At 68.8% G+C, this 57,068-nt stretch carries 56 protein-coding genes and 1 pseudogene (2 of these 57 cut by a window edge); 30 read left to right on the top strand and 27 right to left on the bottom strand.

Annotation, left to right across the window (positions count from 1 at the left end; all coding sequences use genetic code 11):
* The 9 genes from ABQF13_RS20395 to proB all read left to right on the top strand — a co-directional run.
* Positions 1-2,312 carry the 3' portion of a valine--tRNA ligase gene (locus tag ABQF13_RS20395; RefSeq protein ID WP_448394599.1) on the top strand. The gene continues 352 nt to the left of window position 1, outside the view, so the window shows 2,312 of its 2,664 coding nt (coding positions 353-2,664); the start codon falls outside the window, past its left edge; the stop codon is at positions 2,310-2,312.
* Complete coding sequence (gene folC, locus ABQF13_RS20400; RefSeq protein WP_448394600.1) at positions 2,309-3,718, top strand: bifunctional tetrahydrofolate synthase/dihydrofolate synthase; 1,410 nt, start codon at positions 2,309-2,311, stop codon at positions 3,716-3,718. The genes ABQF13_RS20395 and folC overlap by 4 nt, the downstream gene beginning before the upstream one ends.
* On the top strand, positions 3,715-4,095 hold the full coding sequence (locus ABQF13_RS20405) for a DUF4233 domain-containing protein (protein ID WP_448394601.1): 381 nt from the start codon (positions 3,715-3,717) through the stop codon (positions 4,093-4,095). Before folC ends, ABQF13_RS20405 begins: the two co-directional genes overlap by 4 nt.
* 10 nt (positions 4,096-4,105) lie before the next feature.
* The gene (ndk, locus tag ABQF13_RS20410) at positions 4,106-4,516 is read left to right on the top strand and encodes a nucleoside-diphosphate kinase (RefSeq protein ID WP_448394602.1); all 411 of its coding nucleotides are present in this window, start codon (positions 4,106-4,108) and stop codon (positions 4,514-4,516) included.
* Positions 4,517-4,824: 308 nt separating this feature from the next.
* On the top strand, positions 4,825-7,527 hold the full coding sequence (locus ABQF13_RS20415; RefSeq protein ID WP_448394603.1) for a ribonuclease E: 2,703 nt from the start codon (positions 4,825-4,827) through the stop codon (positions 7,525-7,527).
* Between the two features lie 140 nt (positions 7,528-7,667).
* Complete coding sequence (rplU, locus tag ABQF13_RS20420; protein WP_448394604.1) at positions 7,668-7,991, top strand: 50S ribosomal protein L21; 324 nt, start codon at positions 7,668-7,670, stop codon at positions 7,989-7,991.
* 46 nt (positions 7,992-8,037) lie between these two features.
* Positions 8,038-8,301, top strand: a complete 264-nt coding sequence (gene rpmA, locus ABQF13_RS20425; RefSeq protein WP_448394605.1) for a 50S ribosomal protein L27 — start codon at positions 8,038-8,040, stop codon at positions 8,299-8,301.
* 87 nt (positions 8,302-8,388) lie between these two features.
* On the top strand, positions 8,389-9,834 hold the full coding sequence (gene obgE / locus ABQF13_RS20430; RefSeq protein ID WP_448394606.1) for a GTPase ObgE: 1,446 nt from the start codon (positions 8,389-8,391) through the stop codon (positions 9,832-9,834).
* On the top strand, positions 9,831-10,931 hold the full coding sequence (gene proB / locus ABQF13_RS20435) for a glutamate 5-kinase (protein WP_448394607.1): 1,101 nt from the start codon (positions 9,831-9,833) through the stop codon (positions 10,929-10,931). The genes obgE and proB overlap by 4 nt, the downstream gene beginning before the upstream one ends.
* Before the next feature lie 18 nt (positions 10,932-10,949).
* Here the strand turns inward: proB and ABQF13_RS20440 are convergent, their stop codons facing one another.
* From ABQF13_RS20440 to ABQF13_RS20450, 3 genes are read right to left on the bottom strand one after another with little or no spacing between them, the layout of a single operon-like run.
* Positions 10,950-11,792: an NAD-dependent protein deacetylase gene (locus ABQF13_RS20440; RefSeq protein WP_448394608.1), complete on the bottom strand. Its 843-nt coding sequence runs from the start codon at positions 11,790-11,792 to the stop codon at positions 10,950-10,952.
* A 17-nt stretch (positions 11,793-11,809) separates the two neighbouring features.
* Positions 11,810-12,289 (bottom strand): hypothetical protein, encoded by a 480-nt coding sequence (locus ABQF13_RS20445; protein WP_448394609.1) that lies wholly within the window; start codon positions 12,287-12,289, stop codon positions 11,810-11,812.
* Complete coding sequence (locus ABQF13_RS20450) at positions 12,286-14,727, bottom strand: molybdopterin oxidoreductase family protein (protein ID WP_448394610.1); 2,442 nt, start codon at positions 14,725-14,727, stop codon at positions 12,286-12,288. Before ABQF13_RS20450 ends, ABQF13_RS20445 begins: the two co-directional genes overlap by 4 nt.
* Before the next feature lie 215 nt (positions 14,728-14,942).
* Here ABQF13_RS20450 and ABQF13_RS20455 point away from each other — a divergent pair.
* Together ABQF13_RS20455 and ABQF13_RS20460 are read left to right on the top strand one after the other, a co-directional pair.
* A pseudogene (locus ABQF13_RS20455) lies at positions 14,943-15,443 on the top strand (DUF421 domain-containing protein); the annotation flags it as partial.
* 69 nt (positions 15,444-15,512) lie between these two features.
* Positions 15,513-15,920, top strand: a complete 408-nt coding sequence (locus ABQF13_RS20460; protein WP_448394675.1) for a four-helix bundle copper-binding protein — start codon at positions 15,513-15,515, stop codon at positions 15,918-15,920.
* Positions 15,921-16,018: 98 nt separating this feature from the next.
* Here ABQF13_RS20460 and ABQF13_RS20465 read toward each other — a convergent pair whose 3' ends face one another.
* The 8 genes from ABQF13_RS20465 to ABQF13_RS20500 form a co-directional block, all read right to left on the bottom strand.
* Positions 16,019-16,735 (bottom strand): TetR/AcrR family transcriptional regulator, encoded by a 717-nt coding sequence (locus tag ABQF13_RS20465; protein WP_448394676.1) that lies wholly within the window; start codon positions 16,733-16,735, stop codon positions 16,019-16,021.
* 14 nt (positions 16,736-16,749) lie between these two features.
* Positions 16,750-18,240 (bottom strand): high affinity choline transporter 1, encoded by a 1,491-nt coding sequence (locus ABQF13_RS20470; protein WP_448394611.1) that lies wholly within the window; start codon positions 18,238-18,240, stop codon positions 16,750-16,752.
* A 66-nt stretch (positions 18,241-18,306) separates the two neighbouring features.
* The gene (locus ABQF13_RS20475) at positions 18,307-19,344 is read right to left on the bottom strand and encodes an isopenicillin N synthase family dioxygenase (protein ID WP_448394612.1); all 1,038 of its coding nucleotides are present in this window, start codon (positions 19,342-19,344) and stop codon (positions 18,307-18,309) included.
* Between the two features lie 8 nt (positions 19,345-19,352).
* A complete protein-coding gene (gene atzF / locus ABQF13_RS20480; RefSeq protein ID WP_448394613.1) occupies positions 19,353-21,854 on the bottom strand; it encodes an allophanate hydrolase in 2,502 nt (833 codons plus the stop codon).
* On the bottom strand, positions 21,851-25,468 hold the full coding sequence (gene uca, locus ABQF13_RS20485; RefSeq protein ID WP_448394614.1) for an urea carboxylase: 3,618 nt from the start codon (positions 25,466-25,468) through the stop codon (positions 21,851-21,853). The genes atzF and uca overlap by 4 nt, the downstream gene beginning before the upstream one ends.
* Positions 25,465-26,124 carry an urea amidolyase associated protein UAAP2 gene (locus tag ABQF13_RS20490; protein ID WP_448394615.1) on the bottom strand — a complete coding sequence of 220 codons (660 nt, stop codon included), beginning with the start codon at positions 26,122-26,124 and terminating at the stop codon, positions 25,465-25,467. Before ABQF13_RS20490 ends, uca begins: the two co-directional genes overlap by 4 nt.
* On the bottom strand, positions 26,121-26,996 hold the full coding sequence (locus tag ABQF13_RS20495) for an urea amidolyase associated protein UAAP1 (RefSeq protein WP_448394616.1): 876 nt from the start codon (positions 26,994-26,996) through the stop codon (positions 26,121-26,123). The genes ABQF13_RS20490 and ABQF13_RS20495 overlap by 4 nt, the downstream gene beginning before the upstream one ends.
* A gap of 148 nt (positions 26,997-27,144) precedes the next feature.
* On the bottom strand, positions 27,145-27,684 hold the full coding sequence (locus tag ABQF13_RS20500; protein WP_448394617.1) for a cysteine hydrolase family protein: 540 nt from the start codon (positions 27,682-27,684) through the stop codon (positions 27,145-27,147).
* Between the two features lie 43 nt (positions 27,685-27,727).
* On the opposite strand from ABQF13_RS20500, the gene ABQF13_RS20505 reads away from it, so the two are divergent.
* Entirely contained in the window at positions 27,728-29,773 is a 2,046-nt protein-coding gene (locus ABQF13_RS20505) for an NAD(+) synthase (RefSeq protein ID WP_448394618.1), read from the top strand.
* Here the strand turns inward: ABQF13_RS20505 and ABQF13_RS20510 are convergent.
* The 8 genes from ABQF13_RS20510 to ABQF13_RS20545 all read right to left on the bottom strand — a co-directional run bounded on the left by ABQF13_RS20510 (position 29,770) and on the right by ABQF13_RS20545 (position 34,632).
* Entirely contained in the window at positions 29,770-29,955 is a 186-nt protein-coding gene (locus tag ABQF13_RS20510; RefSeq protein ID WP_448394619.1) for a hypothetical protein, read from the bottom strand. The genes ABQF13_RS20505 and ABQF13_RS20510 overlap by 4 nt on opposite strands.
* A 19-nt stretch (positions 29,956-29,974) precedes the next feature.
* Positions 29,975-30,514 carry a YbhB/YbcL family Raf kinase inhibitor-like protein gene (locus ABQF13_RS20515; protein ID WP_448394620.1) on the bottom strand — a complete coding sequence of 180 codons (540 nt, stop codon included), beginning with the start codon at positions 30,512-30,514 and terminating at the stop codon, positions 29,975-29,977.
* 48 nt (positions 30,515-30,562) lie between these two features.
* On the bottom strand, positions 30,563-31,177 hold the full coding sequence (locus ABQF13_RS20520) for a methyltransferase family protein (RefSeq protein ID WP_448394621.1): 615 nt from the start codon (positions 31,175-31,177) through the stop codon (positions 30,563-30,565).
* Between the two features lie 11 nt (positions 31,178-31,188).
* On the bottom strand, positions 31,189-31,800 hold the full coding sequence (locus ABQF13_RS20525; RefSeq protein ID WP_448394622.1) for a cation efflux transmembrane domain-containing protein: 612 nt from the start codon (positions 31,798-31,800) through the stop codon (positions 31,189-31,191).
* Complete coding sequence (locus tag ABQF13_RS20530; protein WP_448394623.1) at positions 31,800-32,129, bottom strand: ArsR/SmtB family transcription factor; 330 nt, start codon at positions 32,127-32,129, stop codon at positions 31,800-31,802. The genes ABQF13_RS20525 and ABQF13_RS20530 overlap by 1 nt, the downstream gene beginning before the upstream one ends.
* Positions 32,130-32,238: 109 nt before the next feature.
* The gene (locus ABQF13_RS20535; RefSeq protein ID WP_448394624.1) at positions 32,239-33,075 is read right to left on the bottom strand and encodes an enoyl-CoA hydratase/isomerase family protein; all 837 of its coding nucleotides are present in this window, start codon (positions 33,073-33,075) and stop codon (positions 32,239-32,241) included.
* On the bottom strand, positions 33,072-33,929 hold the full coding sequence (locus ABQF13_RS20540; protein WP_448394625.1) for a ribokinase: 858 nt from the start codon (positions 33,927-33,929) through the stop codon (positions 33,072-33,074). The genes ABQF13_RS20535 and ABQF13_RS20540 overlap by 4 nt, the downstream gene beginning before the upstream one ends.
* A gap of 28 nt (positions 33,930-33,957) precedes the next feature.
* On the bottom strand, positions 33,958-34,632 hold the full coding sequence (locus ABQF13_RS20545; RefSeq protein ID WP_448394626.1) for an HD domain-containing protein: 675 nt from the start codon (positions 34,630-34,632) through the stop codon (positions 33,958-33,960).
* 91 nt (positions 34,633-34,723) lie between these two features.
* Here ABQF13_RS20545 and ABQF13_RS20550 point away from each other — a divergent pair, with 91 nt between their 5' ends.
* The 11 genes from ABQF13_RS20550 to ABQF13_RS20600 all read left to right on the top strand — a co-directional run bounded on the left by ABQF13_RS20550 (position 34,724) and on the right by ABQF13_RS20600 (position 43,495).
* The gene (locus ABQF13_RS20550; protein WP_448394627.1) at positions 34,724-35,746 is read left to right on the top strand and encodes a GlxA family transcriptional regulator; all 1,023 of its coding nucleotides are present in this window, start codon (positions 34,724-34,726) and stop codon (positions 35,744-35,746) included.
* Positions 35,746-37,002, top strand: coding sequence for a glutamate-5-semialdehyde dehydrogenase (locus tag ABQF13_RS20555; protein WP_448394628.1), 1,257 nt, complete (start codon positions 35,746-35,748; stop codon positions 37,000-37,002). The genes ABQF13_RS20550 and ABQF13_RS20555 overlap by 1 nt, the downstream gene beginning before the upstream one ends.
* A gap of 16 nt (positions 37,003-37,018) precedes the next feature.
* Positions 37,019-37,894, top strand: a complete 876-nt coding sequence (locus tag ABQF13_RS20560; protein WP_448394629.1) for an AAA family ATPase — start codon at positions 37,019-37,021, stop codon at positions 37,892-37,894.
* 1 nt (position 37,895) lies between these two features.
* Positions 37,896-39,344 carry a vWA domain-containing protein gene (locus tag ABQF13_RS20565; protein ID WP_448394630.1) on the top strand — a complete coding sequence of 483 codons (1,449 nt, stop codon included), beginning with the start codon at positions 37,896-37,898 and terminating at the stop codon, positions 39,342-39,344.
* A 90-nt stretch (positions 39,345-39,434) separates the two neighbouring features.
* Positions 39,435-40,076: a nicotinate-nucleotide adenylyltransferase gene (nadD, locus tag ABQF13_RS20570; RefSeq protein ID WP_448394631.1), complete on the top strand. Its 642-nt coding sequence runs from the start codon at positions 39,435-39,437 to the stop codon at positions 40,074-40,076.
* Positions 40,073-40,441 (top strand): ribosome silencing factor, encoded by a 369-nt coding sequence (gene rsfS, locus ABQF13_RS20575; RefSeq protein WP_448394632.1) that lies wholly within the window; start codon positions 40,073-40,075, stop codon positions 40,439-40,441. The genes nadD and rsfS overlap by 4 nt, the downstream gene beginning before the upstream one ends.
* On the top strand, positions 40,438-41,106 hold the full coding sequence (gene gpgP / locus ABQF13_RS20580) for a glucosyl-3-phosphoglycerate phosphatase (protein ID WP_448394633.1): 669 nt from the start codon (positions 40,438-40,440) through the stop codon (positions 41,104-41,106). Before rsfS ends, gpgP begins: the two co-directional genes overlap by 4 nt.
* Positions 41,096-41,827, top strand: a complete 732-nt coding sequence (gene octT, locus ABQF13_RS20585) for a diglucosylglycerate octanoyltransferase (RefSeq protein ID WP_448394634.1) — start codon at positions 41,096-41,098, stop codon at positions 41,825-41,827. The genes gpgP and octT overlap by 11 nt, the downstream gene beginning before the upstream one ends.
* Positions 41,818-42,654: a DegV family protein gene (locus ABQF13_RS20590; protein ID WP_448394635.1), complete on the top strand. Its 837-nt coding sequence runs from the start codon at positions 41,818-41,820 to the stop codon at positions 42,652-42,654. The genes octT and ABQF13_RS20590 overlap by 10 nt, the downstream gene beginning before the upstream one ends.
* 50 nt (positions 42,655-42,704) lie before the next feature.
* Positions 42,705-43,025: an ArsR/SmtB family transcription factor gene (locus ABQF13_RS20595; RefSeq protein WP_448394636.1), complete on the top strand. Its 321-nt coding sequence runs from the start codon at positions 42,705-42,707 to the stop codon at positions 43,023-43,025.
* The gene (locus ABQF13_RS20600; RefSeq protein ID WP_448394637.1) at positions 43,022-43,495 is read left to right on the top strand and encodes an SRPBCC family protein; all 474 of its coding nucleotides are present in this window, start codon (positions 43,022-43,024) and stop codon (positions 43,493-43,495) included. The genes ABQF13_RS20595 and ABQF13_RS20600 overlap by 4 nt, the downstream gene beginning before the upstream one ends.
* A gap of 81 nt (positions 43,496-43,576) precedes the next feature.
* Here the strand turns inward: ABQF13_RS20600 and ABQF13_RS20605 are convergent, their stop codons facing one another.
* The 4 genes from ABQF13_RS20605 to ABQF13_RS20620 form a co-directional block, all read right to left on the bottom strand.
* Complete coding sequence (locus ABQF13_RS20605; protein WP_448394638.1) at positions 43,577-44,629, bottom strand: NAD(P)H-dependent amine dehydrogenase family protein; 1,053 nt, start codon at positions 44,627-44,629, stop codon at positions 43,577-43,579.
* 10 nt (positions 44,630-44,639) lie between these two features.
* Positions 44,640-45,446, bottom strand: a complete 807-nt coding sequence (locus tag ABQF13_RS20610) for an SDR family NAD(P)-dependent oxidoreductase (protein ID WP_448394639.1) — start codon at positions 45,444-45,446, stop codon at positions 44,640-44,642.
* Positions 45,447-45,507: 61 nt separating this feature from the next.
* Complete coding sequence (locus ABQF13_RS20615) at positions 45,508-46,077, bottom strand: PaaI family thioesterase (RefSeq protein WP_448394640.1); 570 nt, start codon at positions 46,075-46,077, stop codon at positions 45,508-45,510.
* Entirely contained in the window at positions 46,074-47,633 is a 1,560-nt protein-coding gene (locus tag ABQF13_RS20620; RefSeq protein ID WP_448394677.1) for an FAD-binding protein, read from the bottom strand. The genes ABQF13_RS20615 and ABQF13_RS20620 overlap by 4 nt, the downstream gene beginning before the upstream one ends.
* Before the next feature lie 131 nt (positions 47,634-47,764).
* On the opposite strand from ABQF13_RS20620, the gene ABQF13_RS20625 reads away from it, so the two are divergent.
* Positions 47,765-48,415: a PadR family transcriptional regulator gene (locus tag ABQF13_RS20625; protein WP_448394678.1), complete on the top strand. Its 651-nt coding sequence runs from the start codon at positions 47,765-47,767 to the stop codon at positions 48,413-48,415.
* Here the strand turns inward: ABQF13_RS20625 and ABQF13_RS20630 are convergent.
* Positions 48,412-50,175, bottom strand: coding sequence for a 3-ketosteroid-delta-1-dehydrogenase (locus tag ABQF13_RS20630; protein ID WP_448394641.1), 1,764 nt, complete (start codon positions 50,173-50,175; stop codon positions 48,412-48,414). The two genes, ABQF13_RS20625 and ABQF13_RS20630, sit on opposite strands and share 4 nt — an antisense overlap.
* Positions 50,176-50,231: 56 nt before the next feature.
* On the opposite strand from ABQF13_RS20630, the gene ABQF13_RS20635 reads away from it, so the two are divergent.
* From ABQF13_RS20635 to ABQF13_RS20660, 6 genes are read left to right on the top strand one after another with little or no spacing between them, the layout of a single operon-like run.
* Positions 50,232-51,374 (top strand): 3-ketosteroid-9-alpha-monooxygenase, oxygenase component, encoded by a 1,143-nt coding sequence (locus ABQF13_RS20635; RefSeq protein WP_448394642.1) that lies wholly within the window; start codon positions 50,232-50,234, stop codon positions 51,372-51,374.
* Entirely contained in the window at positions 51,375-51,677 is a 303-nt protein-coding gene (locus ABQF13_RS20640) for a ferredoxin (protein WP_448394643.1), read from the top strand.
* 14 nt (positions 51,678-51,691) lie between these two features.
* Complete coding sequence (locus ABQF13_RS20645; RefSeq protein WP_448394644.1) at positions 51,692-52,492, top strand: SDR family NAD(P)-dependent oxidoreductase; 801 nt, start codon at positions 51,692-51,694, stop codon at positions 52,490-52,492.
* A gap of 10 nt (positions 52,493-52,502) precedes the next feature.
* Positions 52,503-53,354 (top strand): LLM class F420-dependent oxidoreductase, encoded by an 852-nt coding sequence (locus tag ABQF13_RS20650; RefSeq protein ID WP_448394645.1) that lies wholly within the window; start codon positions 52,503-52,505, stop codon positions 53,352-53,354.
* Positions 53,355-53,363: 9 nt separating this feature from the next.
* Positions 53,364-53,849 (top strand): nuclear transport factor 2 family protein, encoded by a 486-nt coding sequence (locus tag ABQF13_RS20655; protein WP_448394646.1) that lies wholly within the window; start codon positions 53,364-53,366, stop codon positions 53,847-53,849.
* Positions 53,846-54,658, top strand: coding sequence for an SDR family NAD(P)-dependent oxidoreductase (locus tag ABQF13_RS20660; protein WP_448394647.1), 813 nt, complete (start codon positions 53,846-53,848; stop codon positions 54,656-54,658). Before ABQF13_RS20655 ends, ABQF13_RS20660 begins: the two co-directional genes overlap by 4 nt.
* A 4-nt stretch (positions 54,659-54,662) precedes the next feature.
* Here the strand turns inward: ABQF13_RS20660 and ABQF13_RS20665 are convergent, their stop codons facing one another.
* From ABQF13_RS20665 to ABQF13_RS20675, 3 genes are all read right to left on the bottom strand, one after another.
* Positions 54,663-55,739, bottom strand: coding sequence for a hypothetical protein (locus ABQF13_RS20665; RefSeq protein ID WP_448394648.1), 1,077 nt, complete (start codon positions 55,737-55,739; stop codon positions 54,663-54,665).
* 132 nt (positions 55,740-55,871) lie between these two features.
* On the bottom strand, positions 55,872-56,816 hold the full coding sequence (locus tag ABQF13_RS20670; RefSeq protein WP_448394649.1) for an alpha/beta hydrolase: 945 nt from the start codon (positions 56,814-56,816) through the stop codon (positions 55,872-55,874).
* Positions 56,813-57,068 carry the final stretch of an FAD-binding protein gene (locus tag ABQF13_RS20675; RefSeq protein ID WP_448394650.1) on the bottom strand. 1,364 nt of this gene lie beyond the right edge of the window, so the window shows 256 of its 1,620 coding nt (coding positions 1,365-1,620); its start codon lies beyond the right edge, outside the window; the stop codon is at positions 56,813-56,815. Before ABQF13_RS20675 ends, ABQF13_RS20670 begins: the two co-directional genes overlap by 4 nt.

The following is a 57,068-nucleotide window of genomic DNA, read 5'->3' on the forward strand; positions in this document are numbered from 1 at the left end:
ACTTCGGCCGCGAGTTGTTCGTCGACAAGGTGTGGGACTGGAAACGCGAATCGGGCGGCACTATCGAAGGCCAAATGCGCCGTATCGGCGACGGCGTGGACTGGAGCCGCGACCGGTTCACGATGGACGACGGGCTGTCGCGGGCGGTGCGCACGATCTTCAAACGGCTCTTCGACGCGGGCCTGATCTACCGCGCCGAACGGCTGGTGAACTGGTCGCCGGTGCTCGAGACCGCCGTCTCCGATCTCGAGGTCAAATACGAAGACGTCGACGGTGAGCTGGTGTCGTTCCGCTACGGTTCGCTGTCCGACGACGAACCACACATCGTGGTGGCCACCACCCGGATGGAGACCATGCTCGGCGACACCGCGATCGCGGTGCATCCCGACGACGACCGCTACCGCCACCTGGTCGGCAAAACCCTGCCGCACCCCTTCCTCGAGCGCGAAATCGTCATCGTGGCCGACGAACGCGTCGACCCGGAGTTCGGCACCGGCGCGGTCAAGGTCACCCCGGCCCACGACCCCAACGACTTCGAGATCGGCATGCGGCACGGGCTTCCGATGCCCACCATCATGGACACCAAGGCCCGGATCACCGACACCGGAACGCAATTCGACGGGATGGACCGGTTCGAGGCGCGGGTGAAGGTTCGCGAGGCGCTGGCCGGCCAGGGCCGCATCGTCGAGGAGAAGCGGCCGTACTCGCACAGCGTCGGGCACTCCGAACGCAGCGGTGAGCCGATCGAACCCCGGTTGTCGCTGCAGTGGTGGGTCAAGGTCGACGCGCTGGCCAAGGCGGCAGGCGACGCGGTGCGCAACGGCGACACCGTGATTCACCCCAAGAGCCTGGAACCGCGCTGGTTCGCGTGGGTGGACAACATGCACGACTGGTGCATTTCACGGCAGCTGTGGTGGGGCCACCGCATCCCGATCTGGCACGGACCCGACGGCGAGATGGTGTGCGTCGGCCCGGACGAAACCCCGCCCGCGGGCTGGGATCAGGACCCCGACGTGCTCGACACCTGGTTCTCGTCGGCGCTGTGGCCGTTCTCCACCATGGGCTGGCCCGACCACACCCCCGAACTGCAGAAGTTCTACCCGACAACGGTTCTGGTCACCGGCTACGACATCCTGTTCTTCTGGGTGGCCCGGATGATGATGTTCGGCACGTTCGTCGCCGGCGACGACGCGATCACCGACTACGGCAAGCGCGCACCGCAGGTGCCGTTCGAGAACGTCTTTTTGCACGGGCTGATCCGCGACGAACACGGCCGCAAGATGAGCAAATCGCGCGGCAACGGCATCGACCCGCTGGACTGGGTGGAGAAGTTCGGCGCCGACGCGCTGCGCTTCACGTTGGCCCGCGGTGCCAGCCCCGGCGGCGACCTGTCCATCGGCGAGGACCACGCGCGCGCCTCGCGCAACTTCGCCACCAAGCTGTTCAACGCCACTCGGTTCGCCCTGATGAACGGGACCAAACCCGCTGCGCTGCCGGACACCTCGCAGCTCACCGACGCCGACCGGTGGATTCTGGGCCGGATGGAAGTGGTGCGCGCCGAAGTCGACACGGCGTTCGAGGGCTACGAATTCAACCGGGCCTGTGAAGCGCTGTACCACTTCGCCTGGGACGAGTTCTGCGACTGGTACGTGGAGCTGGCGAAAACCCAACTGGCAGAAGGTATCGAGCACACGACAGCGGTGCTTGCGGCTGTGCTGGACACCCTGCTCAAGCTGCTGCACCCGGTGATGCCGTTCGTCACCGAGGTGCTGTGGAAGACGCTGACCGGCCAGGAGTCGCTGGTGGTGGCCGACTGGCCCGAACCCACCGGCTTTACGGTGGACCCCGTGGCCGCACAGCGGGTCGCCGATATGCAGAAGCTGATCACCGAAATACGCCGGTTCCGCAGCGACCAAGGGCTGGGCGACCGGCAGAAGGTGCCCGCGCGGTTGTCCGACATCGACGCCGCTGACCTGGCCGCCCAGGTGCCCGCCGTCAGCGCGTTGGCGTGGCTGACCGCCGCCGACGATGGGTTCAACCGCACCGCCGCCATCGAGGTGCGGCTGTCGAAGGGCACCGTCACCGTCGAGGTCGATACCTCCGGCACTGTCGACGTGGCCGCCGAGCGGCGCAGGCTCGAGAAGGATCTCGCCGCCGCGCAGAAGGAATTGGCGGGCACCACAGGCAAACTCGGCAACGAGGCGTTTCTGGCCAAAGCGCCGGCGGATGTGGTCGACAAGATCCGCGGACGCCAACGGCTGGCCGAGGAAGAAGTCGAGCGCATCACCGCGAGGCTGGCGTCGCTGAAATGACGGAACCCGTCCCAACGCCGGACGAGATCGCGTCGCTGCTTCAGGTCGAGCACCTGCTCGACCAGCGTTGGCCCGAAACCAAACTCGAGCCGAGCACCGCACGCATCGCGGCGTTGATGGAGCTGCTCGGCTCGCCGCAGCGGGGCTACCCGTCGATCCACATCGCGGGCACCAACGGCAAGACGTCGGTGGCGCGCATGGTCGACGCGCTGCTGACCGCGCTGCACCGGCGCACCGGGCGCACCACCAGCCCACACCTGCAGTCGGCCGTGGAGCGGATCTCCATCGACGGTAAGCCGATCAGCCCGGCGCAGTACGTGGCCACGTACCGCGAAATCGAACCCTTCGTGCACCTCGTCGACGAGCAGTCCGAAAAGGCGGGCGGGCCCGCGATGAGCAAGTTCGAAGTGGTCACCGCGATGGCGTTCGCCGCGTTCGCCGACGCGCCGATCGACGTCGCGGTCGTCGAGGTCGGCCTCGGGGGACGCTGGGACGCCACCAACGTCGTCAACGCCCCGGTCGCCGTCGTCACCCCCATCTCCGTGGACCACGTCAACTACCTCGGCGACACGATCGCCGAGATCGCTTCGGAGAAGGCCGGAATCATCACCAAGCAGGACGAGGATCTGGTGCCGACCGACACCGTGGCCGTTATCGCCCGGCAGGCCCCCGAGGCGATGGAGGTGCTGCTGCGCCAGACCGTCGCGGCCGAGGCCGCCGTCGCGCGTGAGGATTCGGAGTTCGCCGTGCTCGGTAGGCAGATCGCCGTCGGTGGCCAGCTTCTGGAACTGCAAGGCCTCGGCGGCGTGTACACCGAGATCTATCTGCCGCTGCACGGTGAGCACCAAGCGCACAACGCGGCCGTGGCGCTGGCCGCGGTCGAAGCGTTCTTCGGGGCCGGCTCGCAACGCCAACTCGACGTGGAGGCGGTACGGGCCGGCTTTGCCGCCGTGGCCAACCCGGGACGGCTGGAGCGGATGCGCAGTGCGCCGACGGTGTTCATCGATTCTGCCCACAACCCGGCGGGCGCGTCGGCGCTGGCGCAGGCGCTCACCGAGGAATTCGACTTCCGCACCCTCGTGGGCGTCGTCGCGGTCATGGAGGACAAGGACGTCGACGGCATCCTGAGCGCGCTGGAACCGGTGTTCGATCAGATCGTGGTGACGCACAACGGTTCCCCGCGCGCGCTCGACGTGGCAGCGTTGGCGTTGCGCGCCGAGGAGCGGTTCGGCCCGGAACGGGTTGTCACCGCGGACACCCTGCCCGACGCGATCGAGACCGCGACGGCGATCGTCGAAGACCCAGGCAACGACGGCGAGGCGTTGGGTGGTGCCGGAATCGTGATCACCGGTTCGGTGGTGACCGCGGGCGCGGCGCGGACCCTGTTCGGAAAGGACCCGCAATGACCCAGCAGCCGGACCCGTGGAAGAGCTTCCGCGGCGTGATGGCCGGCACGCTGATCCTGGAGGCCATCGTGGTGCTGCTTGCACTGCCGGTGGTGGCGCGCATCGGGGGAGGGCTGACCGCGGCCAGCGGCGGCTACCTCATCGGCTTCGCGGTGTTGCTCGTGTTGCTGTGCGGCGTGCAGGGCCGGCCGTGGGCGATCTGGGTGAACTTGGCCGTTCAGGCGGTGTTCGTCGCCGGGTTCCTGGTCCACGTCGCGATCGGGCTGATCGCGGTCATCTTCCTGGTGGTGTGGTTGGTGATCGCCTACCTGCGCGCCGAGGTGCTGCGCCGGCAGAAACGCGGACTCTTACCCGGACAGCAGCAGTCGCCCGACTAGGCTGTCGGCCGTGACTGAGCGGACCCTCGTATTGATCAAGCCCGACGGCGTCAAGCGGCGCCTGATCGGCGAAGTTCTCAGCCGGATCGAACGCAAGGGGCTGACAATCGCGGCGCTGCAGCTCAAGGACGTCAGCGAGGACCTGGCCCGTCGGCACTACGCCGAGCACGAAGACAAACCGTTCTTTGGCTCGCTGCTGGAGTTCATCACCTCCGGGCCGGTAGTGGCGGCCATCGTGGAAGGCCCCCGCGCCATCGCCGCGTTCCGCCAGCTCGCCGGCGGCACCGATCCCGTCGAGAAGGCCGCACCCGGCTCGATCCGCGGTGACCTGGCCTTGGTCACCCAGGACAACATCGTGCACGGCTCGGATTCACCGGAGTCGGCCGCCCGCGAGATCGACCTCTGGTTCCCAGGCAGCTAAACACCGATATCGCCTGCTCGTGCGGCATGGTCGGGCGAGTTGGCGTGATGTGGGATACTTGTCGTGGGTTACCGACCTGTAATTGGGGTCGGACGCCCGAATGAAGACTTAGACGTGCGCGACCATCGCCACGCGCGGTGCGGCGCCGACCGTCCAGCCATCATTCGCAATAGGCGCCGGGATGGTTCCACCCAGGAGCCGCTCGGGGCGAGACCATAACAAGCTCGGGGACGTTTACCCGGGCCAATAGCGGAAGCCCTCGCGTGGCCGCGTCAAGCACGACGCGCCCGGGGGCTTAAGGAGACTACGTGGCCGACAATGTCCATTCTCAAGACCATTCCCAAGCCCCGACCGAAGAAGACCAGACATCACCCAGTGAGGACCCTCAGCCCGAGGGGCTGAGGGTTTCCGACACGGTCGTCGAAACGCCCGCCGAACCGCCGGAGGGCGAGACCGTCGCGGCGGACACCGAGACCGCGGAGCCGGAAGCCGAGACGGAGTCCGAGCAGCCGCCGGACACCGCGGCGCCCGCCAACTCCGAGCCCGCCGACTACCTTCCGCTGTTCGTCGCGCCCCAGCCCGTCGCCGTCGACTACCGCTCCGCTGATGACGACGAGGACGACGACAGCTCGGACTCCGATGACGACTCGGATTCCGACGACGACCAGTTCGAGCGGCCGTCCGGCAGGCGCAGGCGCCGGGGCCGGCGCGGCCGAGGGCGTGGCCGCGGCGAGCAGAGCGGTGACGACGACTCCGACGACACCGACAGCCAGAGCAGCGACTCCGACGACGACTCTGACGACTCCGACGACGACACCAACGACGACGACAACACCGGCGCGGAGGGCGCGACCCGCCGTCGTCGCCGCCGCCGTCGTCGCAAGTCCGGCTCCGGCGACGACAACGACACGGCGTCGGCGCCCGACGACCCGCCCAACACCGTCGTGCACGAACGCGAGCCGCGGAAGGCCACGAAGGCCGACAAGTCCGCCAGCGGCGACGGCGAGATCCAGGGCATCAACGGATCGACCCGGCTGGAAGCCAAGCGTCAGCGCCGCCGCGACGGTCGCGACGCGGGCCGGCGCCGCCCGCCGATCCTGAGCGAGGCCGAGTTCCTGGCCCGTCGCGAGGCGGTCGAGCGGATGATGGTGGTGCGCGACAAGGTCCGCACCGAGCCGCCGCACGAGGGCTCCCGCTATACGCAGATCGCGGTGCTCGAGGATGGCGTCGTCGTCGAACACTTCGTGACGTCGGCCGCGTCGGCGTCGCTGGTCGGCAACATCTACCTGGGCATCGTGCAGAACGTGCTGCCGTCGATGGAAGCCGCCTTCGTCGACATCGGCCGCGGCCGCAACGGGGTGCTCTATGCCGGCGAGGTGAACTGGGAGGCTGCGGGCCTCGGCGGGCAGAACCGCAAGATCGAGCAGGCGCTCAAACCCGGCGACTACGTCGTCGTGCAGGTCAGCAAGGACCCGGTGGGCCACAAGGGGGCGCGGCTGACCACGCAGGTGTCGTTGGCCGGCCGCTTCCTGGTCTACGTGCCGGGCGCGTCGTCGACGGGGATCAGCCGCAAGCTGCCCGACACCGAACGGCAGCGGCTCAAGGAGATCCTGCGTGAGGTCGTACCGCAGGACGCGGGCGTGATCATCCGCACCGCCTCCGAGGGCGTCAAGGAAGAAGACATCCGCTCCGACGTCGACCGGCTGCAGAAGCGCTGGGCCGAGATCGAGGCCAAGGCCGCCGAGATCACCGAGAAGAAGGCCGGCGCGGCGGTGGCGCTCTACGAAGAGCCCGACGTGTTGGTCAAGGTGATCCGCGACCTGTTCAACGAAGACTTCACCGGGCTCACCGTCGCCGGCGACGACGCGTGGAAGACCATCACCGAATATGTGAATAACGTTGCGCCGGAACTTCTTCCGAGGATGACGAAGTATGAGCCCGTTGCGCCCGACGGTCCGGACGTGTTCGCGGTGCACCGCATCGACGAGCAGTTGACCAAGGCGATGGACCGCAAGGTGTGGCTGCCATCGGGCGGCACGCTGGTCATCGACCGCACCGAGGCGATGACGGTGATCGACGTCAACACCGGCAAGTTCACCGGATCGGGCGGCAACCTCGAGCAGACCGTCACCCGCAACAACCTCGAGGCCGCCGAGGAGATCGTGCGCCAGCTGCGGCTGCGCGACATCGGCGGCATCGTCGTCATCGACTTCATCGACATGGTGCTCGAGTCCAACCGCGACCTGGTGCTGCGCAGGCTGACCGAGGCGCTCGCCCGGGACCGCACCCGCCACCAGGTTTCCGAGGTCACCTCGCTGGGGCTGGTGCAGTTGACGCGCAAACGGTTGGGCACCGGGCTGATCGAGGCGTTCTCCACGTCGTGCACGCACTGCAGCGGGCGCGGCATTGTGGTGCACACCGACCCCATCGACTCGACGTCGGGCAACGGGCGCAGTTCCGGGGGCGGTCGTCGGGGCAAGCGCGGTAAGCGCGGCGGCAAGTCCGACGATGTGGCGGTCGCCAAGGTGCCTGCCCATCCGGCCGGGGAGCATCCGATGTTCAAGGCGATGGCCGCCACGGCCGAACGCCAGGACGACGAGGAGAACGGCGAGGGGAACGGCGAGGAGAAGAAGCCCGCCGAGACGGTCGCCGAGGCCGATTCCGATAGTATCCGCGAGGCGGTGTCGTCCTCGGAGGAGGACGACGAGGACTCGTATGAGCCCGACGACGAGGACGACTCGGACGAGGACGAGGACGAGATCGACCTGGATTCCGACGACGATGAGGACGACATCGACGATGACATCGAGGTCATCAACGGCGACTCCGACTCCGATGACGACGATGACTCCGACGAGGACTCCGACGACGACGATGATTACGAGGACGAGGACGAGGACGACGACTCCGATGACGACGACGAGCGGTCCGTCGGGGTGACCCGCCCGGGCGGTCGGCACCGTCGGCGCGCCGCAGCGCGACCTGCGGGTCCGCCTGGACCGGCGCCGTGACCTGCGGTGATTTGACCCTTGCGGCACGGCTCAAGTAGCCTTGAGCAGTTGTCGCCAGGCCCTGCCGGCGATGTCCAAACCCAGACCAGCGCAGTCGCGAGCAGCGCTGTGTGCAGAAACGACGTAGGAGCACGAGCACGATGGCAGCCGAGAAGGCCACGTACGCAATCGTCAAGACGGGCGGCAAGCAGTACAAAGTCGCCGTCGGAGACGTGGTCAAGGTCGAAAAGCTCGACGGCGAACCCGGCTCGAAGGTCGCGCTGCCCGTCGCCCTCGTCGTCGACGGAGCCAAGGTCACCAGCGACGCCAAGGCCCTGGAGAAGGTCGCCGTCACCGGCGAGGTGCTCGAGCACAAAAAGGGCCCCAAGATCCGCATCCACAAGTTCAAGAACAAGACCGGCTATCACAAGCGTCAGGGCCACCGTCAACAGCTGACGGTCCTGAAGGTCACCGGCATCAAGTGATGAGCCGTCAGGCGAAGAACAGATAGCAGAGGCGAGGACTTACGACATGGCACACAAGAAGGGCGCTTCCAGCTCACGTAACGGTCGCGACTCCGCAGCCCAGCGGCTCGGCGTCAAGCGCTTCGGCGGCCAGATCGTCAAGGCCGGCGAGATCCTGGTGCGGCAGCGGGGTACGCATTTCCATCCCGGCGCTAACGTCGGCCGCGGCGGCGACGACACGCTGTTCGCCACCGCTCCCGGCGCCGTGTTGTTCGGCTCCAAGCGTGGCCGCAAGACGGTCAGCGTCGTGCGACCGTCCGCGGAGGCCTAACTCCGCCGTCGAAACCGACGTTTTGGCGTTAGGCTCTCGCACTTTCGCGCCCAAACGTCCCTTTCGGCGAATGGAGAGGAGTATCCGATGCCTCGGTTTGTCGACCGCGTGGTGATTCACGCGCGGGCCGGCAACGGCGGCAACGGCTGCGCCTCGGTCCACCGCGAGAAATTCAAACCGCTCGGCGGCCCCGACGGGGGCAACGGCGGCCGCGGCGGCAGCGTCGTGCTGGTCGTCGACCCGCAGGTGCACACGCTGCTCGACTTCCACTTCCGCCCGCATGTCGTCGCGCCGTCGGGCAAGCCCGGCGCCGGCAGCAACCGCGACGGCGCCGCGGGCGATGACCTGGAAGTCAAGGTGCCCGACGGCACCGTCGTCCTCGATGAGAACGGCCGCCTGCTCGCCGACCTGGTCGGCGCCGGCACCCGTTTCGTGGCCGCCGCCGGCGGTCGCGGCGGGCTGGGCAACGCGGCGCTGGCCTCGCGTGCCCGCAAGGCGCCCGGCTTCGCGCTGCTCGGCGAAAAAGGTGAGGTCCGCGACCTCACGCTGGAGCTCAAAACCGTCGCCGACGTCGGGCTGGTCGGATTTCCGTCCGCGGGCAAGTCGTCGCTGGTGTCGGTCATCTCGGCGGCCAAACCCAAGATCGCCGACTATCCGTTCACTACGCTGGCGCCCAACCTCGGCGTCGTGTCCGCCGGCGAGCACACCTTCACCGCCGCCGACGTGCCCGGCCTGATCCCCGGCGCATCTTCAGGCCGCGGCCTGGGCCTGGACTTCCTGCGTCACATCGAACGCTGCGCCGTGCTGGTGCATGTCGTGGACTGTGCAACGGCCGAACCGGGCCGCGACCCGATCTCCGACATCGAGGCGCTCGAAGCCGAACTGGCCGCCTACACTCCGACGCTGAAAGGCGACAGCACGCTGGGTGATCTCGCGCAACGCCCAAGAGCGGTGGTGCTCAACAAGATCGATGTGCCCGAGGCGCGTGAGCTCGCCGAGTTCGTCCGCGAGGAGATCGCCGACCGGTTCGGCTGGCCCACCTTCGCCGTCTCCACGGTCACCCGAGAAGGGCTGCGGTCCTTGACATTCGCGTTGTGGGACATGGTGTCGGCGTACCGCGAGGCGCAGCCGCCCGCCGTGGCGCGCCGGCCGGTCATCCGGCCCGTACCGGTCGACGAGACCGGGTTCACCGTCGAACCCGACGGCCACGGCGGTTTCGTCGTACACGGCGTGCGGCCCGAACGATGGATCAGCCAAACCGATTTCGACAACGACGAAGCCGTCGGCTATCTGGCCGACCGGCTGGCTCGACTCGGCGTCGAGGACGAACTGCTCAGGCTCGGCGCCACCCCCGGCTGCGCCGTCACGATCGGCGACGTCACCTTCGACTGGGAGCCCCAGACGCCCGCCGGCGTCGACGTGCCGCGGTCCGGGCGCGGCACCGATGCGCGGCTGGAGCAGACCGACCGGGTGTCGGCAACCGAGCGCAAGGCGGCCCGCCGTGAGCGCCGCCGACCCGACGGTGAGTCGTGAGCGCCCACCGCGACGCCATCCGCCGCGCCCGCAGCGTCGTCGTCAAGATCGGCACCACCGCGCTGACCACACCGTCGGGGGTGTTCGACGCCAGCCGGCTGGCGACCCTGGTCGAGGCGATCGAAGGTCGGATGCGGGCCGGTTCGGATGTGGTGATCGTGTCATCGGGTGCGATCGCCGCCGGTATCGAACCGCTCAAGCTCTCCAAGCGCCCGGCCGACCTGGCCACCAAACAGGCCGCCGCCAGCGTCGGGCAGGTGGCGCTGGTCAACGCGTGGAGCACGGCGTTCGCCCGCTATGAGCGCACCGTCGGGCAGGTGTTGCTGACCGCGCACGACATTTCGATGCGGGTACAGCACACCAACGCCCAGCGCACCCTGGACCGGCTGCGCGCGCTGCACGCCGTGGCGATCGTCAACGAGAACGACACCGTGGCCACCAACGAGATCCGGTTCGGCGACAACGACCGGCTTTCGGCGCTGGTGGCCCATCTGGTCGGCGCCGACGCGCTGGTGCTGCTGTCTGACATCGACGGCCTCTACGACGCCGACCCGCGCAGGGGCCAGGCGCGCTTCATCCCGGAGGTGGCCGGGCCGGGCGACCTCGACGGTGTGGTCGCCGGGCGGGGCAGCAACCTGGGTACCGGCGGGATGGCCTCGAAGCTGTCGTCGGCGCTGCTGGCCGCCGACGCCGGGGTGCCGGTGCTGCTGGCCGCGGCATCCGACGCCGCCACCGCGCTACGCGACGCGTCGGTCGGCACCGTCTTCGCCCCGCGCGGCGAACGGATGTCGGCGCGCCGGTTCTGGGTGCGCTACGCCGCCGAGGCGTCGGGGGCATTGACGCTGGACGACGGCGCGGTGCAAGCGGTCGTGCGGCAACGCCGGTCGCTGCTGGCCGCCGGCATCACCGCGCTGTCCGGGCGCTTCTACGGCGGTGACGTCGTGGAGTTGCGGGCGCAGGACGCCACGATGGTCGCGCGCGGCGTGGTGGCCTATGACCACGCCGAGCTGGAGACCATGTTGGGCCGCTCGACCTCAGAGTTGCCCGCTGAGTTGCGCCGCCCCGCCGTGCACGCCGACGACCTGGTCGCCGTTTAATCTGCGATTTCGGCGCGGTTAAGCCCCGAGAGCGTCCTTTTGCGCGCCCAACTCGCAGACCAGCCGCGTCAGCATTTCGGAGCACCCGCTGTCGATTTTGAGCGTGGCGAGCTCGTCGCCGCGGGTGGGTCCGCGGTTGACGATCGCGATCGGCATACCGGCCGCCGCTGCGTGCCGGACGAACCGGTAGCCGGAGTACACCGTCAGCGACGACCCGGCCACCAGCAGCACATCGGCGGCGTCGACCATGGAGAATGCCTGCGCGACACGGTCTTTGGGAACGTTCTCGCCGAAATAGACGATGTTGGGTTTGAGCATGCCGCCGCACTGCCCGCAGTCGACGACGCGAAACGATGCGGTGTCGTCGACTACCGCGTCGGCGTCGGGGGCCACGGCGATGCCGCCGAGTCGCTGGGCGCGCTGCGCGAAGCCCGGGTTGGCGGCTTCCAGCAGGTCAGCAAACGCTGCCCGCGACATCGCATGCCCGCAGTCCAGGCAGATCACCTCGGCGTAGGTGCCGTGCAGGTTGACCACCGCACGGCTGCCCGCCTTGGTGTGCAGCAGGTCGACATTCTGGGTGATCAGCCCGCTGACGACGCCGGCCTGCTCGAGCTGCGCCAGCGACCGGTGACCGGCGTTGGGCCGCGTGTCGTCCATGTGCCGCCAGCCGAGGTGGTTACGCGCCCAGTACCGCTGCCGAAACTCCCGGTCGGAGGTGAACTGCCCGATGGTCATCGGGTTACTGGGCGGCGAGTCGGGCCCGCGGTAGTCCGGGATACCGGAGTCGGTGGACATGCCGGCGCCGGTCAGCACTGCGACCCGGCACCCTCGCAGCAGCGCGACGAGTTCCGCAGCATCCATGGTGTCGAGGGTACGGCTCAGTTCATCAACGCCTGGGGTGAGAGCTCTTTGAGCATCGCGTTCGCCCAGCGCATCTGCCGCAGCGCCTGCGGATGGCAGCGTTGGGTCAACTCCAGCAGCCGCTGGTCCTTGGCGGCCTGGGCGCCTTGGGCCAGCAGTTCCCAGTCGAGCGATACACCGGCTGCCAGCCGGTGCAGGCGGCGCAGGTCGGCGAGCAGCAGCAGGGCGGGTTCGGGGCGGCGACCGACGCGGTCGCTGATCCACTGCTGCGCGGCGCCGGTGAGAGCCACCGTGCGGGGATGTTCCCTGAGCCGAACGTCGTAGCGCCGACCCGTTTGCGCCACCAGCGCGACATGCTCTTTGGACCAGCGGGCAAGGTCTTGTGCCACATAGAAGATGGCGTGATCGTCGTGGTGGCGGGCGGCGATCGCATCCAGTGCGCGGGCCACCCGCAACTCCGAGCGGTGCAACTCGCGTAGCGCCAAACCAAGTTTCATGGTGTCTCCGTAGATTCCGATACCTGCGCCGCCGCGCCTCCGGTAGTCGCATCGACGGCGGCAGACACCGGTGCCGACGCGGCGGTGGTCGGTGCCGGTGCCGGCGCGCCGCCTTGGCCGACCCGGGCGACCTTGGCCGCCGCGGTCTTGTAGATGGGCTGTTTGGACACCGGATCCCAGTCGGTGATCGTCAACTCGTTGGCGGCCCGCTGACGTGCGGGGCCGTCGACGTCCCAGTAGCCGTAGTGGAACGGAACGAACACCACGCCGTCGCGGATACCGCTGATCCGGCACGCCGCGGTGACCGCGCCGCGCGGGGTCCTCACTTCGACGACGTCACCCTCGGCGATTCCCAACCTCCGGGTGTCGGCGGCCGACATCTCTACCCACGGTTCGGGTGCGGCCGCCTGCAGTTGCGGTGAGCGGGCGGTCTTCGTGCGGGTGTGGAAGTGATACAGGGTACGACCGGTGATCAGCACGAACGGATAGTCGTCCGACGGTGGCTCGTGCAGCGGAATGTATTCGGCGGCTTTGAGAATCGCCTTGCCGAACGGGTTCATCGCCCGGTATTCGGTGGGTTCCAGCGGCGCGCCGGTGATCAGATCCTTGCCGTAGGCCTCGCAGTAGTCCGGGTCCGCCCAGAACTTCGCGTCGGAGTACAGCCGTTCGGTGCCGTCGGGCCGATCGTCGTTGCACGGCCACTGGATTCCGGCCGAATCACGCAGCTTCGCATAGCTCAAGCCGGTGTAGTCGCACGGCCGCCCGGCGCTGCACTTCGTCCACGCTTCGAACGCCGACTCCGCGTCGCTGAAGGGCGGCAGCGGGGCACCGTCGTTGTCCCGAAATCCCATGCGGCGCGCGAAATCCAGGAAGATGTCGAGATCCGGACGGGCCTGCCCGGGTGGTTCTACAGCTTTCTCGGACAGGTGCACGGTGCGGTCGGCGTTGGTGAACGTGCCGGTCTTCTCACCCCAGGCGGCGGCGGGCAACACCACGTCGGCGAGCTCGGTCGTCTCGGTCGGGTAGATGTCCTGCACCACGAGGAACAGCCGGTCCTGACCCAGAATGCTTCGGATCCTTGCCAATTCAGGTAGTGACACCGCGGGGTTGGTGGCGCTGACCCACAACATGCGAAGCGTGCCCTGCTCGGCGTACCTGAACATCTGCATCGCGTGCGTCGGAGGCGCGTAGTGCGGGATCTGCATCTGGTCGATGTTCCACAGCTCGGCGAGCTCGGCGATGTGGGAGTCGTTGGACCAGTTGCGGAAACCGGCTAGGTCACCGTCGGCACCGCACTCCCTGGTGTTCTCCGCGGTCGGTTGGCCGTTCATCTGCAGCAGGCCGCACCCCGGCCGGCCCAGCATGCCGCGCACGATGTGGATGTTGTTGACCTGCACCGCGGCCGCCGTCGCCTGATGGGATTGATAGAAGCCCTGCAGCACCGTCGACAGCAGCGCGGTCGCGGTGCCGAGCAGCCGCGCTGCCGCCTGCACGTCGGCGGCCGGTACGGCGCAGATCTGGGCGACGCGTTCCGGTGGGAACTCGGCCACCCGCTTCTTCAACTCCTCGAAACCGACGGCGTGCTGGTCGACGTAGGCGTCATCCACCCACCCGTTGCGCACGATCTCGTGCAACAGGCCGTTCATCAACGCCACGTTGGTGCCCGGCAGCGGGGCGAGGTGCACCGTCGCGTGGCGGGCCACCTCGGTGTCTCGCGGATCGACGCAGACGATCGCGGGCGGGTCCTCGCCGGCCAACCGGTCCAGCATCCGCATCCACAGCACGCTCTGGGTCTCGGCGACGTTGTGCCCGAACAACGCGATGACGTCGGCGTGGTCGACGTCGGTGTAGGAGCCGGGCTGACCGTCGCAGCCGAAGGACTCCTTGAGCGCCTCGGCGGCGGTGGCGGTGCACAGCCGGGTGTTGCCGTCGACGTGGTTGGTGCCGATCGCCCCGTGGGCGATGACCCCGAGCGTGTAGTACTCCTCGAGGAACAGCTGGCCGCTGGTGTAGAAGCCGATGGAGCCAGGGCCAAATGTGTCGAGCAGGCCGTGGGTCTTTTGCACGACCGCGTTCATGGCGGTGTCCCAATCGGTTTCGACCAGCCGCCCGTTGCGGCGGATCAGCGGCGTCGTCAGGCGGTCGGCCGACGCATTGGCCTGCCAGCCGAACAGGTCCTTGGTGTCCACCCGCCCGTGGTTGACCCGATCGTCGGCGCGCCCCCGCACCCCGACGATGCGGCCGTCCTTGACCGCGATGTCGAGCCCGTCACCGTTGGAGTGCAGCACCGAGGCCGACTGCACCCAACGGTCGACCGAATCCGAATCCAGCCCGTCGGCGAGGTACATGTCGACGCGCTGCGGCCACCGCGCGCCCTTGGCGTAGGGCATTCGCGTGCCCCACGGCTCGGCGATGCGATCGCGTTTACCGCTGCTCATTTCGCCTCGCAGGAACGTGTGACGCCGCCGATCGTGACGGGGAACGGTGGTTCGAGTGGCTCATCGCCGAAGCCGTACCCAGCCGTTGCTTCGTCAAACGTCCGAAGCCCATGCGGTTTGTTGCCGCTGCCATTGGGTAGGAGTTCGCGTGTTCGCGCCGGCTGTTGTGACGGAACGAGGCCGGCCGGTGCCATTGACCCGGGAGGAATGACAGGGTGTGGTTCGACGGTTGGGCGGATGCCGCGAGAGTGCTGGTGATCGGTGCGGCCGCCTACGGTACATTGATTGTGCTGCTTCGCATTTCGGGAAAGCGCACGCTCGCCAAACTCAACGCCTTTGATCTCGTCGTCACGGTCGCGGTCGGGTCCACGCTGGCGACGATTCTGCTCAGCTCCGAGGTGTCGTATGTCGAGGGCGTGACGGCGCTGGCACTTCTGGTGGCCCTGCAGTTCGCTGCGGCGCTGATCTCCTCCCGTGCGCGGGTCGGCCGGATGGCGCTGAAGTCGACGCCGACGCTGCTGCTGTCCAGCGGGCGGTTTCGGGAGTCGGCGCTGCGCGGGCAGCGGGTGAGCGCTGATGAGGTGCGGCAGGCGGTACGCGCGTCGGGTCGTGGTGATGTCGCCGACGTCGCCGCCGTGGTGCTCGAGACGGACGGTTCGCTCAGCGTCATCTCGGCCGAGCAGGCCGGTGACGGATCGGCGCTGGCCGGCGTCGACCAGGCACCTGTTTTCGGCCGCGGCCGGCGGGTAAGCGACGGGCAAGCGCCCAGAGTCGAGGAGGAGACCATGGATGTGGCCGGCAGGATGCTCGAGACCTACCCGCAGGATCTGGGCGGTATCGACCGCGGAAAACTCGCGGCTGCTATAGCGGCCTGTGTGGAGTGTGCGCAGGCGTGTACCGCATGCGCCGACGCCTGCCTCGGTGAAGCGTCGGTCGCGCATCTGACCAGGTGCATCCGCACCAACTCCGACTGCGCAGACATCTGTGCGGCCACCGCCCGGGTTCTGTCGCGGCAAACCGGTTACGACGCCCACCTCACCGCCGATGTGCTGAAGTCTTGTGTGACCGCCTGCCGCACGTGTGCCGACGAATGCGGCAGCCACGCCGAACACCACGAGCACTGCCGGATCTGTGCCGACGTCTGCCGCCGGTGTGAGCGCGCGTGTGACGAGCTGTTGGCCGAGGTCCGCTAGCGGCCACGGGCCCGCTCCGCCGCCGAGCGCCGAGATCGACGTTCGACGGATCTACCTCGCACGTTCCCGCCCGTTTGCCCCTGTGGGCGAGAAAAGAATCAGCCGATCGCGTCGGCGACCGCTTGGGAGGCCGCGCGCAGCGCGGGCCAGTCCCCACGCCAGCCCAGCACATGCAGCGCCAAATCGGCGGTGCGTTGCGGCTGATCCGGTTCACCCATCCCGTCGGCCCGCATGTTCGGCAGCGACTCGACCAGCCGGAACACCACATCCTCGTCGACGCCGACGTCGAACGCGTCGGCGCAGCGCTGTCGACCGTCGAGCACGCGATGCACCAGCGTGTGATACGCCTGCCGCAACTGGCCGCGCTGCCGGTGGAATTCGTCGAAACGCGGGGCGCGGACCTCGGGCAGCAGATACAGGATGCCGAGGTTCCACGGGCTGTCCCACAGCAGCCGGCCGTCGAGGTACGTGAACGCGTGCAGCAGCACCGCGGCCGGCTCCTGGCGGTCCAGCAGGCGCTGCGCGGCGGCCAACGACGACGCCACGGTGCCGTGCAGCAGCGCCGCCAGGATGTCGTCCTTGGTGCGGAAATGGTGATACAGCGACGCCTGCCGGATGCCGACCGCCTCGGCGATCTGGCGGGTCGACGTCGCCGCCACCCCCAGTGTCGTGAACAACTCCGCCGCGGCGTCCAGCACCTCGTCGCGGGCGGTGTCACCCGGCCGCTTGCGCTCCTCGAGTCGGGGACGTCCGCCCCCGGTGGTGTGCACGCGTCGATCCTGCCAGCCGGGCGGGTCCGACGCGTGCGCACCCACGGTGTTCACGCGTGTCAGGGCTGGGCCGCCGTGAGCGTGGCGGGCGTCGTCTCGACCGCGGTGGCCGGCTCGGCCGGCGCAACCGGACGCGTCGTCATCAGCGCCACCACCACGTAGGCCACCAGGGATGCGGCCCCGGCCAGCAGGGTGGACCAGCCGTCGACCGCTGTCGACACCCACTCGTTGGGGAAGTACAGCAGCGTGTTGTCGACCCCGTAGATGGTCGGGCTGAGCACGAAGAAACTCAGCCGCACCGCGCCGCCCACCACGATCGCCGCGGTCGCGGCCGCGGCTCCGCCCCGCGACCAGTACAGCCCGAGGATGAACGGCACCACGAGACTGGCCAGCAGCAGGTCGAACGACAACGTGAGCAGGATCCCGGTCTGCGGAACCCGCAGCGCCACAACGGCTGCCAGCGCCGCCATCGGCAGGGTCCACCACCGGGTGGCCCGCAGGATCCGCGGGGTCATCACGGTGGCGTGCTCATCGATGCGGAACACGTTGCGCACCACCACCGATGCCGTCGACAGCAGGATCCCGCTGACGGTGGTCAGCGTCGCCGCCAGCAGCCCGGAGATGACGATGATCGCCAGCCACGTCGGCGCGAACTGGCCCAGCAGCGTGTAGAGGATCGGGCCGTCACCGGCGGCGTCGCCGACGATGCCGACCGCCGCGAGCGCCACGAACGACAACGGAATGCACAGCACCAGAATGCCTGCGGCCGCGGTGAAACAGGCCTGCTGCGCCGCACCCGGGCTGCGCGCCGAGAAGACGCGCTGCATCAAGTCGATCGCGACCAGGTTGCCCAGCGCCAACGCGATGATGGTGGCCCAGTTGATCACCGCACCGGACTCGGCGGAGGTGAGCTGGTTGAGGTCACCGGCGCCCAGGCCCTCCGGTGCGCTGAACCCGTGTGTGGTCGCCACCCAGATCACCAGTGAGAACACCGCGATGACGTTGACGATCACCTGGGCGACGCCGGTGTAGACGCTGGCGAACATGCCGCCGGTGATGGTGTAGAGCAGCGCCAGCGGGATGGTGATCATGATGCCGAGGGTGTAGGACACGCCGAGGAAGCGTTCCAGTAGAAAGCCCAGCGCAACGAGGTTGCCGGCCAACAGGATCGCGAAGCTGCCGACCGTCAGACACGACGACACCGTTTCGATGCCGCGGCCGAAGCGGTTGCGGAAGTACTCCGGCAAGGTCACCACGCTGGTGGCACGCAACCGTTTGGCGAAGAACAATCCCATCAGAAACAGGCACAGCGCCAAGCCGATCGGCAGCGCCGCGCCGGCCCAGAAACCGAAGGTGGCCGACAGGTCGGCGTTGCCGATGGTGGCGTTGGAATCGACGGGCTGCGCGATGAGCACGGCGGCGACCAGAACCGCGGGCAGCGTGCGCCCGGCGACCAGATAGTTGGCGGTGTCACCGCGCACCCGCCGCGCGGAGATCACCCCGCTGACGGTGAGGACAAGCATGAAAAGGGCAACGCCGGTGATGATCATGGCGGAACTCCAAACGACGGTGGGATGGTTGGGGAGTTCCGGCGCCGATGCCGGAGTGACGGGTCGTCAGTGTGATGCGTTGGTGCTCAGTGGTTTGCGTCCGAAGCTGGCGAGCGGGCGGGCGTCGTCGGGCAGGTTCACCTCCCCCCGGGCCAGGCGTTCTTTTAGATAGCGGAAGCTCTGCGCGGTCTGGGCGAACAGGTGCTCCCCGGCGATCACGGGCGACATCGCCGGTTGGCCGTCGCGCACGAACGCGGGCAGGGGAGCGACGACGGTGTCGTGGTCGACGTTGACGAACAGCGGGAACGAGTACCGCTCCTCGGCGACCCTGCGGACTCGGTGGGTGGTGGCGACGAACTCGCCGTTGGTCCAGATCTCCAGCAGGTCACCGATGTTGACGACGAACGCGTCGTCGATGAGCGGCACGTCGATCCACTCGCCGGCCGCGTTGAGAACCTCCAGGCCCGTCGCGGTCGGCCGCAGCAGCGTGAAGCACTCGTAGTCGGTGTGGGCGCCGATGCCGGGTCGGTCGGCGGCGTCGGGATCGTAGGGGTAGTGCAGCAGCCGCAGCTGCGACGGCGGTGCGGTCACGTGCCGCTCGAAGCGGTCCGCGGGCTCGCCGAGCGCGACCGCGAACGCCCGCAACAGCGCCCGAGAGAGCGCAAAAACCGCGTTGTACCAGGAGGTTACGGCCTCGCGGAAGCCCGTCAGCCGGGGCCACTGATTGGGTCCGAGCAGGGGATGGCCGGCCAGGTAGCGGGGATCGTCGGCCGGCAGCTCGAACGCCACGTCGAACGCCTCCTTGGTGTCGTAGCTGCCCTCGGCGAAGATCTCCTCGCCCGGCGGCACGTAGCCTCGGTGGTTGCTCGACCGGCCGATGTACACCCGGCGTTTCTCCTCGTCGGGCTGGGCGAAGAACGCGCGGGTGCGGTCGAGCAGGGCGGCGAACAACGCCGGATCCACGCCGTGGCCGACGATCTGCGCGAAACCGACCCGCCGGGCGGCGTCGCCCAGGGCATGCACCGTGTCCTGGTAGCCGGATCCGGCCTCGTCGAACAGCGCGGCGATGTCGAGCACCGGCACGTCGGTGAATGTTGTTGTCATAGAGCGTCCTAACGGGCCAGCAACTGGTCGGAGTGATGTCGTGCCACGGCCCACCGATGCCGCGCCGGCCGGCCGTCGGGGTCGCGGGCGCCGACGCTGACCGCATCGTCGGTCAGCTCGGGACTCAGGTCGTCACCGACCCGAAACGGTAAGGTGGACCGGGTGATTCGCCAGCGGTCGCCGTCCACGATGCCCAGCGAGACCTCCAGGTCCAGCAGGGTCCGGGCGCGCGGCAGGTCCGCGGCGGCGACGGCGTCGCGCAGCGCGGTCCCGGATGGGATCACCACATCGGGTGCGCGGTCGCGCACGTAGCCGAATCGGTGACCGACGCGCAGCAACATGCCGCGTCGCCCGTCGGGGTCATTTAGCGCCAACTCCACATGCGCCGCATCGGGTGACGGTCGCGCCGGGACCCAGTCCTCGTGATAGTCGCGCCCGACACCGGTTTCGACGAGGACACCGTCGGCGAAGTGCAGCCGACCCCGATCGGGTAGCGGTTCGGCCGGATGCAGATCGATCGTGCGCGTCCACGTCCAGTCGCCGCCGTCGTCGACCAGGCGCCCGGCGAACGCTTCGACGGCGCACAGCGCGAGCAGGTCGTCCCGGGTGAGCCCGCTCAGCGACCTGGCCGCGATCGGCGCCATGTCGGCCGGGATGCGAAGGTCGACATAGAGGTCGTCGCCCTGCAGCCACTCGACGTCGGTGGCGGTGTCGAGGGCATGTCCGGGCGCCGCGAGCGCCCTGCGACGCCAGCAGCGGCGCACCACGTCCGAGCGGCTCGCCGCGACGCCCGCGGTGACCCTGCGCAGGTAACCCGGCCAGTCGCCGTGATGGCTGATGTCCTCGCCGTCCTGCCAGGCCTGCAGGGTGCAGCCGAACCCGACGGCCTCGGTGCCGTCGGACAGGGTGACCGGCCCCAGCGACATGGGCGCGGGCAGTGCGGCCAGGAAGTCACCAAGCATGGCGGTGCCGATCAGCCACAGTTCGCCGCGAATCTCCATGCCGCCGTCGTCGATTCGAACGAGCCCGGGTTTGGCTGGTTCGGTGTTCAACCGCGCCAGTCGGTAGGCGGGGGTGGTCGCGGCGGGGCCGCACCACCGTGCGCCGCGCTGCTCGAGCTGGTGCGCCAGCGGATGTCCGCGCAGATGGGCGCCGACGACGAAGAGGCGGGTAATCGCCAGGCCCGCGCGTGCGGGCCACGGAACCGTCGGCACCGCGGCACACGGTGCGCAGATCAGCCGCGCCACATCGAGGGCGAGCGCGTCGGCGCCGGCGCGGGCCAGCACGGTGACGCCGAACTGCGCGCCGTCGGAGGCGGTTCCGCACGGGACGGCGACCCCGCACAGGTCCATCAGGTTGCAGAAGTTGGTGTAGGTGCCGAGCCGGGAGTTCACCCCGACCGGGTCGGTGTCGACCTCGGCGATGGTGGGGTGGTCGGTGGTGGTCGGAACCAACAGGGCGTGGCAGTCCCCGAGCTCGGCCAGCGCGGCGGCGGTCAGCGCGGCCAAGGTGAGCCGATCGCGAAGCAGCGCAGTGGCGGACACCGACCCCGCGGCGGCGATGATCCTTCCCACCGTCGGGTCCACGGTCTCGTCGCCGACACCCAGGCGCTCGTCGACGAACGCCCCCACCGCCTCGTGGCGTTCGGCGACCAGCGCGCCGTCGTAGAGCAGCCGCGCCGCGCGCAGAAACGGGGCGAGGTCGATCTCGACGAGCCGCACACCGTTGCGCGCCAGGCGTTCACAGGTTTGACGGAAGGGTGCTCGCCACTGCGGCGCCAGTTCGGGCAGCTCGCGGGGCACCGCCACCCGGAGGTCCGGGGGTGCGGCCAGCGGCGCGTCGGGCGGGAAATCGCGGGCGCCGCCGGCCAGTACACCCATCGCGGTGTCGGCGGTGTCGAGGTCGCGGGCGAACACCGTGACGCAGTCGTAGGAGCGGCAGGCCGGCACCACACCCTCGGTCGGCACCACGCCGATCGTGGGTTTGACGCCGACGATGCCCTGCAGCGCGGCGGGCACCCGCCCGGAGCCCGCGGTGTCGGTGCCCAACGCGACGTCCACCAGGCCCAGCGCCACCGCGACGGCCGAGCCCGAACTCGAACCGCCGGAGATGTATTCGGAGCGGCGGGCGTCGCGCACCGCGCCGTAGGGGCTCCGGGTGCCGACCAGCCCGGTGGCGAACTGATCGAGGTTGGTCGTGCCGATCACCACCGCCCCCGCCTCGCGCAGCCGCGCCACCGCGGGGGCATGGGCGACCGCGGGGCCGGTGGCGAACGTCGGACAGCCCGCCGTGGTCGGGATGCCGGCGACGTCGATGTTGTTCTTCACCGCCGCCACCAGCCCGGCCAGCGGCAGCGCGGTCCCGCCGCGCACGGCAGCGTCGATCGCCATCGCATCGGCCAGCGCGTCGGCCAAGGGGCGCAACGCGATCCAGATGTCCGGGCGGTCGGCGTCGTCGATCGCGGCGTAGGCGGCACGGACCCGCTCGACCGCGCCCGTCGCCGGGGTCATCGACGATCCCCGGGGCCGACGACGACGAGCGGCGCGCCGCCGTCGACGAGATGGCCTGCGGAGACCAGGATCTTGGTCACCACCCCGTCGAACGGGGCGCGCAGCACCGTCTCCATCTTCATCGCCTCCAGCGCCAGCAGCGGCTGCCCCGCCACCACGCGCTGGCCGACGGCGACGTCGACCTTCCACACGCTCGACGAGAACGGCGCGTCGACGCGCTGCTCACCGTCGTCGAGCATCAGCTCCGCCACGGGTTGCGCGGCCAAGTGGGAGGCGGCGCGCTCGGCGCGGTCGAATTCGCCTGCGGCCGCCCACGCCGCGCGCTCGGCAGCGAACGCGCCGGCCTGCCGGCCCCGGAACGCCGCGATGGCATCGGCGTGGTCGGACACGAACCGCTCGTGTTCGGCGAGCGAGAACGTGCCGTCGGTGATGTCGACCGTGCCCCGGCCCGCCGCGATGTCGGCGCGCAGGTCCAGCAACTCCTCGGCCGACACCGGATACCACGAGATCCGGTCGAAAAACCGCAGCAGCCAAGGATGTTCGGAGTCGAACGCGCCTCGGTGCCGGTGGCTGCTCCACACCTGGGTGGTGCGGCCGACGAACTGGTATCCGCCGGGCCCCTCCATGCCGTAGATGCACAGATACGCCCCGCCGATGCCCACGGAGTTCTCCGCCGTCCAGGTGCGTGCCGGGTTGTACTTGGTGGTGACCAGGCGGTGGCGCGGATCCAGCGGTGTGGCCACCGGCGCACCGAGGTAGACGTCGCCGAGACCGAGGGTGAGATACTGCGCGTCGAACACGATGTCGCGGACCTCGTCGTGGCTGGCCAATCCGTTGATGCGCCGGATGAATTCGATGTTCGACGGGCACCACGGCGCGTCGTCGCGCACCCCCGAGCTGTAGCGGGCGATCGCCTCGCGGGTGGCGGGGTCGTCCCAGGACAGCGGCAGGCGCACCAGCCGGCTGGGCACCACGAGCTGCGACGACGCGGGCAGGTCGTCCTCGATCTCGGCCAGCAGGGCCAGCAGTTTCGGGATCGGCAGCACGTCGGGGTCGACGTGCACCTGCAGCGACCGGATGCCGGGGGTGATGTCAAGAATCCCGTCAGTGCTGCCGTCGAGGCGGGTGTGCAGCGCGTGCACTCGGGCGCGCAGCGCGAGATCCAAGACGATGTCGCCGTACTCGACGAGGACGTTGTCGTCGCCGCTGCGGCGGTAGGTCACCGCCGGGGCGCCGTCGACGCCCTCCCGACGCGCGAGCGCCCCGTCGTCGCCATCGCCGCCGGCGCGCGGTACCACCGGGGTGGCGGCGCCGCGGGCGATGCCGAGTTCGCGGCGCGACGGCGCGTGTGCCGCACGCACCGGCACGAACCGCACCGTGTCGCCGGGCCGCAGCTGGCCCAGCTTCCAGCGGTCGGCGGCGGTCACCGTGATTGGGCACACGAACCCGCCCAGGCTGGGGCCGTCGGGCCCGAGCAGGATCGGCGTGTCCCCGGTGAAGTCCAGCGCACCCACCGAATAGGCGGTGTCGTGAATGTTCGACGGGTGCAGTCCGGCTTCGCCGCCGTCCGGGCGCGCCCATTCCGGCTTGGGGCCCTCCAGCCGCACCCCGGTGCGCGCCGAGTTGAAGTGCACCCGGTAGGACGCCTCGAACAAGGTGTCCATGTCGGCGCGGGTGAAGAACTCCGGAGCGCCGTGCGGGCCCTCGGTGACGGCGAGCTCCCACTCGCCGGTGAGCGCGGGACGCACCTCCGGCGGCACCGGTCCCGCGCCGGGACAAGAGGCGGTGTCGGGACCGGCGGCCCCGGTGCGCAACACATCTCCGGCGATCAGCTCGCGGCCGGCGTGGCCGCCGAAGCGCCCGAGGGTGAAGGTGGCGGCGCTGCCCAGATAGGTCGGCACGTCGAGCCCGCCCGCGAACAGCACGTAGGTGCGCAGACCCACCGCGGCCTCACCGACGTCGAGCACGCCGCCCGCGGGCACCTCGACGGGTTCCCACATCGGCGCCGGTGCACCGTCGAGGGTGACCAGACACTCCGCGCCGGTCACACACACCGTGGTCGGGCGGGTGAACCGCAGCGCCGGTCCGGATGCCGTGCACTCCAGCCCCGCGGCATCCTCGTCGTTTCCCAGGGCGCGGTTGCCCAGTCGGAACGACAGGTCGTCCATCGGGCCGCTCGGCGGCACCCCGACCCGCCACAGCCCGATCCGGCCGGGCACGTCCTGCACGGTGGTCATCAGGCCCGCCCGCTCGACGGTGATCCGCGGCCGGGCGTCGGTGATCGCGGCGAGCGTCGCGGTGCTGTGCCGGGCTGCCCGGACAGCGTCGTGATCGATTGCCGCACACAGCAGTCCGAGGTTCGTCTCGATGCCGTACATCCGGGTGTCGGCCAGGGCGGCGCCGAGGCGGCTCCACGCGTCGTCGCGGTCGGCGCCGACGGTGACGACCTTGGCCAGCATCGGATCGTAGGCCGCGGTGACCTCGGTGCCGTCCGACACCCAGGTGTCCACGCGCACGCCGGCGGGAAATCGGACGGCGCTGAGCGTGCCCACGCTCGGGCGATGGTCGTGGTTCGGGTCCTCGGCGTAGATGCGCGCCTCCACGGCGTGGCCGGCAACCGGAACCACCGCGTCGGGGTAGTCGTCGAACATCGTGGTGTCGCCCAGCGCCAGGCGCAGCATCCACGCGGCCAGATCCACCCCGGTGACCGCCTCGGTGACCGGGTGCTCGACCTGCAGGCGGGCGTTAACCTCCAGAAACGACGCCTCGCGGCGGATCGGGTCGTAGACGAACTCGACGGTGCCCGCCGACCGGTAGCCCACCGCGGCCGCCAGCGCCCGTGACGAGGCGTGCAGGCGCTCGCGCACCTCGTCGGGCAGCGCCGGGGCGGGCGCCTCCTCGATGACCTTCTGGTGCCTGCGCTGCAGCGAACAGTCGCGGTCGCCCAGCGACACCACCTGTCCGGCGCCGTCGCCGAAGATCTGCACCTCGACGTGGCGGGCGTTCTCGACGTAGCGCTCGACGAACACACCCGTCGCGGCGAAGTTGCGCTCGGCCTGCGCGTTGACCGACCGATAGGCCGCGCGCAGGTCGTCGGCGTCGCGGCAGACCCGCATACCGATGCCGCCGCCCCCGCCGGTGGCCTTGAGCATCACCGGATAGCCGATCCGTTCGGCGCTTGCGAGCGCGGCGTCGAGGTCGTCGAGCAGACCCGAGCCCGCGAACACCGGCACGCCGGCGGCTTCGGCGGCCGCGCGCGCGGTGTGTTTGGTCCCGAACCGGCGCAACTGACCCGGGGTAGGGCCGGCGAACACCAAACCTGCGGCTTCGACGGCCGAGGCGAAGTCGGCGTCCTCGGAGAGGAATCCGTAGCCCGGGTGGATCATCGTGGCACCGGTCGCCGCGGCAGCGGCCAGGATCGCGTCGGCGCGCAGGTAGCTTTCGCGCGGCGGTGGCGGACCGATGCGCACCGCTTCCTCGGCGAGCATGACATGGGGCGCGCCGCGGTCGGCGTCGGAGAACACCGCCACCGAACGCAGCCCGAGCGAGCGGGCGGCGTGGATCAACCGCACGGCGATCTCGCCGCGGTTGGCGATCAGCACCGTGGCCGTCATGCGCTGCCCGCCGGGCGGGTGACGATCATCCGGACCGGTGTGGGGTCAAAGGCGTTGCACGGGTTGTTGATCTGCGGGCAGTTCGACACCAGCACCAGCGTGTCGACGTCGGCGCGCACGGCCACGCGTTTGCCTGGGGCGGACAGCCCGTCGACGATGCCCAGCGCGCCGTCGGCGTCGACGGGCACGTTCATGAACCAGTTGATGTTGGAGGCCAGGTCGCGCGCGGTCAGCCCCCAGCGGGCACCTTCGAGCAGGAAGTTCTCCATGCAGCCGTGCTGGGCACGGGTGTGCTGCCCGTAGCGCAGCGTGTTGGCCTCCTTCGAGCAGGCACCGCCCAGCGTGTCGTGCGCACCGACCTCGTCGGCCACGACGGTCATCAACGCGTCGCCGGTGTCGGCGCGCAACACCGATCCGGTGGTCAACGTGATCCGGCCTTGGCGCCGAATGGTTTCCGGCGCCGAATACCGGACGCCGGTGTCGGCGGCCGCGTACAGCAGGCAGTCCACGGCCTGATTGCCCGCAAGGTCGACGATGGTCAACACGTCGCCGGCGGCGATTACCGCCGACCACGGCGAGCGTGCAGGCACCACCTGGTCCAGAATTACCTCGCCGGCCACCAGCGGCTCGACGGTCGGAGCGGAAGTGGTTGTCACAGCTGTCCTCTCGCGATGAGATCGGTGTCGGTGTTGCTCACGGCCTGGCGATGTTCGGGATTCAGGGGCCCGACCAGCTGGCCCGCGGCGAGCCGGTCCAGCTCCGCGGCCGCCGGCCACGCGTATACCAGCAGCGCGGAACACGTGAACTCCGGCCGCGGATCGAGGGGGTGGGCGGTGTTGGCCAGCAACACGATCGCGTCGACGTGCAGCAGCAGGTCGACGGCGGTTCCGGCGCCGGCCGAACCAAGCCACCGGAACGCCCCGTCGGGCTGCACGCGCACGCCCTTGAAGAACGACACCGACGGGGGCAGGTCACGGCGGTCCAGGCCGTGCTTGAGGGCGGCCACTGTGAACAGTTCGCGGCCGGCGGGCGACGGCGACTCCGGTGCTGCGGCGCCGTAACGGGCCAGATTGCCTGCCCGCGTGGTGGTTCCGGTCAGCGCGTCATGACTGCTCGAGGTGTCGGCCACGACGGTGGCCAGCACCCGGCCGAAGCCGCTGAGCAGCGGGTGACCGACGCCGAGGTAGGCCTGCCAGGGCACTTTGACGGTGTCGGCGACGTTAAGGCGTTCGTGCGGAGCGTCCGCGCGGTGCAGCAGCAGGTGCGCGCACGCGTCGCCGTCACGGTCGGTCAGCCGTATCCGGGTGCCACGGGATAGAACGGCGGTGGTGTATCCGCCCGGCGCAACGGTTTCCGACCACGTCAGCTGCTCGGCGGGCACGTCGGCCGGTGCCGTGGGTGCCGTGGCGGCAGGAACGTGGCGCATGAACTCGGCGCTGCGGCCGTGCTGTGCCCGCGCGTGCGCACGGGCGCCGGACGTGGTGGCCGTGTCGGACGCGTGGGCTGGTGGGCTTTCGGTGCGAACCATCTACTCTCCGGCGAGGTGGCGGACTTTCTGTCGCTCGACAGTTTTCGCGGCACCCGCGCGGAGGTGGTTGCGGTGAGGTAACCGATGCCGTCGGTTCGGTTAACAGTGTGCGACCAAGGTTTCTGTCAGGTGACAGAAACCTCTCGGCTCAGCTCAGGCAGCGCGCCGCCGGGATGATCTCGGCGCTCATGTTGCTGCTCATCATGGTCAGCGCCGCATCGCTGAGTTCGGGCTCGATGTGGGCCACCGCATCGGGCGGGACGACGACGGGGAAGTGCCGGACGTAGGCGTCCAGCGCCGTGTAGAGGATGCACTGCTCGGTGACCTGGCCGGTGAGGATCACCCGCCGCGGCCTGAGCTGGTTCAACAGATACGCCAGCGAGGTGGCGTAGAACGCGCTGTGGCGCACCTTGGTCATCAACCGGCAGCCCTTCTGCGGGACGATCGGCTCGACCAGGTCGGGACGGTCACCTTGCAGCGCCGATGACACGATGTCGCTGAACTCAGCGCTGAAATCGCCGTAGTTGTCGTTGACGTAGATGAGCTCGACGTCGTCGCGTTCCCGGGCCCGCGAGACCAGATCGGCCAGCGGATCGATGATCTCCGCGACGTGTGGGGTCAGCTTCTCGGCATCGGGATGCCGGTAGGAGTTCATCATGTCGATGACCAGCACAGCGGTGTCACTCATGGGCTCTTGCATACCCCGTTCTGTTTTCGGGCAACAATGAGGCATGGATTTCTACTCGGCGTACCGCCAGGGTTTCGTCCGCGTCGCCGCCTGCACACACCACACCGCGCTCGCGGATCCGCAGGCCAACGCGGAGTCGGTGCTGCGGCTGGCCCGCGCCTGCCACGACGACAGCGTCGCGCTCGCGGTGTTTCCGGAGCTGACGCTGTCGGGGTATTCGATCGAGGACATCGTGCTGCAGGACGCCCTGCTCGACGCCGTCGAAGACGCGTTGCTCGACGTCGTGCGGGCATCCGCCGATCTGATGCCGGTGCTGGTCATCGGCGCGCCGCTGCGGTACGCGCACCGGGTCTACAACACCGCCGTGGTCATCCACCGCGGCCAGGTGCTCGGCGTTGCCCCGAAGTCGTATCTGCCCACCTACCGCGAGTTCTACGAACGCCGCCAGATGGCCCCCGGCGACGACGTGCGCGGCGCGATCCGAATGGGCGATACGGACGTGCCGTTCGGACCCGACCTGTTGTTCACCGCCGTCGACATGCCCGGGTTCGTGCTGCACGTCGAGATCTGCGAGGACATGTTCATGCCGATCCCACCCAGCGCGCAGGCCGCGCTAGCCGGTGCGACGGTGCTGGCCAACCTGTCCGGCAGCCCGATCACGGTCGGACGTGCCGAGGACCGTTGTCTGCTGGCCCGTTCGGCGTCGGCGCGGTGTCTGGCCGCCTACGTCTACGCTGCGGCCGGTGAGGGCGAGTCCACTACCGATCTGGCCTGGGACGGTCAGACGATGATCTGGGAGAACGGGGTGTGTCTGGCGCAGTCCGAACGGTTCCCGAAGGGGGAGCGACGCTCGGTCGCCGACGTTGACCTCGAGCTGCTGCGGAACGAGCGGCTGCGGATGGGCACCTTCGACGACAACCGCATTCACCACGGCATCAGCCCGGACACGTTCCGGCGCATCGAGTTTCAACTCGACCCGCCCTCGGGCGACATCGGGCTGCACCGCCAGGTCGAGCGGTTCCCGTTCGTGCCGTCGGATCCCGAACGCCTGGAACAGGATTGCTACGAGGCCTACAGCATCCAGGTGTCCGGGCTCGAACAGCGCCTGCGGGCCCTGGACTATCCGAAGATCGTGCTCGGCGTGTCCGGCGGGCTGGACTCCACTCACGCGCTGATCGTCGCCGCGCGGGCGATGGATCGAGAAGAGCGGCCGCGCAGCGACATCCTCGCGTTCACCATGCCGGGTTTCGCGACAGGGGACCGCACCAAGGGCAACGCGGTGCGGCTCGCCGAAGCCCTTGGCGTGACGTTCGCCGAACTCGACATCTCCGACACCGCCGAGCTGATGCTCAAGGAAATCGAGCATCCGTTCTCGCGCGGTGAGCCGGTCTATGATGTCACGTTCGAGAACGTGCAGGCCGGGCTGCGCACCGACTACCTGTTCCGGCTGGCCAACCAGCGCGGCGGCATCGTACTAGGCACCGGCGATCTGTCTGAGCTCGCACTGGGCTGGTCCACCTACGGCGTCGGTGACCAGATGTCGCACTACAACGTCAACGGTGGGGTGCCCAAGACGCTGATCCAGCACCTGATCCGCTGGGTGGTCGTCTCGGGGCAGTTCCATAACGAGGTCAACGAGGTGCTGCAGTCGGTGCTGGACACCGAAATCACCCCGGAGCTGGTGCCCACCGGCGAGGACGAAGAGATCCAGAGCAGCGAAGCCAAGATCGGACCATATGCGCTGCAAGACTTTTCGTTGTTCCAGGTGCTGCGGTACGGGTTCCGGCCGTCGAAGGTGGCGTTTCTGGCGTGGCATGCGTGGAGCGATGTCGACCGCGGTGACTGGCCGGCGGGGTTCCCGGAAGAAAAGCGACCGTCATACTCGCTCAAGGAGATCCGGCACTGGCTGCAGGTGTTCGCCCAGCGCTTCTACTCGTTCGCACAGTTCAAGCGGTCAGCAGTGCCCAACGGGCCCAAGGTGTCTCACGGCGGTTCGCTGTCGCCGCGCGGGGACTGGCGCGCGCCGTCGGATATGTCGGCGCGGGTGTGGCTCGACGAGATCGACCGGGAAATCCCCGACGCGGGCTAGCGTTTGCGGCGCAGCTTGCCTGCGCCGATCGCGCCGACCGCCGCACCGGCCAGCGCTCCGACCGTCGACCACCACCATTGGTCGGTCATCGCCGCCACGGTCACGCCGATGATCAAGCCGAGGATCAACGGCATCCAGAGCCAGCCCGCTTCCTGCTTGGTGTTCACCTGTCTGCGTGCCATCACGTCCACGCTAGCGCGGTCAGCGTTCGTAGGTGCCCGTCAACGCGCCGCGCGCCAGCACGTGCCCGGCGATTGCGGCGAGAAACGCCTTGTGGTCGGTCACGTCGTCGGGAACTTCGGTGTCGAGCGCCAGCAGCATGAACCGGTAGTGGTGTGCACCGTGACCGGGGATGGGTGCGGGCCCGACGTAGGAGTCGCCGAACGCCTTGACGAACCGCACGCCGGCGGCGCCGGGCTTGAGTTCGCCTTCGTCGAGGCTGCGGCGGTCCGCCTCGATCAGCGCGATCGTATGCATCAGCGGTTTGGGGCCGGGTACGTCGACGTCGTCGATGACGAGCGCGAGTTGTCGGGTCGGTGCCGGCACGCCGCTCCAGCGCAGCGGCGGCGAGATGTTGTCGCCGACGGCTGACCCGGCATGTTTCTGCGGGATCGGGCCGCCCTCGTCGAACGCGGGGCTGGTGACGTCGACGGTGTCGGCGCCCGCGTACTCGGGTGCGGCGAGCGGGCTGCGGTGCGCGCCAGCGCGGAACCGCCTGAGCAGCTTTCCCACAATCGGCATGCCCGGCAGTCTAGTCAGCGATTTCGGTGCGCCAAGTCGCGGTGAGCGCTACGCAGCGCACCGAAATCGCCCGAGGCCCGGGACGAAGCGGCCGACCCGCGCGGTGTACTCGCGGTACTCGTCGCCGTGCACCGACAGCAGGTAGGGCTCCTCGACCACTCGGACCTGAAGCTCGATGGTGACGACCAGAATCCCGAAGCCCATCAAGGCCACCAGATTCGGTGTCACCACGGCGATTCCGAGTCCGAACACCAGCATCGCGGTGAAGATCGGGTTGCGCACCACGGCGAACACTCCGCTGCGCACCAGCGTCGTCGTCTCGTCGTGGTCGACACCGATCCGCGACGAATCACCCATGTCCAGTTGCGCGTACACCGTGCCCGCGATGCCGAGGACCGCGAGTACCACCCCGACGACGTTCAGCCACGTGTGATCCAGAATCGGCAGTGGCGCGACGACGCCGAGCAGTTGCAGGGTCGGCGCGAACACCGCCGCGGCCATCGCCACCACGAAGCCGACACCGGCCAGCCATTCGACCGAGCCGATGCGGCCGCTGATTCCGCGGAACCCGGTCGAGCCGGTGCGTCGCCGCTGAACCCAACTGCGCCAACCGAATCCGAGCAGCGCGAAGACACCGAACAACACCAGTGCGATGGCTGGCACGGCCCCTCCTCTCATGAACAGCAGGTGTCTCCGCGCCAGGCGTTGACGCCTTCACGAACGGCGATGGCAGCGATGCCCAGGGCGGCGACCGGATCGGTCCACGACCACCCGAGCAGCGCATTGAGCACCAGCCCGATCAGCAGGATCGCCGACAAGTACGCACACAACAAGGTCTGTTTGGAGTCGGCAACGGCCGAGGCCGACCCCAGCTCGCGTCCGGCGCGCCGCTGCGCCCACGACAGCACCGGCATGATCACCAGGCTCAGCGCGGCGAGCGCGATGCCGATGCGCGACGGCCGCGCCTCGCCGATCCCGAACAGCGACAGCGCCGCGTCGACGGTGATGTAGGCCGCCAGCGCAAAGAACGAGAACGCGATGAACCGCAGCGTGGGCTTCTCCCGTGTCTCGGGGTCCCGGGCCGCGAACTGCCAGGCGACCGCTGCCGCGGAGGCGACTTCGACGGCCGAGTCGAGCCCGAAGCCGATCAGCGCCGTCGACGACACGCGAGTGCCCTCGGCCAGCGCGACGATCGCCTCGATCACGTTGTAGCTGATGGTCGCGGCTACGAACAGCCGGACGCGGCGGATGAGGACGTCACGCCGGGCCGCCGTCGTCGCCGGCATCAGCAGCACTCCTGAGAATCGGTCGCCGGACAACAGGCTGGGTCGACCGCCAGCACCAGACCGATCAGATCGTTAAGCGCGTGGGCGATCCGGGCGTCGGCGAGTTCGTAGCGGTTGCGCCGACCTTCGGGCTGCGCGACGACCAGCCCGCAGCCGCGTAGGCACGCCAGGTGGTTGGACAAGATCTGGCGCGACACCCCGATCTTGTCGGCCAGCTCCGACGGATATCCGGGGCCCTCGCGCAGCATCAGCAGGATCTCGGCGCGGGTCGGGTCCGACAGCGCACAGCCGAACCGGGACAACGCGTCGCTATGGGTGACGGTCTGCATGCAGCAGACAGTACAGCAAGTCCTGTATTCATCAAGGGCTGAACTATTGCGGCGTGATTTCGGTGCGCAAGCCAGCGGTGAGCGCTGGTTTGCGCACCGAAATCGCCGGTTACAGGCGGCCGTCGAGGCGCAGGTCGGGGTGCACCCAGTCCGGCGAGCGCCGCTCCTTGAACGACCGGAACCCCTCCGTCGCCTCGGGGGAGGAGTAGCTGGCTTGCATCCCGATGCGGTCGAACAACCCGAGATAGTTGTCGATGCTGGACTTGACCACGCCCCGAGCACCCGGCGCAGTCCGGGCGCACTGGGTGAGCACCTCGCGGGCCTGCTCGAGCAACTCGTCGTGCGGCACCACCCGGGCCACCATGCCCCAGTCCAGCGCCTCCTGCGCGTCCAGCGTGCGGCCGGTGAACATCAGGTCGCGGGTGCGCACCGGTCCGATCAGCCGGGTCAGCATCTGGCTGTAGTACGTGTCGGCGATACCGCGCAGCAGTTCGGGCACCCGGAACGTGGCCCGGTCGCTGACCACCGCCATATCGCTGCACAGCGCGATCTGCAGGCCGCCGCCCTGACACAGCCCGTTGACCGCCGAGACCACCGGTTTGACCGACTGGCGCAGCGTCTCGAACGGCGTCACGTCCATGCCCAGCGCCGAACCGAACGTCAGCCAGTTGTCGCTGCCGTCGCCGCCGCCCATGTCGCCGCCCGGGGCGAAGACGTCGCCTGCCCCGGTGATGAGCAGGCCGGCCAGGTCGGGGTCGGCGTCGACGTGGCGCACGGCGTAGCGGATGCCGAAGTACATCGCAGGCGTCATCGCGTTGCGCGCCTCGGGCCGGTCCAGGGTGCAGACCCCGAACGGCCCCTGGCGGGTGAAGCGCAGATACGGGGTGCCCAGCCAGTCGCCGTCGGGTGGACGGGGTGTGCTGCTGCTCGGCTGGGTGGTCGTCATAACTGCCTTTCTGCCTTTCGGATGGTTACCGCATCGTCGATCGCCTCGGCGTAGGGGGCGCAGTCGCCCGCACCCGGCACCAGGGTGGCGAGGGCCCCGGCTGCGCATGCGCGGCGCAGCGCGTCCTCGTGACCGTCGGGCCACCCGGCTGCCAGCACACCGGCGAACACATCGCCCGCGCCGGTGGTGTCGACGGCTTTCACCGTCGGCGCGCGCACGTCGAACCGTTCGTCGGCACCGAGATAGCTGGCGCCGCGGCGGCCCCGGGTGATCACCAGGTGCGGGACCGGCCAGTGCCATTCGCGCGCCTCGGCCTCGTTGACCACGACGACGTCGGCCAACTCGGCCAGGGTCAGCAGGTGGTGCGGTTTGGCTCCGGTCGGGGAGGCGTTGACGATGACGACCGCGCCTGCGGTGCGTGCGGTCCGCGCGGCAGCGATGGCGGTGGCGACGGGGATTTCCAGTTGCAGCAGCATCACGTCGCAGTCGGCGATGACGGCCTGCGCCTCGGGGGAGTCCACGCTCAGCGCGGCGTTGGCGCCGGGGGCCACCGCGATGGTGTTCTCGGCCGAGGAGTCGACCGTGATGATGGCGGTGCCGCTGGGCCCTGCCAGGCTGACCACGCCGTCGAGCCCGACGTCATTAGCGCGCAGGTGCGCCCGCAGCTGGTCGGCCGCCGCGTCGCTGCCCAGCGCCGCGACCAAACGCACCCGGGCGCCGGCCCGCGCCGCGGCCACTGCCTGGTTGCCGCCCTTGCCGCCCGGCGACGTCGACATCGACGACGCCAGCACGGTCTGGCCGGGTCGGGGTAGGTCGTCCACGGCGAAGATGAGATCGAGATTCACGCTGCCCACTACGCACACCCGCGCCACTCTCCGGACGTTAAAGAGCGCTGTGCGGTTTGACAACCGTTGGGGGCTGGTCGTTCCACCCGGCCGCCGCGACCAGGTCGAACCACGACAGCGCCCCGGCGTCGGGGTAGTACACGGCGTGCACGTGGGCGGGAAACGTCAACGGCTCACCCTTGGCGGGATTGTGGTGCACCTGGCGTGCGATCACCTCGGCCAGCGCATAGCCCAGATCGTGGCGCGGCCAGGCGGCGTGCACCCGCTCGGCGAAACCCGACCTGAGCTGTTCGCGGCCCAGCCCGACGACGTCGGTCGCGATGCCGCGCTGGGCGACTCCTTGGACCGTGCCGAAGCGATGCGCCAGGCCGGGGCTGGTGTGCAGCGCGATGGTGCTCCACACGGTCGCGGTGCGGGCTTCATCGACGCCTTGGTTGCGGAGGAACCGCGCGGCGGCGTCGGCGCCGTCGACCTCGAACCGCTGGTCACCGTTGGCGTAGTCGGTAACCCCGAGGTCGTGCAGCAGGCACGCCACGAAGACCAGTTCGTCGTCGTAGTCGCGGCCTGCGCGCAGCCCGTCGCCGGCGGCCAGCTCGCGGGCGAAAAGATAGCTGCGCACGCAGTGGTGGTAAACGAACTCCGGAGATACCTCTTCGGCCAGCCGGCGCGCGGACACGGCCAGGTCGGAGTCGGGCAGTTCGAACGATGTCATGGTCGTCCTTTCGTCGGTTGATGCCGAGACTGGCGGAACACAGCTGCACCGATCTAGTGGCTGGAAAGACAAACTTCTTTAAGATCTAGCCATGGGAGTGCGCACGGTTGCGGTGCTGGCCCCGCCGCGGGCCATCGGGTTCGAGGTGATGACGCCGGGGCAGGTGTTCGGGATGGCGAACCGGGCTGCCACCGAATCTGCGCTCGGCGCACCGGTTTACGAGATCCGGGTGTGCGCCCCGGGTGGTTCGGTGGCCACCGTCGCGGCGTGGGGTGAGATGCGGTTGCACACCGATCACGACCTCGACGCTGTCGTCGGCGCGGACATCGTGGTGGTCGCCGGCTCGGAGAAGTTTCTCGAACCGCCCGATCCCGATGTGACCGCCGCGCTGCGGGCGGCGGCGGCGGGCGGAAGCCGTGTCGCCTCGATCTGCGTCGGCGCCTTCACCGTCGCCGCCGCAGGCCTGCTCGACGGCGTCCGCGCCACCACCCACTGGCAACTGGCCGCCGAGCTCGCGCGCCGGTATCCGGCCGTCGACGTCGACCCCACGGTGCTGTTCGTCGACAACGGTCGAACCCTCTGCTCGGCCGGCGTCGGCGCCGGGCTCGACCTGTGTTTGCACCTCGTCCGCGCCGACCACGGCGCCGAGCTGGCGGCCGCCGCCGCACGCCGGCTGGTGATGCCGGCATGGCGCGGCGGCGGGCAGTCCCAGTTCGTCGAGCACCTCGATCCGGCGCCGGCCGGACATCCACTTCAGGACACGGTGGACTGGATGCGACGCAACGCGCAGGCTCCGCTGGACCTCAAGGCGATCGCCGATCACGCGACGATGAGCGTGCGCAGCCTCAGCAGGCACTTCCGCGATTACCTCGGTACGACGCCGTTGGACCTGCTGGTGCGGATGCGGGTGGATCACGCCCGGCGACTGTTGGAAGCCACCGACCTGCCGGTGCACCGGGTAGCCGAGGAGTCCGGTTTTGGCTCGGAGGCCGCACTGCGCCATCACTTCGGGCGCCTGGTCGGCGTTCCGCCGCAGAAGTACCGGTCGAGCTACCATCCGCGCCTACCCGACACGTGTCCAACGGCCCGGACACCGTTCGATACGCTGGGGTAATGACTGTGCAGGCCCCCTCGCTACCCGGTTTGCGCGAACACGTCCACGACGCTGCCCGCCGTGCCCGCGTCGCGGCCCGCGCGCTGGCCACCCTGAGCACCGAAACCAAGAACCGTGCGCTCAACACCGCCGCCGACCACCTGCTGATGCACGTCAGCGAGGTCCTCGCAGCCAACGAAGCCGACCTCGAGGCGGCCAGAGCCGCGGGCACACCCGAGGCCATGCTCGACCGGCTCGCGCTGAACCCAAACCGCATCGAAGGCATCGCCGACGGGCTGCGGCAGGTCGCGCGGCTGCCCGACCCGCTCGGCGAGGTGCTGCGCGGCAGCACCCTGCCCAATGGGCTGCAGCTGCGCCAGGTGCGGGTCCCCCTCGGCGTGGTCGGCATCGTCTACGAGGGCAGGCCCAACGTCACCGTTGACGCGTTCGGTCTGACGCTGAAATCCGGTAACGCGGTGCTGTTGCGGGGCAGCTCGTCCGCGGCGCGCTCCAACGCAGCCCTGGTCGACGCGTTGCGCGCGGCGTTGGCCACCGAACTGCTCGACGCCGACGTCGTGCAGCTGCTGCCCAGCGAGGACCGGGCCAGCGTCACCCACCTGATTCAGGCTCGCGGCCTCGTCGACGTCGTCATCCCGCGCGGCGGGGCCGGCCTCATCGACGCCGTGGTGCGCGACGCGACGGTGCCGACGATCGAGACCGGGGTGGGCAACTGCCATGTCTACGTTGACAAGTCGGCCGACCTCGACGTCGCCGAGCGGATCCTGCTGAACGCCAAGACGCGCAGGCCCAGCGTCTGCAACGCCGCCGAGTCGGTGCTCGTCGACGCCGCGATCGCCGAGCAGGCGGTGCCGAGGTTGACCAAGGCGCTTTCCGACGCCGGGGTGGCCGTGCACGGCAGCCCGTCCGAGGACCAGTTGCGCGCCGAGTTCCTGTCGATGGACATCGCGCTGGCGGTGGTCGACGGCGTCGACGGCGCGATCGCCCACATCAACGAGTTCGGCACCGGGCACACCGAGGCCATCGTGGCCACCGATCTGGCTGCGGCCCAACGCTTCACCGCTCAGGTCGACGCGGCCGCGGTGATGGTCAACGCGTCGACGGCGTTCACCGACGGTGAGCAGTTCGGGTTCGGCGCCGAGATCGGCATCTCGACCCAGAAGCTGCACGCCCGCGGCCCGATGGGGCTGCCCGAACTGACATCAACCAAGTGGATCGTGTGGGGCTCGCCCGTGACTGGCCACACCCGCCCGGCCTGAATCAGGAGTTACTACCTTGACTGTCCCCGCACGCCCGGCGCCGCTGTTCGCCGACATCGACGATGTCGCGCGGCGGCTGGCCGAAACCGGCTATCTGCCCGACACCGCTACAGCCACCGCGGTCTTCCTCGCCGACCAGCTGGGCAAGCCGCTACTGGTCGAAGGGCCCGCCGGGGTCGGCAAGACCGAGCTGGCCCGTGCGGTCGCGCAGTCGACCGGCTCGGGTCTGGTGCGGCTGCAGTGCTACGAGGGGGTCGACGAGGCGCGGGCCCTCTACGAGTGGAACCACGCCAAGCAGATACTCCGTATCCAGGCCGGTTCCGGCGATTGGGATGCGACCCGCGACGACGTGTTCTCCGAGGAGTTCCTGCTGTCGCGCCCGCTACTGACCGCGATCCGGCGCACCGAGCCGACCGTGCTGCTGATCGACGAGACCGACAAGGCCGACATCGAGATCGAAGGCCTGCTGCTGGAGGTGCTTTCGGACTTCGCCGTGACGGTGCCCGAGCTGGGCACGATCACCGCCGAACGCGCCCCGTTCGTCGTGCTGACGTCCAACGCCACCCGGGAGCTGTCCGAGGCGCTCAAGCGGCGCTGCCTGTTTCTGCACATCGACTTCCCCGACGCCGAGCTGGAACGGCGCATCCTGCTGTCGCGGGTGCCCGAGCTGCCCGAACATCTGGCCGCCGAACTGGTCCGCATCATCGGGGTGCTGCGCGGAATGCAGCTCAAGAAGCTGCCGTCGGTGGCCGAGACCATCGATTGGGGCCGCACGGTGCTGGCCCTCGGGATGGACACGATCGATGACGCCACGATCGCGGCCACGCTGGGCGTGGTGCTCAAACACCAGTCCGACCAGATCAAGGCCAGCGGCGAGCTCAGGCTGAACTGACATGGCCGTCCGCCGCACCCGTCCGCCACAGCCGCTGGCGCCGCACGGTATTCCCGGTCACCTGGTCGGGTTCGTCGAAGCGCTGCGCAAGCAAGGGATTTCGGTGGGGCCGTCGGAAACCGTGGACGCCGGGCGGGTGATCTCGGTGCTCGGCCTCGGCGACCGGGAGGTGCTGCGCGAAGGGATCGCGTGCGCGGTGCTGCGCCGCCCCGAGCACCGCGACACCTACGACGCGATGTTCGATCTGTGGTTCCCCGCGGCGCTGGGCGCCAGGACCGTGCTGCTCGACGACGACGACCAACCGTTGCTGGATGAGGAAGGGTTGCCGCCCGAGGACGTCGAGGCGATGCGCGCGGTGCTGCTGGATCTGTTGGCCGACAACGAGGAGCTGGCCAACCTCGACGAGCGGATGGCCGCGATGATCGCTCAAATCGTCGAGGCCTACGGCCGGTACAACTCCAGCCGCGGCCCGTCGTACTCGTCGTATCAGGCGCTCAAGGCGATGAACCTCGACGACCTCGAGGGCAGGCTACTGGCGGGGCTGCTGGCGCCCTACGGTGACGAGCCGACGCCCACCCAGGAGCAGATCGCCAAAGCGATGGCGGCCCAACGCATCACGCAGCTGCGCAAGATGGTGGAGGCCGAGACCAAGCGGCGCACCGCCGAGCAGCTCGGCCGCGATCACGTGCAGATGTACGGGGTGCCGCAGCTCGCCGAGAACGTCGAGTTCCTGCGCGCGTCGGGCGAGCAGCTCAACCAGATGCGCCGGGTGGTCGCGCCGCTGGCGCGTACGTTGGCGACCCGGCTGGCGGCGCGTCGGCGCCGGTCCCGGGCGGGTGAAATCGACCTGCGCAAGACGCTGCGCAAGTCGATGTCGACCGGTGGGGTGCCGATCGACGTGGTGCTCAAAAAGCCGCACCCGGCGCGTCCCGAGCTGGTGGTGCTGTGCGACGTGTCGGGTTCGGTGGCCGGGTTCAGCCACTTCACGCTGCTGCTGGTGCACGCGCTGCGCCAGCAGTTCAGTCGGGTGCGGATTTTCGCGTTCATCGACACCACCGACGAAGTGACCGAACTGTTCGGCCCGGACGCCGATCTGGCCGTCGCGGTGCAGCGCATCACCCGCGAGGCGGCGGTGTACACCCGCGACGGGCACTCCGACTACGGCCACGCGTTCGTGTCGTTTCTGGACGGGTGGCCCAACGTGCTGTCGCCGCGCAGCTCCCTGTTGGTGCTCGGCGACGGCCGCAACAACTACCGCAATCCGGAGACCGAGCTGCTGGCCCACATGGTCAACTCCAGCCGCCACGCGCACTGGCTCAACCCCGAGCCCAGGCATCTGTGGGGCAGCGGCGATTCAGCCGTGCCGCGCTACGAGGACGCCATTCCCATGCACGAATGCCGCTCGGCCAAACAGCTGGCGGGCGTGATCGATGCGCTGCTCCCCGTCTGAGTACGGCGCGAACGTGGGTTACCCGCACGCCTCGGCGGCCCGAACCGTGACACGACCCCACATTCGGCGCGAGAAGTAAGCTCGCTGTTTGTGGCTTTTGGACGCAGGCTCGGGGTGATGGGTGGGACGTTCGATCCCATCCACAACGGACACCTGGTCGCCGCCAGCGAGGTGGCCGACCTGTTCGAGCTCGACGAGGTGGTGTTCGTGCCGACCGGCCAACCGTGGCAGAAGCACCACCGCGACGTCACCGCAGCCGAGGACCGCTACCTGATGACCGTGATCGCCACCGCCTCCAACCCGCGATTCAATGTCAGCCGCGTCGACATCGACCGCGGCGGACCCACCTACACCAAGGACACGCTGAACGATCTGCATGCCCTCAACCCGGACAGCGAGTTGTACTTCATCACCGGCGCCGATGCGTTGGCGTCGATCCTGTCCTGGCAGAACTGGGAGGAGATGTTCGCCATCGCGAAGTTCGTCGGCGTCAGCAGACCCGGCTACGAGCTGGACGGTGAGCACGTCGCGGCCGCGGGCAAACAACTGCCTGAGGACGCGTTGACCCTCGTGGAGGTGCCCGCGCTGGCGATCTCGTCGACCGACTGCCGGCAACGCGCCGAGCAGAACCGTCCGATCTGGTATTTGGTGCCCGACGGCGTGGTTCAGTACGTGGCGAAGCGCCAGCTCTACGCCGCCCCACCGTTAGCGACCCAGGGAAGGCAGCAATGAGCGCCTCTGACGAAGCGATCCAGATGGCCACGGTGGCCGCGCGGGCCGCCGCAGCCAAATTGGCCGACGACGTCGTCGTCATCGACGTCTCGAGCCAGCTGGTGATCACCGACTGTTTCGTCATCGCTTCGGCCGCCAACGAGCGTCAGGTCAACGCCATCGTCGACGAGGTCGAGGAGAAGATGCGGGTGGCCGGGTACAAGCCGGCGCGCCGCGAGGGCGCGCGCGAGGGGCGCTGGACCCTGCTCGACTACGTCGACATCGTCGTGCACATCCAGCACCAGGACGAACGCAACTTCTATGCGCTGGACCGGCTCTGGCGCGACTGTCCGGAAGTACCCGTCGACCTGGACGGCCAGACGTGAGGATCCGCCGCCTGGTCATGTTGCGCCACGGCCAGACCGAGTACAACGCGGGCAGCCGCATGCAAGGCCAGCTCGACACCGACCTGTCGGAGTTGGGCCGCGAGCAGGCGGTCGCGGCCGCCGAGGTGCTGGCCAAACGCCAGCCGCGGGTCATCGTGTCCTCGGACCTGCGCCGTGCGCTGGACACCGCCGTGGTACTGGGGGACCGCGCCGGGCTGCCGGTGCTGGTCGACACCCGACTGCGCGAGACCCATCTCGGCGACTGGCAGGGGATGACGCACCTCGAGGTCGACGCCGTCGCGCCCGGCGCGCGGCTGGCCTGGCGCGAGGACGCCCGCTGGGCACCGCACGGCGGGGAGAGCCGGGTCGACGTCGCCACCCGGGCCATGCCGTTGGTCACCGAGTTGGTCGTCGACCAGCCCGACTGGGGCCTTGAGGCACCCGAACGGCCGGTGGTGCTGGTCGCCCACGGCGGGCTGATCGCGGCGCTGACGGCGGCCGTGCTGCGGCTGCCGGTCGACAGCTGGCCGATCCTGGGCGGCATGGGCAACGCCAGCTGGGTACAGCTGTCCGGGCACAGCGACGCCGACGCCCCCGCCGAGCACATCCGCTGGCGCCTCGATGTGTGGAACGCCTCGGCGCAGGTTGCCAACGATGTCTTGTGATCCGCCACCCCGTCCGACCCTGCTCATCTTCTGCGACTCGCTGTCCTACTACGGGCCGACCGGCGGGCTGCCGTCCGATGACCCCAGGATCTGGCCGAATATCGTTGCCCGACAACTGGGTTGGGACGTCGAGCTGATCGGGCGGATCGGCTGGACCTGCCGCGACGTGTGGTGGGCGGCCACCCAGGATCCGCGGGCGTGGGCGGCGTTGCCGCGCGCGGGAGCGGTGATCTTTGCGACCGGCGGCATGGACTCGCTTCCGTCGCCGCTGCCGACCGCGCTGCGTGAGCTGATCCGCTATGTGCGTCCGCCGTGGCTACGACGCTGGGTGCGCGACGGCTACGGGTGGCTGCAGCCGCGGCTTTCGCCGGTGGCGCGCCCGGCCCTTCCCGGGCACCTGTCGGCGGCGTACCTCGAAATGACCCGCAGCGCCATCGATTTCAATCGTCCGGGCATTCCCGTGGTGGCGTGCCTGCCGTCAGTGCACATCGCCGACACCTACGCCAAGGTGCACAGCGGCCGCGACCAGACCGTGCGGGCGATCACCGAGTGGGCGCAACAGCACGACATCGCGCTCGTCGACCTCAAGGCGGCCGTCGGCGAATACGTGATGTCCGGCCAGGGCAACCCCGACGGCATCCATTGGAACTTCGAAGGCCACCAGGCCGTTGCCGAACTGATGCTCAAAGCACTGGTGGAGGCAGGGGTCTCGTGTCCGTAGTCGTAGTCACGGACTCCTCGTCGCGGCTGCATCCCGACGAGCTCAAGCAGTGGCAGATCCGGCAGGTGCCGCTACACGTGCTCGTCGACCAGGTCGATCTGCGCGACGGCGTCGACGAGGTGCCCTACGACGTCCACGAGCTGGCGCGCGCCAGTACCGCGGGGGCGACGCCGGCCGAACTCGCCGAAGCCTATGGACAGGCGCTACAGGACAGCGGCGGCGACGGCGTTGTGGCCGTGCACCTTTCGGCGGCCCTGTCTAGCTCGTACAGTTCGGCGGTGCAGGTCGCCCGCGAGTTCGGCCCGGCGGTGCGGGTGGTCAACTCGCGATCGGTCGCGATGGGGGTGGGTTTCGTCGCGTTGAGCGCCGCGCGTGCCGCGGCATCCGGTGCGGACCTCGACACCGTGGAAACCACCGCACGTGAGGCTGCCGACCGCGGCAGCGTATACGTCGTCGTGCACCGCCTCGACAACCTGCGCCGCAGCGGACGCATCCGGGCTGCCGCGTCGTGGCTTGGCACCGCGCTGGCGGTCAAACCGCTGCTGTGCCTGGACGTCGACGGGCGGTTGGTGCTGGATCAGCGGGTCCGCACGGTCACCAAGGCACACGCGGCGATGGTGGACCGGGTGGTCGACGTGGTCGGTGACGGTCGGGCCGCGGTCGCGGTGCACCACGTCGACAACCATGATGGCGCCGACGCGATCGGTGCGGCGTTGACGACGCGGCTCCCGCAGATCGAGTCGCTCACGGTCTCCGATATGGGGCCGGTGCTGTCGATCCACGTGGGCGCAGGGGCAGTGGGCGTCGTCGTCCAGATTAATCCGTAAGTAACAACGAACGGTTGATACAGACTTACCGTTAGCGTAGACTTACGGATGTGTCCGCTTCTGCATCCGCTGTCCTCGACGCACTGGGCGACAAGACCCGGCGCTCGATTTTGGAGAAGCTGGCCGACGGACCGGCGGCCGTCGGGGTGTTGGCCGAACAGCTGCCGATTTCCCGGCCTGCGGTATCTCAGCATCTGCGCGTACTCAAGGACGCCGATCTGGTGGTCGAATCGATCGCCGGAACGCGGCGGATCTACCGCGTCAACCACGACGGGTTGATCGCGTTGCGCGACTACCTCGACCGGTTCTGGGCGCAGACGCTGGCCGGCTTCAAGGAGACCGTCGAATCTATGGAAGGTGACCAACCATGACGCAAACCCGGCCCGAAATCATCCGCCACCATGTCGTCGTGGCCGCACCGCTCGAACGGGCGTTTCGCGTATTCACCGAGCAGTTCGGGGATTTCAAGCCGCGTGAGCACAATCTGCTCAGCGGTCCGATCGCCGAGACGGTCTTCGAACCCCGCGTCGGCGGGCACATCTATGACCGTGGCGTGGACGGCAGCCTGTGCAAATGGGCGACCATCGTCGCCTACGAGCCGCCGCACCGGGTCGTCTTCACCTGGAACATCGGGCCGACCTGGCAGCTGGAAACCGACAGTGCCCGGTGTAGTGAAGTCGAAGTCGGTTTCACGCCCGAGGCCGCCGACCGTACCCGCGTCGATCTCGAACACCGTCACATCGAGCGCCACGGCGAGGGTTGGCAGGCGGTCGCGGAAGGTGTTGGCGGCGACGGCGGTTGGCCGCTGTATCTGCATCGCTACGCCGGTCTGGTCGACTAACCCCCACCGGCGCGAGCGCTCACCCTGGTACGGAAACTGTCGAGAAAACCGTACGTAGCTGTGCGCTCGGCGCCTCGAGGGTCAGACCGCGGCACGGCCGGTGATCGGCGGCAGGTCCTTGAGCGTGACGATGCCCGGTTCGGCGGCGACGACGGCAGGCACCGCGTTGGTCACCGGCAGCGCCGTGTAGATCATGCCCAGCCCCATGAAGTCGGGTTCGGCCCAGTCCTCGGGCGGCAGACAGTGCAGCACGGTGCGCATATTGGGCAATCCGAAAACCTGAATGACGTGGCCGTGTTCGAGCGGTTTGGGCGGGGTGACGTGGCTGCCCATGATCCAGTTGAACCCCACGCTGACCACATTGTGATCGCCGACCCAGCCGCGGTGATAGCCGTGCACCCCGGCCACCGTGCCCGCCGGAATCTGCATGAAGCCCAGATCGCTGTCGCCGGTGGCGGCGGTGAACGTCACGTCGAACGTCATCCGGTCCAGTTTCGCGCCGATGGCATCGGCCATCATCGCGGCGGATTCGGCGAAGACCTCGCTTTCCCGGCGCACGCTCTCGGCCAGACCCGGTGTGTCGGGATCTTGCGAAAACCCCATCGCGGTCTGGGTTCCCGCGGACTCATAGGTCGAGCAGTCCACCGACTCGGTGATGCGAATCTCGTCGACCCGTTCGCACGCACCGGACAGCACCATGCCGACCATGTTGGACATCCCCGGATGCGCGCCGCTGCCGAAGATCGTGGAATCGCCTTTCTCACAAGCATTTCGGATGCGGCCGAGGTCTTCAGGTGATTGCTTGCCGCCGGTGATCCACGCCGCGCTCGAGCAGACGTTGACGCCGGCTTCCAGCAGCCGCACCAGCTCGTCGATGTTCGGCCACAGCGGGTTGTAGCAGCAGGCGTCGGGCGCAAGGGCCAGCAGCGCGTCGATGTCGTTGGTGGCCGCCACCCCGGTCGGTTCGGGCCAGCCCGCCAGTTCCGCCGCGTCGACGCCGACCTTGTCGGCGCCGTGGGCGTAGACGCCGACCAACTGCATGTCGTCGCGGCCGAGGATGGCGTGCAGCGACCGCCTGCCGATGTTGCCGGTGGTCCATTGGATGACGCGAAGGGGTCGGGGTGGTGCGTTCATCTGCAGGAGGTTACATGTGGGTGCCGCCGTCGACGCGAACCTCGGTGCCGGTCACGAAGTAGGCGTCGGTGCAGCCCAGCATCGCGACCACCGCGGCGACCGCGTCGGGTTTGGCGAACATCGTCCCGTCGTCGACCGCCAGCACGGGCTGAATCTTGCCGAACAGGGAGAAGTCAATGTCGGCGGGCAGACCGGGCCCGACGCTCTGCTTGGATTCGCCGGTGCCGTCGGTCATACCCGACGAAATCGAGCCCGGCTGAACGGAATTGAACCGGATGCCCTCCTTGGCGAACTCGAGGGCCAACGCGTGCGTCATCGCCTGGGTGCCGCCCTTGGACGCGGCATAGGCCGACATGTACGGATGCGCGAACGCCGCCGACGTCGAACTGAAATTCACCACAGCGGGTTTGGTGCCCATGCGCAGGGCCGGGATCGCTTCGCGGGTCACCAGGAAGGTGCCGATCAGGTTGATCCGAAGCACCTGCTCGAAGTCGGTCAGCGTGGTATCCAGAAAGTGCGCCGAGCGCAACACACCGGCCGCGTTGACGAGGGTATCCAGCGCTCCCAGCGTCCGCACCGCCTCGGCGACGCCGGCCTGCACCGACGGTTCGCTGCTGATGTCCATCACCAATGTGGTGAGCCGGTCACCGTGCGGTTCGGCCTTGGCGACGGTGTCCTTCAATCCGGCCTCGCTGATGTCGGCGGCCACCACGCGGCCGCCCTCGTCGAGGATGCGAAGGACGGTGGCCTGCCCGATGCCTGAACCACCGCCGGTGATCAGCACACGACGGTCGGTGTATCGCTGAAGAGATGCCATGCGCCGATACAACACTGTCGGACACCAGGTGTCAGCCAGATGTCCCGATCGTCGGAAAATTTCACCGCTGCTTGGGCCGGATGAAGACACCGGAGGCCTCGACCGTGGCGCCCTCGGCGTCGGCGATATGGCCGACGACGTAGGTCTTGGCGCCCTTGACGCGATCGACCCACGCCTCGGCGCGCAGCCGGCCAAGCCGGGTCGGGCGCACGTAGCGAACAGTGATGGTTCCGGTGACGGCGGGATTGTCCGGTTGGTGGGCGGGAGCGGCGAGCACGTGGTCGAGGATCAGCGCGCAGACCCCGCCGTGCACGTGTCCCGCGGGGCCTTCGTAGGCGGCCCCGAGTTCGAATTCCGTGGCTGCGCGCCCGCCCGGCTCGTGGTGGATCACCAGCGGGGGAGCGACGGCGTTGCGGGCCCCGATCAACACGTTGCCCAGTGCGGTCGGCCGGCCGTCGGCGGTGGCGCGCACCCCGTAGGAACCGGGCATCAAGTCGGTGGACAACAGTTCGACGGCCCGGTCGACGTGCGCCTTGGCCTCCGCGGCAACGTCGCTGCCTACTTCGCTGCGGATGGTGACGTCGATGAGCTGCCGCACCGACTGCGCGAGCGGTTCGAATTTCTCGGTCACGCGCGCGGTCCCCGCGATGTCATGTCGAGCGACGCCAGATGGCTGAACAGCATCGACGCGCCGATCGGGTTGCCGCCGCCGGGGTAGGCGGTGCCGCTGACCGCCGCCATGGTGTTCCCGGCCGCGTACAGGCCCGGGATCGGCCGGTCCGACGTGTCCAGCACCCGCGCGCGGCTGTCGGTGCGCAGCCCGCCTTTGGTGCCCAGGTCGGACAGCCCGAAGGCCGCGGCGTGAAACGGCGGCTTGTCGATCGGGACCATCGGCAGCCGTCCACCCGAAAACGCCCGGTCGTAGGCTTCGTTGCCGCGGCCGAAGTCCTCGTCTTCGCCGCGGGCCACCAGGTCGTTGAAGCGCTTCACTGTGGCCGCGAGGCGGTCGGCGGGCACGTCGATCAGCGATGCGAGCGCGTCGAGCGTGTCAGCGGTGTGCCACAGACCCTCGGCGCGGTACCGGCCGGTTTCGACCATCGACACATTGGTCGCCTTGACCGGCGGCACTTCGCCCTCCCGGTCGTCGTAGACCATCCAGCACGGCAACCGCAGTGCCCCGCTGTCGATCTGGCGGATCATCTCGCGGCCGAGCCGGTCGTAGGGTGCGGATTCGTTGACGAAACGGGTGCCGCCCTGGTTGACGAAGATACCGCCGGTGAACCACAGCGCGAACGCTGAACGGCCGTCGGGATGGGTCAAACCCGGCGACCACCACGCCTGGTCCATCAGATCGACAGATGCCCCGACGTCGATCGCGGCCTCGTGCGCGGCGCCGGTGTTCCCGGGAGCCCCCATGGTGTCCTCGGCGCGGCCGGGTACTCCGTAGCGTGCACGCATGCGGTGGTTGTGTTCGAATCCGCCCGCTGCCAGCAGCACACCACGTCGGGCGCCGACGGCCACCCGCTTGCCTTCACGTTCCAGGACCGCGCCCACCACGGCGCCGTGCTCCGTGATCAGCTCCACCACTGGCGAATTGAGATGCATTGTGGCGTTGGGCATGTCGACCATCGCGGCGAGAAACCGGCCGATCAGCGCCCGTCCACCGGTCAGCAGATCGGGTTGGGGGGCGCCCAGGCGCTCGCTGTCGAGCGGTCCGCGCACCGACCCGGCGTACGGTCCGAGCCGTGCTGCCGGAACCGGCTTGGCGACGATGTGACGCAGACCGTCGGTTCGCGCGCCGCGCACCGCGCCGAAATAGTCGGGCCACGGCAGCACGGCGAACTCGAAATGCCGGTCGGCTTCCAGGTATTCGATGAGCGCGGCGCCGCCGCGAACGTAGGTTTCCTGCAGCTGCCGCGGTGTGCGGTCGCCGACGACGGCGTGGAAGTAGGCCAGGGCGTCCTCGACGGTGTCGTCGCTGCCCGCGCGGTTGAGCACCGGGTTGCACGGAAACCACATCCCGCCGCCGCCCGAATAGGCCGTGGTTCCGCCGAACTTGTCGGTCGCCTCGACCAGCGCCACCGAAAGACCTTCGCGCGCCGCGGTATAGGCGCCGGTGACACCGCCGCCCGACCCGACCACCAGGACATCCACGACCTGGTCATACGCCACCACATCTGCCTCCATCGCCGCATCGACAACGACCACAGTCTTCCATCGCAGGCAGAGCCGGTGATTTGTGCGTCCCGGTGAGCGGCAGCTGACAAGGTCGCCGACACCGCCGTTGATAGCCTTGACCGGTGGAACCGACCTCGGCGATGCCGAACCTGACAGCGACCGCGTGGGCGCTGCTGGGCATGCTGTCGTACGACACGGAGCTGTCCGGTTACGACATCCGCAAATGGATCAGCTGGAGCATGCGGTTCTTCTACGGCAGCCCGGCCTACAGCCAGATCTACTCCGAGCTGAAGAAGCTCGAAGAGCACGGTTATGTCACGTCGCGGGTGGAGAGCAGCGCAGGCGCCCGCAACCGTCGGCTGTACAAGATCACCGAATCCGGTATGGAGGCGGTGACCCGGTGGGCCAACGAGGCGCCGCTGGATCCGCCGGTGCTCAAGCACAGCGCGATCTTGCGGGTGACGTTGGGCCATCTGACCAATCCGGCCCGGCTCAAGGAGATCTTGCAGGAGCACCTGGCTTGGGCGGAGCAGATGCACGCCGAGGCGGCCAAGGATGCGCGCTGGGCCGACGTGGAGCCGGCGTGGGCGTTCGCCCGCGTCGGATTGCAGTGGGCCGAGCGCCATTACGCCGCAGAGCGCGAACTGACTTTGCAGATGATCAAGGACCTCGACGAGGCGCAGGCCGTGTTTGCCCAGGCCACCGGCGGCACGGAGGCCGGAATCCCTTGGCCCAAGCCGGAATACTGGTACGAGATCGAGAAGAAGGCCGAGGCCGAAGAGTCCGACTAGCCGGTCGGCTCCGCGACGCTGGCGGCGTGCCGCGCCGCGATGTATCCGAACACCAGACCCTGGGCGATGGTCGCGCCCGCGCCGGGATACGCGGCACCGAACGCATTGGCCGCGGTATTGCCGATCGCGTACAGACCCTCGATGACGCTGCCGTCTTCGCGCAGCACCCGGGCTCGGTCGTCGGCACGAAGACCGCCGCACGTGCCCAGATCGCTGAGCACCATCTTGACCGCATAGAACGGCCCCTTGTCGAGGGCCCGCAGGTTCGGGTTGGGTTTGATGGTCGGGTCGCCGTAGTAGCGGTCGTAGGCGCCACCTCCGCGGTGGAAGTCGGTGTCGTGACCGGCACGCGCCATATCGTTGAACCGCGTCATCGTCACGGTGAACTGCGACGCCGGAACTCCCATCAGCGCTGCCAACTCAGCGAGATCGGACGAGCGGTGTGCGATGCCGGCGTCATACCAGGCCTGCGGAATGGCCATCCGTGGGAACAATTCTGCGGCAAAGACGTAGCTGTTGCGGTACTGCTGGTCGAACACAATCCACATCGATTCGACTGGAGTGCCCGCACGTTCGCGCTGCAGAACCCGCTGCCCGAACGACATGTAATCCGTTGCCTCGTTGACGAACCTGGTGCCGTTCTGGTCGACGATCACCGAGCCGGGCAGCGACCGTTCGGCCAGCATCACCAATGGAGCCGCCCCGGGCAGCGGTGCGACAGCAGGGAACCACCATGCCTGATCCATCAGATCGATTGCGCCGCCGAGCTCTTGAGCGCAGCAGATCGCGTCACCGGTGTTGGTGTCGGCGCCCAGGCTCATATGCTCGCCGAGGGCGTCGGACTGAAACTTCCACCGCATCTCCATGCTGTGGTCGAAGCCGCCGGCCGCCAACACGACACCGCGCCGCGCGGTGACGGTCACCTCGCGCCCGTCGTGGTCGACGACGGCGCCGGTGACCCTGCCGTTCTCGGTGGTCAGGCGGCGCAACGCGGTATCGGTCCAGATTGGGATGTTCTCGCGCAGCACACCGGCGAACAGGCCGGCGGCCAGCGCCTGACCGCCCGCGGCGTAACGGCGGCCGAGCAGCAGCCCGCCCACCCCTTGGCCGAGGCGTTTGGCGACCGTCGGCAACCCCTTGCGCGGCACCCGCGACATCAGGTTCAGCCAGCGGTAATCGGCACCGGTGGTGGGCATCGGGATCTTGACCTCCATCACCCCGCCGCGTAACCGGCTCCGGTACGCGCCGAGGATCGAGGTGTTCAACGGCCGGCATTCGCAGGTGCGTCCCGCCGCGCTGCCGCCGGGCTTCTCGGCGTGATAGTCGGAATAGTCCTTCGCCCAGAACAGCCGCATCGGCGTGGTCCGCCGCAGCAACTCGACCGTCTGTCCGACGTGTGCGAGAAACGCTGTGGAGCGGTGTCGGGGCGCGGTTTCGGCGACGACCGAGTCCAGGTACTGCTGCGCGCGCGACGGCGTGTCACCGGCGCGGTTCTCTTCGAGGACTGGGCTCGCCGGAAACCACAGCGCACCGCCGGACCTTGCGGTCGAACCCCCGACATGCGAGGACTTCTCGACGAGCAGAACGGACAACCCGAGCTCGTTGGCGGCCAGCGCAGCGGCCATCCCGGTGCCCGCGCCGACGACCAGAAGGTCGACGACGGTGTCGTCGATCCCTAACCCGGCGGGGATGGTGCTTGAGTTGCAAGTCGTCACGTTTGTCGACAGTAGAGAGCCGCCGCCGCAGCCCGAATTCAGCATCCCTACCAGCGGGACGATCTTCGAACCCGGTCGGTTTTTGCGGTAGAACTCAAGCCATGACGCTGCAGCCTGATGTCGAGGTCCGCGAAATCGAAACAGAGCAGGCGCCGACACGGTTCGCTCGCGGCTGGCACTGCCTGGGCCTGGCGCGCGAACTCGGGGACGGTACGCCGCACACCGTCAACGCTTTCGGCCAGAAGCTGGTGGTGTTCCGCAGCGGTGACGGCAGGATCAATGTGCTCGACGCCTACTGCCGGCACATGGGCGGTGACCTGTCCCAGGGTGAGGTCAAGGGTAACGAGATCGCGTGCCCCTTCCACGACTGGCGGTGGGGCGGTGACGGCCGCTGCAAGAAGGTGCCCTACAGCAAGCGGGCGCCGCGGCTGGCCCGGACCAGGACCTGGTTGACGCTGGAGCAGGACGGGATGCTGTTCGTGTGGAACGACCCCGAGGGCAATCCGCCGCCGGACGAGGTGACGATTCCGCGCATCGAAGGCGCCGGCAGCGACGAGTGGACCGACTGGCACTGGTACACCACGGTGGTGCACACCAACTGTCGCGAGATCATCGACAACGTCGTCGATATGGCGCACTTCTTCTACATTCACGGGTCGATGCCGACCTACTTCAAGAACATCTTCGAAGGACACGTCGCCACGCAGTACATGAACAGCGGTGCCCGGGAAGACATCCCCCACCCGGAGGGCCAACCGAAGATGCTCGGCACCACCTCGGCGGCATCGTATTTCGGCCCGTCGTTCATGATCGACGATCTGACCTATCATTTCGAGCACGAAGACCAGAACACGATTCTGCTCAACTGTCATTACCCGATCGACGCGAATTCCTTCGTGCTGCAGTATGGGATCATCGTCAAGAAGTCAGCGAACCTGCCGGAGGAGGCGGCGGAGGCCACGGCCATCGCACTCGGCGACTGGGTCAAGGTGGGCTTTGAGCAGGACGTGGCGATCTGGAAGAACAAGGCCCGCATCGACAACCCGCTGCTGTGCGAGGAAGACGGCCCGGTGTATCAGCTGCGGCGCTGGTATGAGCAGTTCTACGTCGACGTCGCCGACGTCGAACCGGACATGGTCGACCGCTTCGAGTACGAGATCGATGTCACCCGCCCCCGCGAGGCGTGGCAGCAGCAGATCGAGGACAACATCAAAAACACCGCCGCCCGCGCCGCGCAGGCTTAAATGGTTGTCCGGACCGACAACCGCCTGCAGGACCTGCCGCCGGTGCCGGTGCGGTGCAGCCGCTGCGCCGCTGAAGTGCTCGTGCGTAAGAGCAGCTGGCAACAGACCAGCATCCAATGGAACGCGCAGGCCACCGCGCGGTGTCCGCAACGACGGCAGGCAGCAGCGCTCAACACGCACGGCGGCGGCGTGTTCCTGGCGTGTTCGGACCTGCGGGACTCGATCGACGAGGCGGTGAACAGCGGCACGGTGCGCATCGTCGACGAAGCGCCAGACGCCCCCGATGGGGCGTCGACGTCTTGACGCAGAATCGGGCTATGACAGATCTCGTGAGATACGGGCCGTGGGCGGTGATCGCCGGCGGATCAGAGGGCGTCGGAGCAGAGTTCGCACGGCTGCTTGCACGCTCCGGAGTCAATCTGGTGCTGCTTGCCCGTAAACCAGGACCGCTGGAAGCCGCCGCCGCCGCGTGTCGCGAACACGGCGTCGAAGTCCGCACCCTGTCAGTCGATTTGGTGCACGAAGACGCGGTACAGCGCGTCGTCGAGGCCACCGACGGCCTCGAGGTGGGACTGCTGATCTACAACGCGGGCGCCAACACCTGCAGCGAGAACTTCCTCGACGGTGACCTCGCGGAATTCCAACGGGTCATCGACCTCAACGTCGGCACCATGCTCGCCTTGGTCCAGCATTTCGCCCGGCCTATGCGTGAGCGTCGCCGCGGCGGAATCCTGCTCGTCGGATCGATGGTGGGCTACCTGGGCTCGATGCGGCACAGCGTGTACGGCGGGGTGAAGGCGTTCGGCCGCATCTTCGCCGAGAGCCTGTGGCTGGAACTTCGCGAGCACGACGTACACGTGCTGGAGTTGGTGCTGGGCGTGACCCGCACGCCGGCGATGGAACGCGTCGGGCTGAACTTCGACGTCCCGGGCATGCGCGTCGCCGAACCGGAGGACGTGGCCCGCGAAGGGCTGGAGCAACTGCCCAACGGTCCGGTGTTCGTCGCGGGCGGCAACGCCGACGACGTCGCGCGGCGCACTCATCCGGACCGCGCGAAAGTGGTGCTGGGAGCCCACCGGGCGATACAGCAGCTCATCGGCAACGCCGACATCGACTAGAACTGAAGCTGTGCGAATCGGATTGTCGACACCGGTGGTCATTCAGATGCCCGGCGTGGCCGGCGCGTGGGAGCGCGACGCCGGTATCGAGGACATCGCGCGGATCGCGCAGACGGCCGACGAACTCGGGTTCGACTACCTGACGTGTTCGGAGCATGTCGCCGTCCCCGACGACGACGCCTCGGTGCGCGGCTCGGTCTACTGGGATCCACTGGCCACGTTGGCGTTTCTGGCGGCGCGCACCGCACGCATCCGGCTGGCCACGTCGGTGGTGGTATTGGGATATCACCACCCGCTGGCGCTCGCGAAGCGCTACGGCACGCTGGACCGCATCAGCGGTGGACGGCTGGTGCTCGGCGTCGGCGTCGGCTCGCTGTCCGCCGAGTTCGACCTGCTCGGTGCCGCGTGGGCGGACCGGGGTAGGCGCTCCGACGACGCGATCCGTGCCCTGCGGGCGTCGCTGTCCACACCGCACCCGGCGTACGACGGCGAGTACTACCGGTACGACGCGATGGTGGTCGAACCGTGCGCGGTGCAGCCACGGGTGCCGATCTGGGTGGGTGGCCGCAGCGCCCGGTCGCTGCGCCGCGCGGTCGAGTTGGCCGACGGCTGGATGCCCTTCGGGCTGCGCAGCGCCGAGATCGCCAGACTGCTTGCCGCCGTAGAACTTCCGCCGCAGTTCGACGTCGTGTTACCGGTCGGCCCGCTGGACCCCCGCGGCGATGCCGATACGACGGTGCGCAGGTTGCGCAAGCTGGCCGACCTGGGTGCCACTTCCGTCACCTGCTCCTTGGCGGCCCGGAACCCCGACGACTACTGTGACCAACTCGGCGCGCTACGCACGGTGGCCGACGACATGTGAGGAGCCGTCGTGACCGACGACCGACTGGCAGAACTGGAAGCGCGGCTTTCCCGCGTCGAGGACGAGCGTGCGATCGAACGGATCATCGCGTCCTACGGCCCGCTGGTCGATGCGGGTGAGGCTGAGGCGGCGGCCGGGCTGTGGGCGGTCGACGGCGCCTACGACGTCGAGGGCTGGCCGATGCGCAGCCGCGCCGACGTCGCCGCCATGGTGGCCTCCGACGCCCACCGCGGCCTGATCGAGCGCGGCTGCGCCCACTTCCTCGGTCCGGCAGTGGTCACCGTGCACGGCGATGAGGCGATCGCGGTGTGCGAATCGTTGGTGGTGACCCGGCGCGAGGACGGCTACGCGGTGTGGCGCGCAGCCGCAAACCACTTCCGGCTCAAGCGGATCGACGGGCGCTGGCAGATCACCCACCGCGCCACCCGCACACTCGACGGCCGCGCCGAGGCGCGAACGCTGTTGTCGGACGGTATCGCGGGGCGGCTCTCGTGACCGAAAACCACGACCCGCCCGTCGCCGTCGTGACGGGCGCCAGCCGCGGCGCGGGCCTCGGCATCGCGCGGGCGCTGGTGGCGCGCGGCTGGCGGGTGTACGCGACCGGCCGCAGCGTCACCGACGGCGGCGACGGTGTGATCGCGGCGCCGCTCGATCACCGCGACGACGACGCCGTGGCCGCGCTGTTTCGCCGGGTGGGCGCCGAGAACGGCCGGCTGGACCTGCTCGTCAACAACGCCGCCGCGGTACACGACGCGCTGACCGACCCGAAACCGTTCTGGGACACGCCCATCGACTTGGCCGGGATCCTCGACGTCGGTCTTCGCTCGGCGTATGTCGCGTCGTATTTCGCTGCCCCGCTGCTGCTTCGCGCCGAGCGGGGGCTGATCACCTTCACGTCCTCGCCGGGTTCGGTGTGCTACATGCACGGGCCCGCCTACGGGGCGCAGAAGGCCGGCCTAGACAAGATGGCGGCCGATATGGCCGTCGACTTCCGCGAAACCTCCGTGCACACCGCATCGATCTGGATGGGGATCCTGCTGACGGCCAAGCTGCGCAACGCTTTCGACGGCAAGCCCGAAGCCCTGGCGGCCATGGCGCAGCACGCCGAAACCCCCGAGTTCGTCGGGCATGTGATCGACGCGCTGTACCGCGACCCGCAGCGCGGCCAGTACAGCGGGCACACCCTGATCGCCGCCGAACTCGCCCAGCGCTACGGCATCACCGACGAGGACGGCCGACAGCCGCCGTCGCACCGGGACATGCTGGGCGCACCGCGCCCGCCCAGCGACGTCGTCGTGCGCTGACGCGTCAGGTCAGCTGGAAGGCGCTGATCGGCGCTTCCTCCGGGTAGCTGGTCGGACCGCCCAGGTCGTAGACCGCGTTGAGCGCGGCGATGAACTCCGGGTCGTGTAGCGGTTCGGCAGGCACGTCGAGCTTGATGCCCTTCTTGTGCACGTCGTCGACGAGCATGTCGATGGCCTTGTCGACGGTGAGGTCGTCGCTGCCGTCCATGTTCTTCTTCAGCTCGTCGAAGTCGGTGAACACCTCGGCCGACCAGTGCACCAGGAACCGCAGTTCGTCGGTGTGGTGCCGGGCGATCACGTCGTCGCCATTCTTGAGCAGCCAATGGTCACGATCGGCGGGGTCACCGGTGAACACGGTGTCGAAAGCCAGGCCCGTTGGGGTCTGCTGCTCCAGCGGCCCGTTCGCCTCGCCGCGATGCACCATCATCTCGTTCTGCACCAGCACACCGCGGTTGTAGATCGGCGGCCGGACACGGCGCGGCTCCTTGAGCGGACCGTCGGGCCAGTAGGTGAAACCGCTGCCCTCATCGAGGGAGAACCAGGTGATCACCTGCGCCATCTTGATCAGGTAGTCCTGGAACAGCCCGGACTTGCCCATCACGCTGCACAGCCAGGTCGGCGCGTTCTCGTGGCGCACACCGCGAAAGCTCGGGGAGTCCAGATGACCGGGATCGCGGTTGGCGCACGGCCCGTTGATGTTGAACAGCATCATCTGCGGCTTGGCGTATTCCGCGTTCCAGTAGCTCTTGGCCAGGTCGACGAACCGCTTGTTGTAGAAGCAGTCGTGCAACTCCGGGTAGAGCACCGTGCCGTAGTTCGCCAGATAGCCGCGGAACGTCGCGGTCAGAAACAGGTCCAGCGACGGGGTGAACCCCTCGGGGAACATTCCGCTCATGGTGGCCATCAGCTCCTCGGCCGACGCGAAGTGCTGGGCGATGATCAGCCGCCACGGCCCCTGGGTGCGAACCACGTCGAGCAGACGCTCGCGTTGGTCGTCGGTGTATACGTCGTCGATCTCCCGCGGCGGTGAGGCCGGCCGCAGGACGTCGGACAACTCCATCCGTTGCTGTTCGGTAAGCATGGCCTGATTGTGGCGCGCCCACCTGCCGTCGGATCGCCATCTGTCCGGTGATCGGGACGCCGCTTTTGCGCCCAGCAGACGCAGAAGGTGGTTGTCCGGCACAAATTTGTCACCTGCTGCGTCTGCTCGCCGCTACCAGGGAAGCGGGTTGGCGAATTTCGCGCGCAACAGCGCACCGATCTCGGCCACGGCCAACCGGCCCCTGGCCGTAGCATCAGAGCGCATCAGAAAGCCGTGGTAGATGCCGGGATAGCGGGTCATCGTGGTCTGCACGCCGGCGTCGCGTAGCCGAAGCGCGTACCGCTCGCCCCAGTCGCGGATCGGATCGTATTCGGCGGTGACGACGACGGCCGGCGGCAGCCCGGTCAGATCGGTTGCCATTGCGGGGAAACGGTATTGGTCTGGCGGAATGCGCACGTCGCGGTCGGCGAGTGCGTGCATGTAGTCGATGTTGTCGCGGGACAGCATCGGCGCGTCGGGCATGTCGACAATCGATGTGCAGGTCATGTCGCGGTCCAGACCCGGATACATCAGCACCTGACAGCAGATCGCCGGGCCGCCGCGGTCCCGTGCGGCGAGCGCGACCGCCGCGGCCAACGAGCCGCCCGCGCTGTCGCCGACGACGGCCAACCGTCGGGGATCGATCCGCAGTTCGCCGGCGTGGGCCCCGACGTATGAGGTGGCCGCATAGGCGTCCTCGAACTGCGCAGGCGCCGGCGCTTCGGGCGCCAGCCGGTATTCGACCGACACCACCGTGGCGCCGCTGTGTACGGCTAGTGCGCGGGCGAGCGGTTCGAACGAGTGGTTGGATCCCAAAACCATTCCGCCGCCGTGGAAGTAGACGAGGACAGGGGCGCTGTCGGTGAGGGTCGGCCGGTAGATCCGGATCGGAATGGCTCCCCCCGCACTGGGAATCGCGCGGTTTTCGACCTCGACCATCTCCGGCATGTCGTCGGGGTGCGGCGCGGATTCGATGCCCCGGCGTACTTCGTTCAGACCGCGCTGCCGCATCGGTGGAATCGGCCCGAAGGCGGCGACGCGTTCGGCGGCGTCGGGGTCCAGACGGTACTGCGTCACGGCTGATCTCGGTTCCCGGAGGCCGACCTTAGCGTGGTGGTGGCGTGTGCGCCCGCGCGTCGCCCGCTGAAGATGCAGTCGGCGATGGATAGCCCGCTGACATAGCTGTTGGAGCAGATACCGATCGCGTTTCGGCCCGCGGCGTACAGACCGGCCACCGTCCCGCCGGTCCGGTGAATCACCTCACCGGTGTCTACGTCGACGACGAGGCCGCCCAGCGTCAACCCGGGGATCGGATAGAACATCGACGAG

Source organism: Mycolicibacterium sp. XJ879 (assembly GCF_053483935.1).

Coding starts and splice junctions, on each gene's coding strand:
- folC (WP_448394600.1), top strand. CDS start 2,309: ATGACGGAACCCGTCCCAACGCCGGACGAGATCGCGTCGCTGCTTCAG.
- ABQF13_RS20405 (WP_448394601.1), top strand. CDS start 3,715: ATGACCCAGCAGCCGGACCCGTGGAAGAGCTTCCGCGGCGTGATGGCC.
- rplU (WP_448394604.1), top strand. CDS start 7,668: ATGGCAGCCGAGAAGGCCACGTACGCAATCGTCAAGACGGGCGGCAAG.
- rpmA (WP_448394605.1), top strand. CDS start 8,038: ATGGCACACAAGAAGGGCGCTTCCAGCTCACGTAACGGTCGCGACTCC.
- obgE (WP_448394606.1), top strand. CDS start 8,389: ATGCCTCGGTTTGTCGACCGCGTGGTGATTCACGCGCGGGCCGGCAAC.
- ABQF13_RS20440 (WP_448394608.1), bottom strand. CDS start 11,792: ATGGATGCTGCGGAACTCGTCGCGCTGCTGCGAGGGTGCCGGGTCGCA.
- ABQF13_RS20445 (WP_448394609.1), bottom strand. CDS start 12,289: ATGAAACTTGGTTTGGCGCTACGCGAGTTGCACCGCTCGGAGTTGCGG.
- ABQF13_RS20450 (WP_448394610.1), bottom strand. CDS start 14,727: ATGAGCAGCGGTAAACGCGATCGCATCGCCGAGCCGTGGGGCACGCGA.
- ABQF13_RS20460 (WP_448394675.1), top strand. CDS start 15,513: ATGGATGTGGCCGGCAGGATGCTCGAGACCTACCCGCAGGATCTGGGC.
- ABQF13_RS20470 (WP_448394611.1), bottom strand. CDS start 18,240: ATGATCATCACCGGCGTTGCCCTTTTCATGCTTGTCCTCACCGTCAGC.
- ABQF13_RS20475 (WP_448394612.1), bottom strand. CDS start 19,344: ATGACAACAACATTCACCGACGTGCCGGTGCTCGACATCGCCGCGCTG.
- atzF (WP_448394613.1), bottom strand. CDS start 21,854: ATGACCCCGGCGACGGGCGCGGTCGAGCGGGTCCGTGCCGCCTACGCC.
- uca (WP_448394614.1), bottom strand. CDS start 25,468: ATGACGGCCACGGTGCTGATCGCCAACCGCGGCGAGATCGCCGTGCGG.
- ABQF13_RS20495 (WP_448394616.1), bottom strand. CDS start 26,996: ATGGTTCGCACCGAAAGCCCACCAGCCCACGCGTCCGACACGGCCACC.
- ABQF13_RS20500 (WP_448394617.1), bottom strand. CDS start 27,684: ATGAGTGACACCGCTGTGCTGGTCATCGACATGATGAACTCCTACCGG.
- ABQF13_RS20505 (WP_448394618.1), top strand. CDS start 27,728: ATGGATTTCTACTCGGCGTACCGCCAGGGTTTCGTCCGCGTCGCCGCC.
- ABQF13_RS20510 (WP_448394619.1), bottom strand. CDS start 29,955: ATGGCACGCAGACAGGTGAACACCAAGCAGGAAGCGGGCTGGCTCTGG.
- ABQF13_RS20515 (WP_448394620.1), bottom strand. CDS start 30,514: ATGCCGATTGTGGGAAAGCTGCTCAGGCGGTTCCGCGCTGGCGCGCAC.
- ABQF13_RS20525 (WP_448394622.1), bottom strand. CDS start 31,800: ATGCCGGCGACGACGGCGGCCCGGCGTGACGTCCTCATCCGCCGCGTC.
- ABQF13_RS20530 (WP_448394623.1), bottom strand. CDS start 32,129: ATGCAGACCGTCACCCATAGCGACGCGTTGTCCCGGTTCGGCTGTGCG.
- ABQF13_RS20535 (WP_448394624.1), bottom strand. CDS start 33,075: ATGACGACCACCCAGCCGAGCAGCAGCACACCCCGTCCACCCGACGGC.
- ABQF13_RS20545 (WP_448394626.1), bottom strand. CDS start 34,632: ATGACATCGTTCGAACTGCCCGACTCCGACCTGGCCGTGTCCGCGCGC.
- ABQF13_RS20550 (WP_448394627.1), top strand. CDS start 34,724: ATGGGAGTGCGCACGGTTGCGGTGCTGGCCCCGCCGCGGGCCATCGGG.
- ABQF13_RS20555 (WP_448394628.1), top strand. CDS start 35,746: ATGACTGTGCAGGCCCCCTCGCTACCCGGTTTGCGCGAACACGTCCAC.
- ABQF13_RS20565 (WP_448394630.1), top strand. CDS start 37,896: ATGGCCGTCCGCCGCACCCGTCCGCCACAGCCGCTGGCGCCGCACGGT.
- rsfS (WP_448394632.1), top strand. CDS start 40,073: ATGAGCGCCTCTGACGAAGCGATCCAGATGGCCACGGTGGCCGCGCGG.
- octT (WP_448394634.1), top strand. CDS start 41,096: ATGTCTTGTGATCCGCCACCCCGTCCGACCCTGCTCATCTTCTGCGAC.
- ABQF13_RS20600 (WP_448394637.1), top strand. CDS start 43,022: ATGACGCAAACCCGGCCCGAAATCATCCGCCACCATGTCGTCGTGGCC.
- ABQF13_RS20605 (WP_448394638.1), bottom strand. CDS start 44,629: ATGAACGCACCACCCCGACCCCTTCGCGTCATCCAATGGACCACCGGC.
- ABQF13_RS20610 (WP_448394639.1), bottom strand. CDS start 45,446: ATGGCATCTCTTCAGCGATACACCGACCGTCGTGTGCTGATCACCGGC.
- ABQF13_RS20620 (WP_448394677.1), bottom strand. CDS start 47,633: ATGGAGGCAGATGTGGTGGCGTATGACCAGGTCGTGGATGTCCTGGTG.
- ABQF13_RS20625 (WP_448394678.1), top strand. CDS start 47,765: ATGCCGAACCTGACAGCGACCGCGTGGGCGCTGCTGGGCATGCTGTCG.
- ABQF13_RS20630 (WP_448394641.1), bottom strand. CDS start 50,175: ATGCTGAATTCGGGCTGCGGCGGCGGCTCTCTACTGTCGACAAACGTG.
- ABQF13_RS20635 (WP_448394642.1), top strand. CDS start 50,232: ATGACGCTGCAGCCTGATGTCGAGGTCCGCGAAATCGAAACAGAGCAG.
- ABQF13_RS20640 (WP_448394643.1), top strand. CDS start 51,375: ATGGTTGTCCGGACCGACAACCGCCTGCAGGACCTGCCGCCGGTGCCG.
- ABQF13_RS20645 (WP_448394644.1), top strand. CDS start 51,692: ATGACAGATCTCGTGAGATACGGGCCGTGGGCGGTGATCGCCGGCGGA.
- ABQF13_RS20665 (WP_448394648.1), bottom strand. CDS start 55,739: ATGCTTACCGAACAGCAACGGATGGAGTTGTCCGACGTCCTGCGGCCG.